The sequence below is a fragment of the Halorubrum sp. CGM4_25_10-8A genome (assembly GCF_005435025.1).
Lineage (GTDB): Archaea > Halobacteriota > Halobacteria > Halobacteriales > Haloferacaceae > Halorubrum > Halorubrum ezzemoulense.
Genome location: NZ_SGTX01000003.1, coordinates 55283 through 109852, shown reverse-complemented (window position 1 = coordinate 109852; position 54570 = coordinate 55283). Strand labels below are relative to the sequence as shown.

Below are 54570 nucleotides of genomic sequence, written 5' to 3'. Positions count from 1 at the left end.
TGGATTCTCAGCCTCGGGGAACGGTGGTGACCGGACCGCCGGGGCTGTGAGCGCGGTTTACTATTATCATTGATAATTTGCTCCGAGGCGTTTTAGCCCTCGGTCGAAACCGGTGCGACATGACGCAGACGGGACCCACGACGCTCTCTCGACGGCGGCTCGCCGCCGGTCTCGGGGGGGCTGTGGCGGGCGCGCTGGCCGGGTGCCTCGGCGACGAGGCCCCCGGTTCGGCGTCGATAGACACCGGCAACGACGAACCGGCGGACGACGAGGCCGACGGGGGAGACGCGATCCGGAACGCGGCGGACGCCAGCGCGACGGTCGGGATGATCTACGCGCTCGGCGGGCTAGACGACCGGTCGTTCAACGACGCCGCGAACCGGGGCATCCAGCGCGCGCGCCTCGATCACGACGTGGCGTTCGCGAACGAGGAGCCGACCTCGATCCCGGAGTTCGAGACCGCGCAGGACGCCCTCTCGTCGTCGACCGACCCCGCCTACGACCTGATCTGCTGTATCGGCTTCCTCCAGGCGGACGCGCTCTCGACGGTCGCGGGCGAGCACCCCGACCAGCGGTACGCAATCGTCGACTCGGTCGTCGACCGCGACAACGTGGCGAGCTACGTGTTCCGCGAACACGAGGGGTCGTTCCAGGCCGGCCACCTCGCCGGGCTGGTGACGGACCGCGACGTGTCCGTCGGCGCGGGGTCGACCGTCCCCGACGAGCGGACCGTCGGCTACGTCGGCGGCGTCGACTCGCCGCTCGTCCGCAAGTTCGAGGCCGGCTACCGCGCCGGCGTCGACCACGCGACCGCGGACGTGTCGGTGCTGTCAACGTACCTCGGCGCGTTCGACGACCCCGAGGGCGGGTACGCCGCCGCCGCGGAGATGTTCGAACAGGGGGCCGACGTGGTGTACCACGCGGCCGGCGGGAGCGGACTCGGCGTGTTTCAGGCGGCCCAGGAGTACGGCCGGTACGCGATCGGCGTCGACTCCGACCAGTCGCGCAGCAACCCGCGGTACGCCGACGTGATCCTCGCGTCGATGGTGAAGCGGGTCGGCACCGCGGTGTACGACGCCGTCGAGGAGACGATCGACGACGACCTCGCCACCGGCTCCACGACGGCGCTCGGGCTCGCCGAGGACGGCGTCGCGCTCGTCTACGGTACGACGCTCGGGCCGGTGATCCCCGACGACGTGCGCGCCGCGATCGTCGACTCCGGCGAGCGGATCGTCGCCGGCGACCTGTCGGTCCCCACGGACCCGGAGGCGGTGAACTGATGGCACCCGACTCGTTCGAGCGCCTCGTGCGCGCGGTCGGGCGGCTCCTCCCGAACGCGGTGCGCCGCCGGTACGCCGCGAAGTTCGCGCTGGCGTTCCTCGTGGTCGCGGCGGTCGTCGTCGCCGGGGGCGCGTTCACCTACCTCCAGACCGAACAGACCGTGGAGTCGGACGCGACGACGCAGCTCGCCGAGACCGGCGGCCTCCAGGCCGACGCGATCGGGTCGTGGACCGAGCGGATGAGCACCGAGACGCGGTCGATGTCGGCGGCCGACGCGCTCCGGTCCGACCGGCGCGCGCCGGCGTACGTGCTGTTGAAAGACCAACTGCTCTCCGAGGACATCGTTAGCATCCACCTCGTCGACGCGGCGCAGGACCGGGTCGTCGCCAGCACCGAACGCCCCTTAGAGGGGCGCGCGCCGAGCGACCTCGACGCGCCGTGGAGCGACGCGGACGTCCCCGAGGGGGTCGGCGAGGACGACCGGGTCTGGCGGTCGGACCGCTCGTACCGGTCGCCCGTACTCAACGATCGCCCGGTGATGGCGTTCGCCAGCTCGGTGCCGCGGGCCGATGGCCGGTACCTCGTCGTGGTCACCCGCATCCAGCCGCAGCTCGAACGCATCCAGAACAGCGACACCGGGGAGGAGACGATGATCCTCAACGCCGCCGGGCAGACCGTCCTCGACATCGACGGCACGGTCGACGAGGCGGAACACGCCGACGGCGTCGAGGCGATCCGGGAGGGCAACGCCACGACCGCGACGCGGATCGGCGACGGTCAGGTCCACGCGTACGCCTCCGTTCCCGACACCGACTGGGTGGCCGTCACGAGCGTCGACCAGTCGACCGCGTTCGCCGTCCGCAACGACGTGGGGAACTCCGTGCTGCTCCTCATCCTCCTCACGCTCGCGTCGCTGGGCGTCGTGGGCGCCGTCCTCGGAACTCGAACGGTGCTCCCGCTCTCGCGGCTCCGCAACCGCGCCGAGCGGATCGAGTCGGGGGACCTCGACGTCGACCTGTCGACCGGACGGATCGACGAGATCGGCCGCCTGTTCAGGAGCTTCGGGGAGATGCGGGACTCGCTCCGGGACCGGATCGCCGAGGCCGAGACCGCCGCCGACGAGGCCGAGGCGGCCCGCGAGGAGGCGGAGGCCGTCACCCGCGACATGGAGGCGCGTGCGGCCGACTACAGCGAGGTGATGGGCGCGGTCGCGGACGGTGACCTCACGCGCCGGATGGACCCGGACGCGGACCGCGAGGCGATGCGCGAGATCGCCGAGGAGTTCAACGACATGGTGGCCCAGCTGGAGCGGACCACCGCGCGGGTCGCCGCCTTCGCCGGCGAGGTCGACGGCGCGAGCGCGGAGCTCGCGGCCGGCGCCGACGAGGTCGAGACCGCGAGCGGGACCGTCAGCGAGCAGATTCAGGAGATCGCCGACGGCGCGATCAGTCAGGACGAGCGCCTCGACGAGGTGAGCGACGAGATGAGCGACCTCTCCGCGAGCATCGAGGAGGTCGCCTCGTCCGCCGCGTCCGTCGCGGAGACCGCCGAGGCCGCCGCGGAGCGCGGCGAGTCCGGCCGCGAGGCCGCCTCGGAGGCGCTCGACGAGATGGACGCGATCGAGGCGCGCTCCGCGGCCGCGGTCGAGCAGATGGAGGCGCTCGACGAGCGCATGGACGAGATCGACGAGGTGGTGGAGTTCATCACCGACGTGGCCGAGCAGACGAACATCCTCGCGCTGAACGCCTCGATCGAGGCCGCCCGCGCCGGCGAGGCCGGCGAGGGCTTCGCGGTCGTCGCCGACGAGGTGAAAGAGCTCGCGGAGGAGACGCAGGAGGCCGCCGCCGAGATCGAGTCGCAGATCGCGACCGTCCGCGAGGAGACCGACGCGACGGTCGATGACATCCGCGAGACAAACGAGCGGATCGACGAGGGGGCGGACACCGTCCGCGAGGCCTCGTCGTCGCTCGAAGCGGTCGTCGACGCCGTCGAGGAGACGAACCACGGCGTTCAGGAGATCAGCGAGGCGGCCGAGGACCAGGCGCGGTCGACGCAGCGCGCGGTCGAGGGCGTGGAGGACGTCGCCGAGGTGAGCGGGGAGGTCGCCGCCGGCTCCGAGCAGGTGTCCGCCGCCGCAGAGGAGCAGACCGCGACCGTCGCCACCATCGCGGAGAACGCCGACCGGCTCCGGGGACAGGCCGAGTCGCTCTCCGAGTCGGTCTCCGCCTTCGATGTCGATGTCGACCCCGAGGAAATCGAGGGCGCGGAGTCCGACGGCCTCGACGGGGCCGAGGGCGACGACGCGGTCGGAGGCGACCAGCGACGCGACGCCGGGAACGGGACCGTCGGGGACGCCGACGGATCGCCGTCCGGTGACGGGCTCGCCGCCGACGGCGACGGGCGCCCCCCGTCGTCGGACGAACGTTAGCCCTGCTTCGGGCTCGCTATTGACGAACGAGCGCGAGGGCGACCTTTCGACTGCGTACCGACGAACGAGCGTTACTCCCCGCTCTCCGGGTGTCCCTCGACGATAGCCACGCCGGACGACGCGCCGATCCGCACCGCGCCGGCGTCGAGCATGGCCGTCGCCTCCTCGTAGGAGCCCACGCCGCCGGAGGCCTTCACGGGAAGGTACTCGCTCATCAGCTCCACGTCGGGGACGGTCGCGCCGCCGTCGGCAAACCCGGTCGACGTCTTCACCATGTCGGCGTCGGCGGCGACCGCGGCCTCGCACGCGCGGCGCTTCTCGGCGTCGTCGAGGAGGGCGGTCTCGATGATCACCTTCACCGGGACGGGCACGGCCGCGACGACGTCCGCGAGCTCGTCGGCGACCGCGCCGCCGTCGCCGGCCTTCAGCCGGCCGACGTTGATCACGAGGTCGACCTCGTCCGCGCCCGCCTCCCACGCCGTGACCGCCTCGTCGCGCTTGACCGTCGGGTCGTGTTGCCCGTGCGGGAACCCCACCACGGTGGCGATCGCCGCGGGCTCTGCCTCATACTCGGCCGCTTCGGCGACGTAGCACGGCGGGATACACGCGTTCATCCCGTGCGCGGCGGCCTCGTCGAGAACGGTCCGCACGTTGTCCCAGGTCGTCTCCGGACCGAGGACGGTGTGGTCGATGCTGGCGGCGAACTCGTCGCGGTTCATGGGTCGACCGTCGCGCGCGGCAGTAAAAGGCGTGCGGGGTCGGCGCGACCGACTTGACGACCGGTCGCTCCGGCACGAACGGGAGCGCGTTCGGAACAACGAGGGAACGGAACTCGCGGGGAGGGGGCCCGGCGCGATGCCGGTCCGTCGCGACTACGGGGCTCGGAGACCGAGGGTCGCGGGCCGAGCGCGGCGGCGTCAGCTCTCGATCTCGATCTCCGTGCCGCTGACGGCGCTCTCGACGGTCACGGGGAGCCGCACCGTCAGGATGCCGTTCCGGTATTCGGCCTCGATACCGTCCTCGTTGATCGCCTTCGGGAAGCGGAACCGACGGTGGTACGTCCGCCGGGTCCCGCGGTGTTCGTCCTCGTGTTCGCCGGCGACGTTAAGCACGCCGTCGTTCCACGAGGCGGTGATCTCCGACGGGTCGAACCCCGGAAGCTCGACCGACAGGACGAACTCGCCGTCCTCCTCGTACAGTTCGTAGTCGTTGCTACCGGATTCGAACAGTCTGCTCGGGAAGTCGAGTCCCTGTGTCCACGTGTTCGCTGGCTCGAGCATGGGCATCGCTGACCACCTCGAACTCATCTAATTATAGGGTTGCGATTCTATAAAAATCTAACGTATCTTGGTGTTGAGTCTCACACAACGGTCGACGGCCCGTCCCACCGAGCGGCGCTCCGTACAACTGCGCCGACGGATCCGGTCGCCGTCTCAGGCGCCGTCTGGCGAACAAGAGTTAGAGATTTCTCCAACGTTCGCGCGTTCGCCACGAATTTATTCCGTCCGCGTGCCACCGGGAGGCATGGATCGCGACACCGCCACGCCTGCCGTCGCCGACCTGCCGGGCGAGCGCGCTCGCGAGTGGGTCGATTACCACCACGAGTCGGCCGCGCCGAGCACCTACGTCTACGAGTTCGTCTGGGACCGCACCGCCCCCGCCGAGGGCCCGTTCTGTACCGACGTCGACGGCAACGTCCTCATGGACTTCACCAGCCACGTCGCCGCCGCGCCGCTCGGGTACAACAACCCGCTGATCATGGACCGGCTCGCGGAGTTCGACCTTGTCGACCCGCTGAAGATCGCCGGGCAGGACTTCTACGCGGCGGGCGGCCCCTCACCCGGCGACGGGATCCCCGGGGCTTCCGGGCTCATGGACCGCCTGACGGACCTGACGAGCCACTACGACATGGACACCGTCTTCCTCTCGAACTCCGGCGCCGAGGCGGTCGAGAACGCCATCAAGATCGCGTACGACGCCTCGGACGGCGCGAAGTACGCCATCACCTTCGACGGGGCGTTCCACGGGCGGACGCTCGGCGCGCTCTCGCTCAACCGCTCGAAGTCCGTGTACCGCCGCGACTTCCCCGAGGTCAGCGGCGTGATGGACGTGCCGTACTGCGACGACCGGACCTGCTCGCCCGAGACCTGCTCGTGCGGCTTCTTCGCCGACGGCGTCTCCCGGCTCCGCCGGAAGCTCGACCCGGAGCGCGGGAACGTCCACCCGGACGACGTGGCCTACCTCATCCTCGAACCGATCCAGGGCGAGGGCGGCTACCGCTTCCCCTCGGACGCGTTCACCGACGAGATCGCGGCGCTCGCCGACGAGCACGACATCACGGTCATCGCCGACGAGATCCAGTCCGGGGTCGGCCGCACCGGCGAGATGTGGGGCTCGGACCACTACGCGTACGACCCCGACGTGATCACGAGCGCCAAGGGGCTCCGCGTGGGCGCGACCGTCTCCCGGAGCGACGTGTTCCCCGAGGAGAGCGGCCGCCTCTCTTCGACGTGGGGTGCCGGCGACCTGATCGCCTCCGCGCAGGGCGCGCTCACGCTCGACGCCATCGAGGAGGCGAACCTCATGGACAACGCCGTCGTCCGCGGTCGGCAGTTCAAGGAGACGCTGCGCGACGCCGACCTCGACCCCGTCGCGGACGTCCGCGGGAAGGGACTGCTGCTCGCTGTCGAGTTCGACACGAAGGAGCGCCGGGACGCGGTCGTGGAGAACGCGTTCGAGCGCGGGCTCCTCACGCTCGCGTGCGGCCACAAGGTCCTCCGGATCCTCCCGCCGCTCGACGTCACCGAACGCGAGATCGACCTCGGCTGCGACCTCCTCACCGACGCGATCGCGGACACGGCCTGAGCCGCCGGGGAGCGAAACCGAGCCTCAGCGGTCCGCGTACCACTCCGCGAACTTCTCTAAGGCTCGCCCGCGGTGCGACACCGCGTTCTTCCGGTCGGTGTCCATCTCCGCGAACGTCTCGCCGTCGTGTTCGAAGATCGGGTCGTAGCCGAAGCCGCCGTCGCCCCGCGGCGCGACGATCCGGCCCGGGACGTACCCCTCGAACAGCTTGACCGGGAGCGGCTCCGCGCCGGCTCCGGCCGCGCCGCCCTCGCCGTCGCTCCCGCCCTCGCCCGCCGCGTCCGGTCCCGCCGCCGCGGCCGCGTCGCGGTCGCCTTGGTCGACGGGGTCGGGGCTCGCGGCGAACCCCTCGCCGTCGCAGTAGCCGAGCGTACACCGGAAGGCGGCGCGGCGGTCGTCGAGTTCGCTCGCGACCTCGTGGACGCGCTCGATCCCGAGCGTCTCCTCAACGTACGAGGAGTACGGGCCCGGGAACCCGTCGAGCCCCTCGACGAACAGCCCCGCGTCGTCGACGAGGACCGGGGCGTCGGCGTGGCGGTACGCCTCCCGGGCCCCCTGGGCCGCGATCGGGCCGAGGTCGTCGGCCTGGACCTCCGTGTAGTCGAAGTCGAGTCGCTCCACCGAGCCGTCCGGGAGGTACCGCTCCGCCTCGCGGACCTTCCCCGGGTTCGTCGTCACGTACCTGAGCACGGATCCACGTGGGTGCGCCCGCGAGGAATAGCCGTCGGTCGCCCGCAGGGAATCGACCGACTCCGGCAGTACGTTTTTGTCGCCTCGGCGACAGCAGTCGCGCATGGCCCTCCCCACGTTCGAGAAGAAGCGGCTGATCGGTCTCATCGCGATCCTCTCGTTCGGGCTCACGTCGCTGTCCGCCGTCCTCCTCCCGAGCCCGGTGGCGCCGCTCGGACCGGCGATTTTCATCACCGGCTTCTTCATCCTGATCCCGCTGGTGGTGGTGCTCGGCGGGGACTTCCCGCTCGTCGCCGCGGACGATGCCGACGCAGGATCGGCGTCTCCTTCCGCCGAACGGCCCGTGGCGGCGCTGCGGGAACGCTACGCGAACGGCGAGATCGACGAGGCGGAGTTCGAGCGGCGGCTCGACCGGCTGCTCGCGACCGAAGACCTCGACGAGCGGTTCGAGCGAACGTCCGCCGGGTTATCCGACCGGTCCGGCGAGAACAGAGCACGCGAGTACGAACTGGAGTGACGCCGGCCGGCCCGACGCGGCAACTCCCGCTCAGGGGTCGACGCGGGCGATCCACGCGTCCGGGTCGTCCAGCTCGTCGCCGGTCGGGAGGTTCTCGGCGCGCTCCCACACCGCGCCCGCGGCCTCGATGCCGCGCTCGTCGGCGACGTGCCGGAAGAACGCGGCCCCGCGCTCGTACTGCCGCCGCTTGAGGCCCAGTCCCAGCAGGCGCTGGGCGAGCCGCCGCACCGGGCCGCCCCCGCCTCGACGCTCGTCCAGCTTCGCCCGGAGGTCCGCGTACTCGCCGTCGAACGCGCGGTCCATCAGGACCTCGGCGTACCCCTCGACCGCCGTCATCGCGGCCTGGAGCTCCGCGAACGCGTCGGGGTCGAGCCCGCGACTCACGCCCCCTTCGCCGCCGACCATCCCCTCGACGCCGCGCTCGACGCGCGACTCGAGGTACTCTGGGAGCCACGGGGCCGCGCCGAACTCGGCGGCGTGGGTCACCTCGTGGAACGCGATCCACCGCCGGAAGCGGGGGTAGTCCACGTCGAGCGCGCTCGCGACCGCGACGATGTTCGGGTGAACGAAGTAGAGACCGTGGTCGGCGTCCGGCTCGTCGGCGAGGAGGAGGGGGTCGTACTGGCCGAGGACGTTCCGCGAGAGGAAGCCCAAGGCGAACGCCATCGACCCCGTGTTGGCGACTCGGCTGACGTCCTGCGCGAACGCGGGGCCGCGCTTCGCGGGTGTCGCGTCGAACGTCCCGTCGGGTCCGCCGGGGTCCGCCGCGGCCGCCTCGATCGGGTCCATCACGCGCCGGAACGTGCCGACGCTCGCGTCGATCCAGTGGTGGCGGTTCTGTACCTCGACGGTGTCGGGCACGTCGAACTCGATCCCGGCGACCTCGGTGAGCCGCGAGCGGGCGTCGCGAACGTCGGCGGCGTACCCCGCGCGCTCCGCGTCGGAGATCGCGATCGATCCGGGGTCCGTGGCCTCCTTCGCGGCCGACGCGGCCCGATCCCAGTCGACGACGCCCGGTCCCTCGGCCTCGGCGACGGCCCGGACGCTTCGGAGGATGTCCATACGGACCGGACGTGCGGGCGACTCAAAGCGCTTGTGTCGACCGATCCGCGCCCCGGCGGACTCGCCGGCGGTCCCGGCGCCGAACGCCGACACCGACGTTTTCTTCCCGGCCGCCCCACAGCCACCGAGCATGGACGACACGCGCCGCGCGTTCCTCGACGACCTCCTCGCGACGCCGAGCCCCTCGGGCTTCGAGACGGCCGCCCAGCGCGTCTGGACCGACTACGTCCGCGCGTTTGCGGACCGGGTCGACACCGACTCGTACGGCAACGCCGTCGCGGTCCACGAGGGCGACCCGGACGCGCCGACGGTCGCCGTCACCGGCCACGCCGACGAGATCGGGTTCATCGTCCGGGACGTGCTCGACGACGGCTTCCTCCGGATCGGGCGGATCGGCGGCGCCGACCGCACGGTCTCGAAGGGCCAGCACGTCACGGTCCACGCCGACGAACCCGTTCAGGGCGTGATCGGCCAGACCGCGATCCACCTCCGTGACGGCGACGAGGAGTACGAGGATATCGCCGGGCAGTTCGTCGACATCGGCGCCGCCGACGCCGACGCGGCGCGCGACCGCGTCGAGGTGGGCGACCCGGTCACGTTCTCGACCGGGCTCCGCGACCTCGTCGGCGACCGGATCGCCGCCCGGGGGGTCGACAACCGGGCCGGCGCGTGGGCGGCCGCGGAGGGGCTCCGGCGCGCCGCCGAGGCGGACGTCGACGCGACGGTGTACGCGGTCTCCACCGTTCAGGAGGAGGTCGGGCTCCAAGGTGCGCGAATGGTCGGCGTTGACCTCGACGACGTCGACGCGTTCGTCGCGGTCGACGTCACCCACGCGACCGACAACCCGGACGTCGACCGCGAGCGACGCGGGCCGGTCGAACTCGGCGCCGGCCCGGTGATCGGCCGCGGGAGCGCGAACCACCCGGTCCTCGTCGACCTCGCGCGCGACGCGGCCGCCGACGCCGGCGTCGACGTCCAGATCCAGGCGGCCGGCACCCGGACCGGGACCGACGCTGACGCGTTCTACACGGTGCGCGGCGGGACCCCCGCGCTCAACGTCTCGATCCCGAACCGCTACATGCACACGCCGGTAGAGGTGATCGACACCGCCGACCTCGACGGCGTCGCCGACCTCCTTGCGGCGCTCGCCGCGGCCGCGGGCGACCGCGAGGGGGCGACGAATCCGTTCGCCGTCGACGTCTGAACCGGCCGCCGTCGGTCCGCTCGGCACGACAAACCGGGGCACGGCGGCGTCGAAACGGAACTGTTTTACAATCGTCTTTCCTACCGTCAATTGCGACGAAAGACGTGCTCTGGTGGTGTAGTCCGGCCAATCATATCACCCTCTCACGGTGATGACCTGGGTTCAAATCCCAGCCGGAGCATTTCTCTCTCGATGCGACCGAACCCGATCAGTACCGGCCGTACTCGACCGCCCGCCGTCGGTCGACGCATCGCTCCGCCTCCGTCGGTCGACGCATCGCTCCGCCTCCGTCGGTCGACGCATCGCTCCGCCTCCGCCGGACCGATCGGCCACCGTTCGAGGTAGCGGCAGGTGTTGAGACGGCGTCCGGGTTTTAGCTGGCGGCGCGCGAGCCACGGCGTATGAGCGACGCCGCACGCCCCGCCCCCACCGCCGACGAGGCGCTCCACACGACCGTCGACCTCCCCTTCGAGGACGCGGTGCCGTTCGTCCAGCTCGAACACGAACTCGCCGACTTCGAGACCGTGCGCGTCACGCGGCTCGACGAGATGATCGAGGGGATGCTCGGCCACGACGACGCCGAGCGGACCGCGCTGATCGTCGTCTGTCACCCCGAGATCGCGTCCGACGCGCTGCGGATCGACCCGACGCTCGCCGGTATGCTCCCCTGTACCACGGTCGTGTACGAACGCGCCGGCGACGACCGCGTCCACGTCCACCACGTGTCCGCCACCAAGGCGATCCGCGACCTCGGCTGCGCGTCGGCGGCCGGGGCCGACGAGGGCGCGGTCGAGGACCTCGTGGCGAAGACCGGCGAGCTGATGGCCGTCGTCTGGGAGAACATCGAGCGGCACGGCCGGGAGTAGCCTCGGACGGCTCGGCCGCGCTCACCGGTTCAGCCGCCACCGGATCACCGCGGCGGCGACGAGGACCGTCCCGAACGTGACGACCCCGGAGATCAGCGCGCCGCGGGCGCTGTTCGCGCCCGTCGCGAACGCGCTCACCGACGCGGAGCCGCCGACCAGCGCCGCCCCGCCGGCTACCCCGCCGAACCCGATACAACAGAGGCTCAACAGGCCGACCGCGGACAGCGACCCGAGGATCCCGTCGTCGCTCATCGCTTCCCTCACCGCGGGCGACGGGGAAATAGGTGGTGGGGTCGGGCGCGACTGGCGCCCCGTCGTCGGGGGGCGGCCGGCGTCGCTCGTCGGCGTCCCGCGGCCGTGGTCGCCGCCCAAGCGAGGGTTTAATTCCGACAGCGCGCGAGGGCGTCGTGTGGACCCGAGCCGGATCCCCGCCGAGTTCCCCGCCCCGAGCTTCCGCGGCGCGCAGGAGCAGGCCCTCGCCGACATCCGCGACGCGTTCGCCGCCGGTAACCGCGTCGTGTTAGTGCGCGCGCCGACGGGCAGCGGCAAGTCGCTGCTCGCCCGGGCGATCATGGGCGCGGCCGAGACCGCGGGCGAGGCGGCCCCCAGCGAGGCGACCGGCGCCTACTACACCACCCCGCAGGTGTCGCAGATCGACGACGTCGAGGCCGACGACCTCCTCGACGACCTCGCGGTGATCCGCGGGAAGTCGAACTACGACTGCGTGCTCCCCGGCGAGCACGACACGCCCGTGAACCGCGCGCCCTGCGCGCGCCAGCAGGGGTTCGACTGCTCGATCCGGCACCGCTGCCCGTACTTCTCCGACCGGGCCATCGCGTCCGGCAACCGCTTCGCGGCACAGACGTTAGCGTACTTTATGCGCACCGCCGGCTCCGAGGTGTTCCGGAAGCGCGACGCCGTCGTGATAGACGAGGCGCACGGGCTCGCCGAGTGGGCCGAGATGTACGCGACGATCGAGATATCGCCCGACCGCGTCCCGGTGTGGGACGACGTCGGCGTCCCGGACGTCGCGGCCGACGCCGGCCCCGAGGAGGACGCGGTCGACCGGACCGCGCGGTTCGTCGAGACGCTCCGCGACGTGGCGATCCGGGCGAAAGACGAGCTGGTCGGCCGCCCCGAGCTCGACCGCGAGGAGGTCGCCCGGCGCGACCGGCTCCAGGAGCTCATAAGCGAACTGGGCTGGTTCCTCGAGGACTATCGCGACATCGAGTCCCCGACCTCGTGGGTCGTCGACCAGCCGGGCGGCGAGGGGTCGGCCCTCGATATCAAACCGCTCGACCCCGCCCGGTACCTCCGGCACACCGTCTGGGACCGGGGGAACCGGTTCGCGCTGCTGTCGGCGACCATCCTCTCGAAGGAGGCGTTCTGCCGCGGCGTCGGGCTCGACCCCGCCGACGTCGCCCTCGTTGACGTCGAGCACACGTTCCCGCTCGCGAACCGCCCGCTGTACGACGTGACGCAGGGGTCGATGACGTACGAGAACCGCGACGAGACGGTGCCGAAGATCGCCCGGCTCATCGTCCGGCTGATGGCGGAACACCCCGACGAGAAGGGGCTGATCCACGCGCACTCGTACGACATCGCCGAGCGGATCACCGAGCGGCTCGGCGAGTTCGGCGTCGCCGCGCGGGTCAGGCGGCACGACAGGCAGAACCGCGACGCCGAACTGGAGGCGTGGAAGGCGAGCGCGGACCCGGAGGTGTTCGTCTCGGTGAAGATGGAGGAGGCGCTGGACCTGAAGGGCGACCTCTGTCGCTGGCAGGTGGTGTGTAAGGCGCCGTACCGGAACACGAACGACTCGCGGGTCGCCCGCCGGCTGGCGGACGGGCAGTGGGCGTGGTACCACCGGACGGCGCTGCGCACGGTCATCCAAGCGTGCGGGCGAGTCGTCCGCGCCCCGGACGACTACGGCGCGACGTACCTCGCCGACGACTCGCTGCTCGACCTCTTCGACCGCGCCGCGGCCGACACGCCCTCGTGGTTCCGCGATCAGGTCGACGCGATGACGACCCCGTCGCTCCCGGCGTTCGACCCCGACGCGGCGCTGGCGGGTATCGACGCGTCGGCGGCGAACGGTGCGCGGAGCGGACGGCGGCGGAGCCGCCGCTCGGGTGGGTCGAGGGGTTCGGATCGCTCGTCGCCTGCCGACGGCGATTCCTCGGTCGGCGACGGGGACGCGACCGCCGACAGCGGAACGACCGACGACGAGTCGGTCCGGACCCGCTCCGAGCGGGACGCGGAGCGACGGCAGAACCACCCGCTGTCGGACGTGTGGGGCGACGGCTGACGAGGCGCTATCCAGACGCGGCCGTCACAGCAGCGAGACGCCGTACGCGACCATGGAGCTCACCATGAGAAACGCGAAGAACAACGCCATGAGCTGTTGTCTGTCCATATCGGCGTTCGACCGCAGAGGCGTATAACTCCTGCGGGCGAGCGACGACGACGCGTGCGTCATATTACCACCTCCGAGCCGATCGTTCGTCAATATATATCGTATAAGGTGTATCAGGGGCCTGAATGAAGTAGTAACCTTCATAATCCCTCACGCGACTACTGGATGTATGGCCACGAACGGGCTGTCGAGTGCGCTGACGCTGTACGGTGCGCGAACCCTGACGCTGTCGCAGGCGGCCGCACAGGCAGGGCTCAGCGAGGCCGAATTCATCGAGCAACTCGAACGCCGCGGCATCGAGGTAACGGAGTCCGAGCGCGCCGCCGCGCTCGGCCGCGAGCAGCCCGCCCGCGCCGACTGAGCGGTGTCCCCCGCGGTCGGGGATGCCGACGCGTCGACGGTTTTCGCGACGCCGTCTCACGAACGATCAGTTCTACGGCCCTCCAGCCGTCCTCGTAGCGCGTTCGGTCCGGCTCGCAGCGATCCCTCAGTTGCCGCTCCGAGCCGACTCCGCGGTCCGTTCCGCCTCGTCGTCGGGCACGAGGTGGACCTCACCGCCGTGTTCGAACGCGAGGACCACGTCGGCGTCGCCGTCGACGAACGCCGGGTTCGGGACGGTCTTCGCCTCGTAGGTGACGGGGTCGAGCACCTGGATCGCGTTCTCGTCTTCGACGGTCACCACGGTGGTCTCCGTCGCGTCCGCGCGGGTCCCGAGCCGGGTCGCGTCGGGGGCCTCCGCGTCCGCGAACGCGGACGTGTACTCCGCGCCGCTCGCGAGCCGGATCCCCTGGAGACGGCCCGAGACGCCCGTGACGAGGACCGGCCCGTCGCCGTCCTCGGGGTCGACGATCTCGCCCTCCGCGTACTTCGGGAGCCGCACCGCGAACGTGACCCGGTACACCTCGTTGCCGTCGCCGTCCTCGGTGACGAGCGTCGGATACGACTCGAAGCTCCCGCCGAGCGACTCGGTGATCCGCGTCGCCACGTTCTGCGCGAGCCGGTTCGAGGAGAGCTTGATGTCCGGCCCGTCGTCCGTCTCGTTCACCTCGGTGATGAACGCCTCGCGGTCGCCGTCGGCCTCCTGGTCGGCGACGTACGACTCCGCGATGTCGAGCGCCTCGGCGCGCTCCGCCGGGGTGAGGTCGCGCTCGTCCGCGCGGACCTGAACGATCCCGGCGTAGTAGCCGCCGGCGATGCGCCCGCAGCGGTCGCAGGTCCCCCGTGATATCTTCACGGGGACCGTCACCTCCGCGGAGCGGAGGGTCCCGCGGACGACGCCCGAGAAGCGGCAGTGCATCCGGACCGTGTTCTCGTCGACCTGCTCGGGCTCGACGCCCCACTCGACCTCCTCGGCGTCGACGTGGACGCCGAGCGCCTCCGCGACCTCGTCGACGGCGACGTCGGTGTAGTCGCGCGCGCCGACGTCGCGCCACGACTCGCCGCGCCTGACGGCGCCGCAGCCGGAACAAACCAACACCTCGATCCGGTCGGGGGCGTCGACCAGGTCGAAGTCCTCGAAGTAGCAGTCGTCGCAGAGCAGCGCGTCTCGCCCGCGCGGCTCGCCCGGAAGGGGGTCGCGCCGCTCGGGGACCGGGTCGCCGCAGCGCGGACAGAACTCCCGCGACTCGCTCATTACCCGCGGCTACGCCGAGGGCCCGTTTAAACGACGCGGACCGTCCCCGTCGGCGTCGACGGTTCTGCGGGCGGCTCCGGCCGTTCCGCGCGGGTCGCGACCTCCGAAATGGTTTTTCGCACGGACCGAGAACGGGTGCGTATGAGCGGTAACCCAGACGACGAGCGGCTCGAAGAACTGCGCGAACAGAAGATGGAGGAGCTTCGCGAGCGACAGGGCGGCGAGGGCGACGCCGCGGAGGCCCAACAGCAGGCCCAAGAGCGCGCCGAGGCCCAGCAGGAGGCGGTGCTGAAACAGTACCTCACCGACGGAGCCCGCCAGCGCCTCAACGCGGTCGAGATGTCGAAGCCGCAGTTCGGCGAGAAGGTGAAGAAACAGGTCGCCGCGCTGGCGCAGAGCGGACGCATTCAGGGACAGATCGACGAGGACCAGATGCGCGACCTGCTCAAAGAGCTCCAGCCCGAACAGAAGAGCTTCGACATCCGCCGCCGGTAGATGGAGCTCGCGCTGCTGTACAGCGGGGGGAAAGACTCCTCGCTGGCCGCCCACCTGCTCGACCGGTTCTACGACGTCCGCTGTGTCACCGGGAGCTTCGGGCTCACGGACGACTGGGAGCACGCCGAGCGGGCGGCCGGCGAACTCGGGTTCCCGTTCGAGCGGGCCGACCTCGACCGCGAAGTGGCCGAGCGCGCCGCCGAGACGATGGTCGCGGACGGCTACCCCCGGAACGGGATCCAGCGCGTCCACGAGCACGCCCTCGAGACCATCGCCGCGCTCGACGTCGACGCCATCGCGGACGGCACCCGCCGCGACGACCGCGTCCCCACGGTGTCGCGGGCGCAGGCGCAGAGCCTCGAGGACCGAAACGGGATCGACTACATCTCCCCGCTCTCCGGGTTCGGCCGCCACGCCGTTGACCAGCTCGTCGAGGCGACCTTCGATGTCCAGCAGGGACCCAGCGAGGAGGTCCCCAAGGCCGACTACGAGGACGAGCTCCGGACGCTCATCGCCGACGAGTACGGCGAGGGCACGGTGGGAGAAGTGTTCCCGGACCACGACCAGACGTACGTCCACGGCCGGACCGACTGACTCCCGCAGACCCGGAAGCGCCGGAACTCCTTTCGACCCCGCGGTCGTAGCGTCGGGCATGTCATCCGACCGAGTCGTCGACCTGCTCAAGACGGCGTACGCCGACGAGATCGAGACCGTGATGAACTACCAGACGAACGCGATCGTCCTCGACGGCGTCCGGGCCGAGGAGATCAAAGAGAGCCTCAAACAGGACGTCCAGGAGGAGCTCGGCCACGCCGAACAGCTCGGGCAGCGGCTCAAACAGCTCGACGCGCGGCCGCCCGGCTCCGCCGAGTTCACCGCCGGGCAGGAGTCGCTCCAGCCGCCCGAGGACTCGACGGACGTGTTGGCCGTCATCAACGGCGTGCTCGACGCCGAGGAGGACGCGATCGCGACGTACCGCGACCTGATCGACGCCGCGGAGGCGGCGGACGACCCGGTGACCGAGGACCTCGCCGTGACGCTGCTCTCGGACGAGGAGGCCCACCGGACCGAGTTCCGCGGATTCCAGAAGGAGTACCAGCGCGAGTAGACGGCCCGCGGAGCCGCCGCCCCTCGGCCGCGACCGCGCGCCGATCCCGGCTGTCCCGCCCCGAAGGGATGCTTTCAAGCGGGCGCTCGCCGAACCGGCGTCCATGTACGACGGCCTCAAAGGCTTCCGCGACTTCTACCCCGGCGAGCAGTCCGCCCGCCGCGAGGTGACCGACGCGATCGAGGACGCGGCGGCCCGCCACGGCTTCCGCGAGATCGCGACGCCCGCGCTAGAGCGGACGGAGATGTACGTGGACAAATCCGGCGAGGAGATCGTCGAGGAGCTGTACGCCTTCGACGACAAGGGCGGCCGCGGCGTCTCGATGACGCCGGAGCTCACGCCGACGGTCGCGCGGATGGTCGTCGAGAAGGGCCAGGAGCTGTCGAAGCCGATCAAGTGGGTCTCCACCCGCCCGTTCTGGCGCTACGAGCAGGTCCAGCAGGGCCGGTTCCGCGAGTTCTACCAGACGAACATCGACGTGTTCGGCTCGTCGGCGCCCGAGGCCGACGCCGAGGTGCTCGCGACCGCCGCCGACGCCCTGACCGACCTCGGACTCACCGGCGACGACTTCGAGTTCCGCGTCTCGCACCGCGACATCCTCGGCGGTCTCGTCCGGTCGCTCGCCGCCGACCCCGACGCGGTCGACACCGCCGCCGCGATCCGCGCGGTCGACAAGCGCGCGAAGGTCGACGACGCCGAGTACGTCGGACTGCTCTCCGACGCGGGCCTCGCCCGCGACACCGCGCGCGACTTCGACGACCTCATCGCGGGGGTGGAGACCGTCGACGACCTCGACGCGGTCGCCGAGGCGGGCGACGAGTCGGTCGAGGCCGCGGTCGAGAACCTCCGGAACGTCCTCGCCGCCGCCGCCGACTTCGGTGCGGGCGAGTTCTGCGACGTGTCCCTGACGACCGCCCGCGGGCTCGACTACTACACCGGGGTCGTCTTCGAGTGCTTCGACTCCACCGGCGAGGTGTCCCGCTCCGTCTTCGGCGGCGGGCGCTACGACGACCTCATCGAGAGCTTCGGCGGCCAGCCCACCCCCGCGGTCGGGGTCGCCCCCGGCCACGCCACTCTCAAGCTGCTCTGCCAGCGCGCCGGGGTCTGGCCGGACGAGGAGCTCTCGACCGACTACTACGTGCTCGGCGTGGGCGACACGCGGGGCGAGGCGGCCGCGCTCGCGAGCGACCTCCGCGCGCTCGGCGACGACGTGGTGGTCGAACAGGACGTCTCCGACCGCTCGTTCGGCGCGCAGTTGGGCTACGCCGACTCGATCAACGCCGAGACCGTGGTCGTCGTCGGCGAGCGCGACTTAGAGAACGGCGAGTACACGGTGAAGGACATGGAAAGCGGCGACGAGACGACGGTGCCTGTCGAGGAGTTCCCGCCCGAGGAGGGGCTCCCGACGTACGAGGACTACGAGTAGGCGCGTCGGTCGCGGCCTGAACCCTTTTCAGGGTCGCACGGGGAACGGGAGACGATGATCCCGCTCGCGACGACGATGCCCCCGACCGAGGTCGCGCTCCGCGTGGCCGCGGGCGTCCTCCTCATCCTGATCAACGCGTACTTCGTGGCGGTCGAGTTCGGCCTGACGCGCCTCCGGCAGTACCCGGAGTCGGAGATGGACACCCCCGGACTGCGGCGCGCCTGGGAGATGACGGACGACCTGGAGTTCTACCTCACCACCTGTCAGGTGTGGATCTCCGGCACGAGCATCGCGCTCGGTATTGTCGCCGAGCCGGGGCTTGCGGCGATCTTCGCGCCGATATTCGAGAACACCGCGCTCGCGTCGGCCGGCGCGGGCTCGCTGTTGGGTTTTTTCCTCATCAACATGGTCCACCTGACTCACGGCGAGCAGACGCCGACGTATCTCGGCGTCGAGCGCTCGAAGCAGGTCGCGAACTACGGCGCTCGGCCGCTGTACTGGTTCGCCTGGAGCATCTCGCCGCTGATCAAGTTCGGCGACTGGGTCGCGAAGGCGACGCTGGGGCTCTTCGGCGTCGAGATGACCGGGTCGTGGACCGAGGCCGAAGGGGAGGTGCTGGAGACGCGCGCGCAGCTCCGCACCCGCCTCGGCTCGATGATGGAAGACATCGAGCTACCGAAGGAACGGCGCGAGGAGATTCTCAACGCGCTCGACGTGGATCGGGTCACCGTCGCGGACGTGATGACGCGGCCCGACGAGATCGTCTCGCTGACCACGACGGCGTCGGTCGACGAGAACCTCGACCGGATCCGGGACACCCCGCACACGCGCTTCCCGCTCGTGGGCGAGGACCGGGGCGACTTCGAGGGGATCGTGTACGCCCCCTCGATCGTGAGCCGCTTCGACGCGCTCCGCGACGGCGACCTGACGTTCGCGGACGTCGCGGCCCCCCCGCTGACGGTCTCCCCTGACGCGAGCGTCAGCGACGCCTACGACCGGTTCCAGGCGGAGTCGCAGGAGCTCGCTCTGGTCGTCGCTGACGGCGAGGTCGTCGGCCTGCTCACCGCGACCGACGCCATGGAGGCGGTGATGGGCCAGCTGGAGGACCCACTGGACGCCGGCGAACTGTAGCGCGCGACACGACTCCGGTCAGTCCTTGTACGCCTCGCGCAGGAACACCAACGCCCCGCCGAGCATCGCGAGGTTGCCGAAGAAGGCGAGCCGCTCGCCGCCCTTGTCGTCCTCGTCGGCGTTCCAGAAGTCGTGCATCGTCGCGGTGACGACGGTCAGGAACGCGACCGCCGCGCCGGTCGCGACCCGCGGGAGCCGCCAGAGCGCGATGCCGACGCCGGCGACGATCATCATGCCGGAGGCGAACGGCGCGGCCACGTCCGGCATCGGAACGCCCGCCGACTCGGCGTACTCGATCGTGTCGTCCATGTCGCGGAAGTCCTCCGAGGCCTGCGCGGCGAGGCCGGCGCCTAGGAGGACGCGCCCGAGCCGCGACGGCGCGCCGCGGCCGGTCGCCTCGTCGCTCGCGTCTGGTGTTTCGTCGTCGCTCATACCGCACACAACGCGGCCGCGCCTCATAAATCGCGGTGGCGGCGGACGCGGCGTCCCGTCGCGCCGCCCCCTCGCGCCGCGTCGGTCGCCCCTCACGCCCGGTCGATCTGCGCCAGCAGCTCCGCGGTCGCCGCCTCGTCGAAGCCCATCGGGCGGCGCCACCAGGGCCCCTTCCCGGAGTCGCTCGACAGGTCGGTGACGATCGGGTTCGCCTCCACCCCTGCGTCGGGCGCACTCAGCGGAACGACCCGGTCGAAGCGGCCGGACGCGTCCGGGTCGCCGACCGCGACGACGCGGGCGTCGAACGGGTCCCGCTTCAGGTGCGCGTTGGTCGGCGCCGCCGCGGCGGCGGCGGCGCGGTCGACGACGCCGTCGCCCTCGGCCGGCGAGAGTACGCGCTCGATCCGGATCCCCGCGAAGAGGTACGCGCCCCAGTCGGGGGCGAGGTCGTCGTCGACGGCGACGCCGTGCTCTCGGAGCCACGCGCCGCCGCGGTCGTCCGCGCCCGCGTCGCCGGGGCGCTCGTCGCCCGGTCCGGCCCAGTCGCGCGGCCGCAGCGACAGCGTCGCGTAGAACAGGAGCCGGTCGCCGGGTTCGAGGGTCGCGATCCGCCCGGCCTTCACCCCGTGCGGGTCGCCGTACGTCGCGCGCTCGCGGCCGTGGACGCCCGGGAACTCGGGGTCGGCGTGGACGGGCACCTCGCGCAGGGCCTCCGGGACGGCGAACGGGAGGTCGAGGTCGCCGTAGGTCGGGACCGGCTCGTCGACCGGGGCGCGCCCGCGCGGCAGCGTCGCCGCCGACTCGGGGATCGGGACGTACGCGAAGGAGCCGTCGGGGTAGACGGGCCCCCGGAACCCGGGTTCGTTCGTGTTGGCGGCGACGTTGACCGCGAGGGCGCGAGGGTCCGGCATCGAAAAAGCGCGGGCTCAGTCCGCCGTCGCCGCGGTCGCCTCGTGGTCGATCTCGGTCCCGAGCAGGTCGAGGAACTGTGCGATCCACTCGGGGTGATCGGGCCACGCTTGGCCGGTGACGAGGTTCCCGTCGGTCGTCACGCCGTCGACCCACGAGCAGCCGGCGGCCTCGACCTCCGGCCTGACGGCGGGGTACGCCGTGATCTCGTAGCCGTCGAGGACGCCCGCCGCAGCGAGGATCTGCGGGCCGTGACAGATCGACGCGACGGGCTTGTCCGCCTCGAAGAAGTGCCGCACCGCGTCGAGCACCTCGTCGTAGCCGCGGAGGTACTCGGGGGCGCGCCCGCCGGGAACGACTAAGGCGTCGTAGTCGGCCGGGTCGACCTCGTCGAAGCCGTGCGTGAGCTCGAAGTCGTGCCCGCGCTCCTCCAGGTACGTCTGGTCGCCGCGGAAGTCGTGGATCGCGGTCTTGACCGTCTCGCCGCCCTCCCTGCCCGGACAGACGGCGTGGACCTCGTGGCCGACCGCCTGGAGCGCCTGGTACGGCACCATTATCTCGTAGTCCTCCCCGAAGTCGCCGACGATCATCAGTATCCGTTGTCCTGTCATGTGTGCGACACCACCTCTGCGTACGCGCTGCTGGCCAATAACGATACTGGCGTGAGATATCATACCACGAACAAGCCGCTTTCGATCACCGACGCGTCGGCCGCACGGCGCCCTCAGCGCGGCGGGCTCGGCGGCTGGAGGTCCCGCTGAAACTCGTCGAACTGCTCGAGGTCGTCCGGGAGGTCGTACTCGATCTCGCGGTCGTCCTGGTTGTCGGGGAGCCGGCCGTCCTCGATCTCCTCGGCGGCCTCCTCCCACCCCGGCTTCACGCGGACACTGCGGGCGGGCGATCCGACGACCACGTGATGGGCGGGCACGTCGCCTTGGACCACGGATCGCGCGCCCACGACGCTGTTCTCGCCGACGCGGCAGCCGGCCCGGACCATCGCGTCGTAGGTGACGCGGGCGTCGTCCTCGACGATCGTGTGGAAGTTCCGGACCTCGGTCTGGTCGACGATGTCGTGGTCGTGGCTGTAGAGGTGGACGCCGTCGGAGATGGAGGCGCGGTCGCCGATCGTCAGCTTCCCGCGGTCGTCGAGGTGGACGTCGTCGTGGATCACGACGTTGTCGCCCACCTCGATGTTGTGGCCGTAGGTGACGGAGATCCCCTTGAAGAAGCGACAGTCGTCGCCGCACTCGGCGAAGAGGTGGTTGCCGAGCATCTGCCGGAACCGGAGCGCGAACTCGACGTTGTCGGCCATCGGTGTGGCGTCGAACTGGCGCCAGAGCCACTGGAGGTGCTTCGAGCGCTGGAAGCGCTCCTCGTCCTTCTCGGCGTAGTACTCCGACTCCAGCGTCGCGTTACACGGGTCGTACCCCTGGAGGCGCACGCGCTCGGCGCGCGACACCGATTCGCCGCTTTGCCACGCCTCCCACGCCTCCCGGTCGCCGTGGAGGTCGATCAGCACGTCACGGACGACCTCGCAGGTGTCCTCGTCCGAGGAGAGCCGCTCGTCCACCTCGTCGATGAACCCTCGGACCCCGGCCTCGGCGCCGTCGGGCAGGGACACGTGTCGCTTTGTCATCGGCCCTCCTTCGTCGCCATCACTCAAATGGATTCGGTTGTGCGACCACGGCGCCTCAGCCGATCAGTACAGTTCCTCGGCGGCAAATATGCCGACGAGAACGCCCGTGAAGGCGATCACGAACGCCGGGGCGATCGCGGCCCTGCCGAACGAGAGCAACAGCGCGGTGACCGCGACGACGGCGATGATCCCGAGCAGGGCGATCACGGCGTCGAGCCGCCAACGGAGGGAGTCGTCCATGGGCGGTCGACGAGCCGGGATCAAGTAATAGGCGGCGGGACGAGCCGAGACGAGCGAGCGTGATCGCCGCCCGCTCCACCGCCCCGAGACCGACAGCGATCGCCGGCCGTTCCACCGCCCCGAGACCGACCGCGCCCGATAAGTGTCCCGACCACCAACCGGTTGGCATGCAACACCGCGAACTCGGTAACTCGGGCGTCGAGGTCTCGGAGGTCGGCTTCGGCGCGTGGGTCGTCGGCACCGACTGGTGGGGCGACCGCTCGGACGAACAGGCGGTCGGGATGGTCGAGGAGGCGCTCGACGCGGGCGTCACCTACGTCGACACCGGCGACGTGTACGGCCACGGCGACAGCGAGGAGATAATCGGGACGGCGATCGCCGGCCGCCGCGACGAGGTGACGCTGTCGACGAAGATCGGCTACGACTTCTACGACAACCCGCAGGCCGGTCACGGCGAGCTCCCGAAGGAGCTGAACCGTGAGTACCTCACCGAGGCGTTCGAGGCCTCGCTGGACCGCCTCGACACGGACTACGTCGACGTGCTCCAGCTCCACAACGCGAACGTCGACGAGGTGACCCCCGAGGTGCGCGACCTCCTCCGCGAGTGGAAGGCCGACGGGCGCGTCCGCGCGCTCGGCTGGGCGCTCGGCCCCTCGATCGGCTGGCTCGCCGAGGGCGACGCCGCCGTCGAGTACGAGGAGTTCGACGCGGTCCAGACCGTCTTCAACCTGTTCGAGCAGGAGCCCGGTCGCCACTTCGTGGACACGATCCGCGAGAGCGGTTCGGACACCTCCGTCATCGCTCGCGTCCCGCACTCCTCCGGCCTGCTGAACGAACAGGTGACGCCCGACACCGTCCTCGAGGACGGCGACCACCGCTCGCACCGCCCGAAGGAGTGGTACGAGACCGGCTGGGAGAAGGTCGACGCGATCCGCTTCCTCGAAGACCCCGACGGCGTTGAGGGGACGCGCACGATGGCGCAGGCCGCGATCCGCTGGCTGCTCGCGCACGACGAGGTCGCCTCCGTCACCCCGACGTTCCGCGACGGCGCCGACATCGCCGAGTGGAGCGCCGCCGCCGACGTGCCGCCGATCTCCGACGCCGAGTACGAGCGGCTCGACGATCTGTACGCCCGCAACTTCGACATCGACCGCGACGACGGGATGGACGTCCTCCGCACCTCCGTCGACGGCGAAGACATCGAGGCCGCCGGCCTCGACAAGCGCGCCGCGTCGTACTGAGCGGCGACCCCGCGTTCGATCGACGCCGATCGACCCGGCCTCTTCGCCTCGAAACCGCCAGACAGCGCCTTGACACCGTCGCTCAGGACCACTTTCACTCCGGGGCGGCTCGGCCGCGCCGCTGGCGGGTGTGGAAACGGTGGCTCGGTCGAAACCCGTCATCACAAGGGGCTCAGTGGGGGTAACCGACTCGTCATCGCCACCACGGTGCGATCTACTCGCTCGCGGGTATAAACTGATCGCGACGGCCCCCGACGACCGGCGGCTGTGGTCGCGGCGACCGCTCGACCGGGCGCCCGGGCCTGCGACCCGTGAGGAGAGAGCGACCGAAGCGAGCGAGTAGGGCGGAGCGGAAACTAACATGATACTGAGCAACTGTTAATCTACATCCCGCTGTATTGGCGACTGGTGCTGTGCTGGCACAAGTCCCGCGCAGTGCGGGTCGCAGTAGCCCGGCCCCGAACGGTGGGTTCACCGACTCCGAAGGGCGTTCGGTAGGCGGGGCGCATAAAACGCCCCGTCGCGTCGCATGACGGCGAGGACCACATCGAAGCCCCACCCTCAACGAGCGAGCCCCCCCAACGAGCGAGCCTGTCAGCGCGAGCGAAGCAGGGTGAGGTCGGTTACTCGCCCCCGCTACAGACGAGGACCGGCCGTTCGGTGTCGAGGATGACGCTCTGCGTGACGCTGCCGAACAGGACCTTCCCGGTGGGGGTGCGCTTCCGCCCGGCGACGACGATCTGGTCGGCGTCGTACTCGTCGGCGACGTTGAGGATCGCTCGGGCCGCGTCACCGCCGTACCCCTCGGGCGTCACCTCGATCCCGGCGTCTTCGAGTCGCGACCGAGCGACCCGAACTGACTTTACCTGTTCGACGGTGCCCCCCTCCCTGTTCTCGCTGAAGGAGTGAACGAGGACCGCCGTCACGTCGTCCGTCTCCAGCGGCATCGACGCGATCGTCTCGGCTTGCGCGCTGGCCCGGTCCTCGTCCGCGTCGATACCCACGACAAAAGTGAACATGCGACAGTCGTTGCGGCACTCGCATTTGACTGTTTCGGCGGACCGGATCGCTCCGCGCGGTGCTCTCGAGCGCCGCGGCGACCGAAGGACTGCCCGCAGGCGAGTGAATCCATCCCTAATGATTATGTAGTACGTTGCTCTGGGTGGTAGGTAGATACTCATGACAAATGATAACACAGGGGATCCGACGAGGCTGTACCGGCGGCGCAACGTCCTGAAGAGCGGTGCCGCCGGAGCGGCGACGCTGGCGCTCGCCGGATGTATCGGCGGCGGGGACGGCGGAGACAGCGGAAGCGGCAGCGGCGGCGGAGGGAGCGGGGGGATGCCCGATTCCGTTACGGTGCCCGGGATATACGACGAGAGCGGCGCGACTTCCGACGTGGGCCGGCCGACGGCCATCGGCTCTCGCGACACCATCACGTACATCAACGAGAACGACCTGTTCGACGTGAGCATTGACCATCCGAACAACGACTACGCCTACGAGGTGCCGCAGGCCCAGCAGTACTACCAGCAGTACACCTCGGAGTCGTCGCCGCCGCTGATCATCGGCTGGGGGACCGCCGACACCGAGGCGCTGGCGGGCACCGTCGCGGACGACGAGGTGGTGTACGTCTCCGCGTCCTACTCCGCGAACCTCGTCACCGAGGAGTTCCCGTACAACTTCTTCGGGAACCTCGATTACACCAGCCAGGCCCGCGCCCACCTGCGGTGGATCGCGGACAACGACCCCGAGGCGACGGTCGGGTTCATCTTCTCTAACACGGCGTTCGGGCGGTCGCCCGTCGAGGGCGGCAAGCAGTACGCCGAGGAGCTCGGGCTCGACGTGGCCTCGGACATCAACCTCCCGCTGACCGCCAACTCCGCGACCACGCAGCTCAGACAGGCCCGCGACCAGGAGATCGACTACCTCATCCACCAGAACACGTCCGCGCCGATGCGGGTGCTCTTGGAGGACCGACAGGACATCTACCCCGACCTGACGGTGTGCGGCCTGACCTACACCGTCGACGAGCGCGTGGTCCAGCAGTCGCCCGACATCTTCGAGGGCGTGCGATACGTCAACGCGTTCCGAACGTTCCAGGGCGCTCTCGACAGCGGCGGCCGGGGCGCGGAGATCATCGAGGCGAACTTCGAGCGCGAGGGGCGCAGCATGGACGACCCGGAGGTCGCCCAACTCAACTACGTGCGCGGCGTGATCCACGCGCTGCTCGCGCTGAAGGGCCTGCAGAACGCGGCCGAGGCCGGGAACGACGTCACGACCGGGCCGAACGTCAGACAGGGGATGTTCGGCATCGAGGACGACGACATGTTCGGCCTCGCTGAGCCGTTCAGCTACGCGGAGGACGACCGGCGCCCGACGATGAACGGGCGGCTGTTCGAGGTCACCGACGGCAGCCTGAGCTTCGACACCAGCGTCGAACTGCCCCGTCGCGACTCCTGGATCGGACTGTGATGGCGACCGACGAGCAAACGACCGCGGACGCGACGGCCGCGGCGGGCGACGGCGATCCACCGGTCGTCGAACTCGACAACGTCGAGATCGTCTACGACCGGCACTTCCTCGCCGTGCAGGGCGTCTCGATGTCGGCCAGCGAGGGCGACATCGTCGCGCTGCTCGGCCCGAACGGCGCCGGGAAATCGACGATACTGAAGATGATCAGCGGCATCGGGCGGAGCGAGCGCGGCGAGGTCACGCGGGGTCGTGTTTTCCTGCGCGGCGAGGACGTGACCAACTACGGCGCCAACGAGATGGTCGGCCGCGGCATCACGCACATCCTCGAAGGAAGGCGGGTGTTCGAGGACCTCACCGTCGAGGAGAACCTCCGGTGCGGGCTCTACCGCGAGGGCCGCCGGTTCCGGTTCGACGAGGACGACTACCAGATCGCCTTCGAGTACTTCCCGCAGTTGGAGGACATCTTAGACCTCAAGGCGGGCTACGCCAGCGGCGGGCAACAGCAGATGCTCGTCATCGCGCGAGCGCTCATCCACCGGCCGAACCTGCTCCTGTTGGACGAGCCGTCGCTCGGCCTCGCGCCGAAACTTGTCAGGGACATCTTCGAGACGCTCGTGGAGATCAACAGGAAGGAGGACATCACGATGCTCATCGCCGACCAGAACGCCAAGCGCACCCTAGAGATCGCCGACTACGGCTACGTCATGGAGAACGGGCAGATAGAGCTTCACGACCCGGCCGACGATCTCGTCCAGCGCGAGGAGATCAAGGAGTTCTACCTCGGCACGTCCAGCGAGGACTCCCGCTACACCGACATCAGGCACTACAAGATCCGCAAGAGGTGGACCTGATGAGCGCCGATCAGGAGGCCGAGATGCGGGCGGCGGCGCTCAGAGGCGGGACTCACGTTTCTCCCGAGGACGCCGCGATCGGCTGCCGGAACGTGACCAAGACGTTCGGCTCGATCACCGCCGTCGACGACGTGGACCTCGGTGTCGCCGACGGCGAGTGGGTGTCCATCGTCGGTCCGAACGGGGCCGGGAAGACCACGCTGTTGAACATCCTCAACGGTTTCTACACGCCCGACGCCGGGAGCGAGGTGTTCCTGAACGGCGAGGAGGTCAGCGGCAGGCCGGAACACTACCGCGCGCGCCACGGCATCGGGCGGACGTTCCAGGGCTTGGAGCTGTTCGAGAGCGAGGACGTCTTAGAGAACGTGATGACAACCCGGGCCGTCGCCGAGCGCCCGAACGTACTCTCGGCGATGCTGTACTACGGGACCGGCCGGAAGACGGAGGCCGAGAACATGCGGTTCGTCGAGGAGATACTCGACTACCTCGAGCTCTGGGAACACCGCCACACGACGGTGTCGACGCTGCCGCTCGGCGTTCAGCGGCGCGTGGACCTCGCCCGCTCGCTCGCGCTCGAACCGGACGTGCTCCTGCTCGACGAGGCGATGAGCGGGCTCACCTTCGACGAGAAGTACGACATGATCCGCTTCCTGACCGACCTCCACGAGGAGGAGGGGCTGACGCTCGTGATGATCGAGCACGACCTCGAAGTCGTCACCGCCGTCTCCGAGCGGATGATCGTCATGCAGAAGGGCGGCGTCATCGCCCGCGGGCCGCCCGAGGAGGTGACGAACGACCCCGAGGTCGCCCGCGTCTACACGGGGGTCGAGTAGATGGCGGCCGACAACGCTGAGAGCGAGGGCGTCGCGTCGGGCGACTCCGACGACTCGGGGCTCTCCGTCGAGCGCGTCCTGACCGCGCCGGAGGGCGAGTCGGTTCCCATCGTCTCCGACCGGGCGCTCCCCGAGATCCTCATCGACCACGCCGCCGAGCATCCTGACGACATCGCCCTGCGCTGGAAGCGGTACGGAGTCTGGCAGGAGTTCACTTGGGAGGAGTACTACGACCGGGTGGAGCGGTTCGCGCTCGGCTTAGAGGAGTACGGGTTCGGCGACGAGGACGTGCTGTTCACCATCGGCTACAACCGCCCGCACCAGCTGTGGGCGTGGATCGCCGCGCAGTCCCTCGGCGGGATGGCGGCCCCGAACTACGAGGACATGCTGCCCGAGGACATCGAGAAGCAGCTCCGACTGCTCGAGCCCGAGGTGGTGTACGCGGAAGACCAAGAGATGGTGGACAAGCTCCTCCTCGTCTCGGGCGACGTGCCGTCGCTGTCGACCATCATCTACCGGGACGACAAGGGGATGTTCCGGTACGAGAACGGCGAGAAGACCGAGCCGGGCGACCCGGAGATCGTCGCCTACGAGGACGTCGAGGAGCGCGGCCGCGAGCGCCGCGAGTCCGGGGCCGTGAGCGACGACTACCTCGCGTCCGAGATCCAGGCCGTGCCCGCGGAGGCGACCGCGATGCTCGCGCCCACGTCGGGGACGACGGGGATGCCGAAACGCGTCCGGCTCTCGCATTTCAACCTCGTGAACCTCGCCAACGCCGCCATCGACATCGACCCGCTGCCGAAGGAGTCGGACTACTTCTCCTACCTCCCGATGGCGTGGGTGGGCGAGCAGATGATCCTGCTCGCGGCCGCGTTCGTCGCCGGCTGGACCGCGAACTTCCCCGAACAGCCCGAAACGGAAGAGGAGGACCTCCGCGAGATCGGCCCGGAGATCATCTTCTCGTCGCCGAAGCGGTACGAGGCGTGGGTCGCGGATATCAAGGCGAAGGTCGAGAACACCACCCGGTTCAAGCGCTGGGTGTACGAGAAGGCGACGAGCATCGGCGAAAAGTACGCCGAGTACGTCATCGGCGACAGGAACGACGAGGAGCCGCCGGCGTGGCTGCGCGGCGCCCACTGGCTGTCGTACTGGGTGGCGTACCGCCCGATACTCGACAAGATCGGGCTGAAGCGCGCGAAGAACGTCTACACCGGCGGGGGCCCGCTCGGGGAGGACCACTTCGAGTACTACCACGCGATGGGCGTCCCGCTCAAGCAGATCTGGGGGCAGTCCGAGGTGTGCGGCTTCGTGACGATGCACCGCGACGACGATGTCCAGGTCGAGACGGTCGGCGAGGTGTTCCCGAACGTCGAGGTGGGCATCACGCCGGGCGGTGAACTCCTTGTCCGCGGCCCGGTCGTCACCTCCGGCTACTACGGGATGCCGGAGAAGACGGAGTCGGCGTTCGAGGACGGCTGGCTCCACACCGACGACTTCGGCGCGCTCACCGACGACGATCACGTGCGGATCTTCGACCGGATGGACGACGTGTTGGAGATGAGCGACGGCACCGCCGTCGCGCCGATCAGCGTCGAGACGAAGCTGAAGTTCAACCCCTACGTGAAGGAGGCGATGGTCGTCGGCGACGACCGCGCCGAGCTCACCGCGGTGCTGAACATTCGGTACGACAACGTCGCGGAGTGGGCCGACCAGCGAGACATCCAGTACGCGGGGTACAGCGACCTGACGCGGAAGGAACCGGTCTTAGAGCTGCTTCGCGGAGTGGTCGCCGAGACCAACGAGGACCTCGACAACCCGATCCGGCGGTTCGTGCTCCTGTTCAAGGAGTTCGACGCCGACGACGGGGAGCTCACCCGCACCGGGAAGCTCCGCCGCGAGGTCGTCGTGGACCGGTACGGCGACCTCGTGACCGCCCTGTACGACGGCAGCACCGAGATAGCAATGGAGCTCACAATCACGTACCAAGACGGCAGAGAGTCCGATGAACGCGGCGTCATGCGCATCGTCGACGTGGACCAACCGGTCCTCGACGACGACCGCGAACTGGAGGTGAGCTAGATGGTCGACTGGGTCACGTTCATCGACATCTCGCTGAGCGGACTCGGACTGGGCGCGCTGTACGCGCTCGTGGCGATGGGCTTCTCGCTCATCTACAAGGTGACCGGTGTCCTGAACTTCGCGCAGGGCCAGATCGCGATGATCGGCGCGTACGGGGTCGTGGTCTTCGGCACGGCCACCGTGCTCCCGGCGGCGATCCCCGCGTGGGCCGCGGTGCTCGTGACGGTCCTGCTCGGCCTCGTGCTCGGGCTGGCGCTCGAACGCGTCGTGTTCCGCCAGTTCATCGGCGAACCGGTGCTGTCAGTCATCATCGTGACGCTGGCGCTCGGCAGCATTCTCGAGGGCGTCGTCTTCTTCCTGTACGGCCAGAACGCGCAGGCGTACCCGTCGGCGCTGACGTTCGGCGGCCAGCTCAGCCTCCCGCTGGGCACCTCGATACAGGCGGCGTACGCCATCGCCGTCGCCATCGCGCTCGTCGTTGTCGCCGTGCTGATGCTGTTCTTCCGCGAGACCGTCACCGGGTCGATCCTCCGGGCGTCGGCCAGCGACGAGCAGGCGGCGATGGTGCTCGGCGTCTCGATCGAGCGCACCATCGCGCTCGCGTGGACGCTCTCGATCGCCATCACCGCCATCGGCGGCATCCTGCTCGCGACCTCTAGCGGCGGGGCGGCGGTCTCCATCGAGAACACGGGGATCATCATCTTCGCCGCCGTCGTGTTGGGCGGCCTCGACAGCATCCCCGGGGCGTTCATCGGCTCGATCGTCGTGGGCGTCCTCCAGGAACTCGGCTCGTACTACCTCGTGGGCGGCACGGCGGTGTACGTCCCGTTCACGGACGTTCAGGCCAACTTCGGCGCGGGGTTCGGGGAGATACTCCCCCTCATCCTCCTGCTCGTCGTCATCCTGGTGAAGCCGTACGGCCTGTTTGGCACCGAGCGGATAGAGAGGCTCTGACCATGAACGGACACAGTTCGCGCGCCACGCGGCGCTCCGGCGGCGTACCGACGACTCGAACGGCTGCGGCCGAAGGGGGGTGGTCGCATGCCCTGCGGTGAGTACTTCACCGACTACGAGTCGCGGATGGGCCTCGTCCGGTGGCGGACGCAGAAGATCGCGCTCGCCCTGGGGCTGCCGATCCCCTTCATCGCGCCGTTCCTGCTCGGCGGCGGGACCGTGACGCTGCTGACGCAGGCGTACATCTTCGCCATCGCGGTGTTGGGGCTCAACGTCATCCTCGGCTACGCGGGCGAGATCGTGCTCGCGCAGGGCGCGTTCATGGCCATCGGCGCGTACAGCACGAGCAGGCTGCTCGCCGTCGGCGCGGGGCTGTTTCCGGCGCTCGCCGTCGGCGGCCTGATCTCCGCGCTGGTCGCGGTCGGCTTCGGCCTCCCGTCGTTCCGGGTCAAGGGGTTCTACATCGCCATCTCGACGCTGGCGCTCCAGTTCATCGCCGAGGAGTGGTTCTTCGTGAACCCGCAGCTCGCGTTCATCCACGGCGGAACGACCCAGTCGGTGCCCTCGAACGTGGGCCTCGTCGGCCCGGTCGGCGCCCTCGGCACGACCATCGACAAGTACCTGCTCGCGCTGGTGCTGTTGTTAGTGTTCGCGCTGCTGTCGCTGAACCTCTCGCGGACCGGGATCGGAAAGACGTTCCGCGCCATCCACGAGAACGACCTCTCCGCGTCCGTCCTCGGTGTCAACGTGTTCAAGAACAAGCTGCTCGCGTTCGCCATCGGCGGGTTCATGATCGGTGTCGCGGGCGGGCTGTTCGGGTTCCAGATCGGCTTCATCAACGCGGAGTACTTCACCCTCGGGCTCACGCTCGAACACTACGTCATGCTGCTGTTCGGCGGCCTCGGGCGCGTGTGGGGGGCGCTGCTCGGCGTCGGCGTCGTCACGCTCGTGCAGGACTACCTCAACGACGGGCTGAACTACCTCGCCGACCTCACGGGAACCAACGCAACCGCCCTGCTGCCGGTGTTCTTCGGTTCGATCATCATCGTCGTGCTCGCCGTCGAGCCGAAGGGGGTGTTGGCCGGGCTGGGCAAGATCAAGGAGTACCTGCGCACGTGGCCGTTCGCGTACTGAGCGCGACGGCCCGCGCGCCGCGATACGGTCGCGTCGCTCCCGTCTGACCTGACGCGATCCGTCTGATCTGACGCGGTCGACCTCGACGCCGCGCCCGTGACGGAGATTTATGTGCCAGTTTTTCGTGTGTTAACGCGATGTACGACGACAGCACACTGGCTGCGGTCGGGGAGCAGTTGGAGCGGGTCGCCGACCGCGACTTCTACGCCGAGAAGTTCGCGGACGCGGGCGTCGACCCGACGGCGGTTGACTCGTGGGCCGACTTCCGGTCGCTCCCGTTCACCACGGCGGGGGAGCTCGAGGCCGACTTCGAGGCCGCGCCGCCGAGCGGGTCGCTGTACGACGGCGCAGCCATGGTCACGTTCTCGCCGATGGGCGAGCAGCTGCGACCGGTGTTCGACACGGCCGACGACCTCGAGGCCCAGGCCGCCGCCAACGCGGACGTGCTCGAACGCGCCGGCGTCGAGCCCGGCGACCGCGTCGTCAACACGTTCGGTTACGAGCTGTTCGGCACCGGGTACGTGCTCCATCGGGCGCTCGAACGCCTCGGCGCGGAGGTGTTCCCGCTCGGCCCCGGCGACTCCGAGCAGGCCGCCGCCACCATCGAGGCGTACGACGTGGACGCCGTCGTGGGCAACCCGAGCTTCGCGCTGAAGATCGGCGCCGAGGGCGGCTCGGTCGACACGTTCGTCGGCGCGGGCGAGCCGTTCACGTCGATCCCCGGCCGCCGCGAGGCGGTCAAGGACGCGCTCGACGCCTCGACCGCGGTGGACTACTTCGGTACGCGGCACATCATGCCCGTCGCGGCCGAGACCGCGGCCGAGGACGGCCTCCGCGTCGTCGACGACTACGCGGTGGTGGAGGTCGTCGACCCGGACACCGGCGAGGTGCTGGACGCCGGCAAGCGTGGGGAGGTCGTCGTGACGCACCTCAGGAAAGCGGGGGTTCCCCTTGTGCGCTACCGGACCGGCGACCTCGCCGAACTCGCGGTCCGGGACGGGACGGTCGTGCTGCCCGACGGCGTCATCGGCCGCACGGACGAGCGGCTGAAGGTCAAGGGCGTGAAGGTGTACCCGGAGAGCATCGAGACGGTGCTCGCCGGCTTCGAGGGACTGACCGGTGAGTACCGCGTCGAAGTGTCCCAGCCCGAGACCACCGACCGCCTCGTCGTGATCTGCGAGGGCGAGGCCGACGCCGACGAACTGCGCGCGGCGCTCGGCGACCGCCTCATCGTGACCCCGGACGCCGTCGAACTGGTCGCCGACCTCGACGAGCCCGGCGTCGTGGACGAGCGGTACTAAGCGCCCGGCGAGCATCGGCGTCGCTCAGTCGCCGTCGAGGAGGCGGCATCGTCGCTCAGTCGCCGTCGAGGAAGCGGCGCGCGGTCCGAGAGAACATGTTCCGTTGCGCCTCGACCGGGAGATCCCGCGCAAGCAGGTGCTCTCGTTCCCGGGCGTACGGATACGGAATGTTCGGGTAGTCGGAGCCGTACATGACCGACTCCGAGAGCTCGATCAGCGTCTCGTCGGCGACCGTCGCCGGGTCGAACTCCATGTACGTCTCGGCCACGCTCGACATGGCGAAGGTGGTGTCGAGGAAGACGTTGCCGTTGTCGCGGGCGAGTTCGACGAACGCGTCCACCTCGTACGTCCCCATGTGCGCGGCGCACACCCGCACGTCCGGGTAGGAGGCGAGGAACGACTCGAAGCGCTCGACGCCGACGTGGGGGCTGTCCTCGAACATCGGCGCCGTCCCGGCGTGGAGCAGGACCGGCACGTCGCGGGCGGCGACGGCCTCGTAGGCGGGGTCGAGCCGCGGGTCGTCGGCCGCGAACCCCTGGACCGGCAACTGGAGCTTCAGGCCGCGGGCCCCGGCGTCGAGGGCGTCCGCGACGACGGTCCCCGGGTCGTCGTCGCCGGCGTGGACGGTGGCGAACGGGACCGCCATCTCGGAGTCCGCGGCAGCCTCGATCACCCACTCGTTGAGGTCGGCCGCCGTCCCCGGGCGCGAGGCGTACGGGAGCGCGACGTACCGCTCGACGCCGGCGGCGGTCAGTGCCGCTTCCATCCGGTCGCGGTCGGTCGGGTGGTCGAACGTCCAGCCCGCGGCCTCGCCCAGCGCCTCTCGGATGGCGGCCATCAGCCGCTCGGGCATCAGGTGGACGTGCGCGTCCACGACGCCGTCGACGGGGAACTCAGTCATCGGTGAGCTTGTAGACGCCCGTGCCGGTCGCGCAGACGGCGTCCCCGGACTCGACTTCGACGCTCGCCACGCCGATGTCGGCGCCGCGGCGGTCAACCGTTGCCGTCGCGTACAGCGGCTCCCGGCCGGCGGCCTCGAGGTAGTTCACGCGGAGGTCGATGGTGGGCGTGAACGCCTCGCGCCCGCCGACGAAAACGGCGGCGCCGGCGAGATCAACGAGCGCGCTCACGACGCCCCCGTGGACCGCGCCGAGGTCGGGGTTGCCCACGAGTCCGGGATCGAACGGCAGCTTGACGCTGGCGCGCTCGGGTGTCACGGCGAGCACCTCCAGGTCGTGCCGCCGGTGGAAGGGGACCTCGCCGTACAGCCGCTCCACGACCGCCGTCCGGTCTGCCTCTCCCGAACTCGGCGCCGGCCGGCGGTCGCTGTCGCCGGCTCCCGGACCGGCGTCGCTCGGGTCGGGCATGCGTGTGCCAACGCACGGCACGCCCCCGCATAAATCAACCGCCCAGGTCGACGAGACCGTTCGAGACGTTGGAGAGCAGCGAAGCGATGGGTAGTCCGGGGGAACGGCTTTGTGGTCACGGCGCGCGCTTGGGGGTATGAACGAGGACGCGATGCGACGGTTCCCCGTGCCCGACTACGAGGACCTCCCCGAGGACCTCCGCGACCGCATCGACGAGGAGACGGAAGACGCCGGATTCACGCCGAACGTGTTCTCGGCGTTCGCGTACAAGCCCAGCCACTTTCGGGCGTTCTTCGCGTACCACGACGCGCTCGTGTCCGACACGCCGCTGGCTCGGGAGGAGGTCGAGATGATCGTCGTCGCGGTGTCGGGCGCGAACGACTGCCTCTACTGCGTGGTCGGCCACGGCGCGCTCTGTCGGATCTACGCGGGCGCGCCGAAGCTCGCCGACCAGCTCGCCACGAACCACAGGCAGGCCGACGTCTCCGACCACCACATGGCGATGCTCGACTTCGCCGTCACGCTCACCGAGTCGCCCGAGGCCGTGACTGACGAGGACGTACAGCGGCTCCGAGACGCCGGCTTCTCCCCGGAGGAAGTGTGGGACATCGCCTCCGTGGCGGCTTTCTTCAACCTCTCCAACCGCATGGCGACCGTCGCGGACATGCGTCCGAACGACGAGTTCTACGCGATGGGGCGCAGCGACTGACCGCGCCCGCGCCGCCACCGCCGACGCACCGCCACCGACGACGCGCCGCCACCGACGAGGACGGCTCGCGACCGGTCCGGAACCCGTTTGAACCTCGGCGACCTCGAATCGGCCATGCGGGAAGTGACGTTCCGGATCCACCACGCGGGGGAGCCGGAGTGCGAGGTGAGCGCGCGCCACCCGGAGGTGCGGTACCGGTCCGTCTCCTCGATGACCGGCAGCGGGTCCGAGCGCAAGCGGATCGCCGAGCTCACCGGTCCGGCGGCGGAGATCGCGGCGTTCGTCGAGGACTTCCGCGAGTTCGACCTGATCGTGTCGGCCGAGCCGCTCGCGCCGATCGAGGGCGCCCACGCCTACGTCGCACTGACGATCGACGTCTCGGCCGCCGACTGGGACGGGATCGGCGAGCGGTTCTCGCGGCTGGGGATCCACTACCGGACGGGGACGACCATCTCCGGCGGCGTCGAGCGCTGGACGGCGTACCTGGAGGACGACGACGACCTCTCGGCGGTAATGCGCGAGCTCGAACGCGGCGGGAACGAGGTGGAACTGGCGCGGAACGTGGAGCTCGCGTCCATCGAGCGCTCGCCGCAGCTCCCCGCGTCCGGCCTCCTCGACGGGCTCACCGACAGGCAGCGCGAGGTCCTCGCCACCGCGATCGCCGCGGGCTACTACGACCACGGCGGCGGCGTGGGCGTCGAGGAGGTCGCCGCCGAACTCGGCCTCGGCTCGACGACCGTCTGGGAGCACCTCTCTCGCGCCGAGTCGTCGGTGATGAACGCGCTGTTCGATCGCTTCGCGGAGGGCGAGCCAATCGACGCCGCGTACGGGGGAGACCGGACCGACTTGTCGTGAGCCGGACTGATCGCCCGCGAGCGGGGCCGGACCAACGCTTTTGTAGCTTCGGGACGGAGCGCCGCGTATGGACGAGGGAACGGTGACCGTGCCGGACGAGCAGTACGAGCGGCTCGCGGCCCTCGCCGCCGCCCGCGGCGTGAGCCCCGAGACGCAGTTAGCCCGGCTCATCGACGACGCGTACGCCGGCCTCGACGCGGACGGCGACGCCCCCGAGTCGCTCCCGCTCGGCGTCTGCGACGGTTCCGACGAGGAATGAGCCGAGCGGCGGCCTGACGAGCCGTCCGCGAGCCGCCGCGCCGGACTCGGGGCCGGCGCCCCGCCCCGCCGGTCCCCTTGCGGCCACGCCGAGAGGCGCTCGCCGAGGACCGACGAGATGCTCACGACAGGTTAAGAAACGATCCGCCCGGAGGGCGTCGGGACCTCTCTACGACCGCTACCGTGTTTCGAGACGATATCGAGCGGGTCCTTCGAGACCGTCAGCAGCGCGACGGCTACCTCTTCCCGGCGTACGAGGACTACTGCTTCGGGAACGTCCCGGACACCGTCCGATCGGTGCTCGACGCCGGCGGCCGCCGCGCCCTCCCGAGCGACGTGTTCGACGGCGTCGAGACGGACGTGGACACGGTCGTCCTCCTCCTCGTCGACGGGTTCGGCCTCGACGGCTGGAAGCGCCACCGTCCACGGTGTGACCTCCTCGACCGGCTCACCGAGGCGGGAACGGTGACCCCGCTCACCTCGGTCTACCCGTCCGAGACCGCGGCGGCGATCACCACGCTCGAGACGGGGCGACTCCCGTGCGAACACGGGTGCGTCGGGTGGAACGTCTACGACCCCCGGTTGGACACGGCGTTCCTGCCGCTCGGGGGGGATGTGAAATCGGGCGCGGCGGCGGAGCGAGTCCCCGAGGGGTCGGTCGTCGGATGCGAGTCGCTCTACGCTCGGATGCGCGACGCGGGGGTCGACTGTCACCGCCTCCAGCCGTTCGACGCCGGCGGCGAGGACGTGACCCAGCACGTCTACGACGGCCTCGGTTCGTTCGGCGAGCGCCTGTCGGCGGCGGTCGCGGCGAGCGGCGACCCCGGATACGTCTACGCGTACGTGCCGCACGTCGACCACGTCTCCCACGCCGAAGGCACCGACGGCCGGGCGTACGGCGAGACGGTGGCGACCGTCTGCGAGCAGGTCACCGCCGCTCTGCGGCGGGTCGATCGGCGGACCGCGGAGCGGACGCTGCTGCTCGTGACGGCCGACCACGGCCACGTGAACACGGACCCCGACGCCAATCTCGACCTCTCGGCGAACGAGGCGGTGACGGGGAACCTCCGACGGCACGCCGACGGCACGCCGGTCAAGATGTCCGGCAGCCCCCGCAACGTTCACCTCCACCTGCGACCGGGAACGGTCCCGGACGCGCGGCGAGCGCTCTCGGACCACGACGCGCGGACGTTCACCCGGCGGGAGGCGATCGACCGCGACCTCTTCGGCGACCGCCCGGTCTCAGACCGGTTCCGACGGCGCTGCGGCGACCTGATCGTCACGCACCGCGACTCGGGAGTGTGGTTCGGCGACGTTGAGCCGGAGAAACTGTCGTACGTCGGGATACACGGCGGGCTCAACCCGGCGGAGATGCTGGTCCCGTTCGCGGCGGCCCGCGCCTCGGCGCTCGACTGACGCGGCGCGCGGTCCGGACTCGACGCCGGCCTCTGCCGGGTGTCTTCCGTCGACCTCCCGGGCTTACCCGTCGTAGGGCCACCGCCCGCCCGTCTTCAGTTCCTCGACGTACCCCTCGTCGATGGCGTCGCGGATCGACTCCCGCGATCGGTGGTCCGCCGCCACGTCACCCGTCGCGAACCGGTAGACGGCCGCGGTCACGAGCGTCGCCACCTCGCGGAGGTCGCGGGAGTCGAGCTTGTCGAGGGTGTCGGCGTGAGTGTGGCCCCAGCCGCGCCCTGACTGGTCGCTCGTCGTCGACGCCATCACGGCCGGGATTCCCTCCTGAACGAACGCCCACTGGTCGCCGTGGGGCGAGATCGTCTCGCCGGTCGTCAGGGGGGCATCGAACGCGTCCGCGACCGCCTCGAACGGCTCGCGCATCCCGTCGAACCCGTTCGTCCCCACGCGGAGGTTCCGCGAGCTACACGCGCCGTCGAGGTTCACCACGCAGGCGATATCCTCCTTCGGGGTCGTCTCCGCCGAGTGGTATGCCCCCCACAGCCCGATCTCCTCCGAGCCGAAGGTGACGAGGCGCACCCGCGTGTCGAGGTCGCCCTCGACCGTCGCGAGCAGGCGACCGACCTCCGCGACGAGCGCCGACCCCGCGCCGTTGTCGTTGGCGCCGTCGCTCACGTCGTGGGCGTCGACGTGGGCGGTGAGGTACACCGCCTCCTCGGTGTCCGGGCCGACCTCCGCGACCGCGTTCACCGAGGTCGTCGGCTCGTTGCGGCAGTCGACGTCGAGCGAGACGGTCGGGCGGTCGGCTCCCGAGCCGCGGCCGCCTCCGCCGTCGCCGTCCGCGGCCGTCTCGGCGAGCCGCGAGAGCCGGTCGCCGACCTCCTTCGAGACGCCGACGGCGGGGATCGGCCCCGGTCGGTTGTGGTACCCGATCTCGCCGGTGGGCGGGAGCGCCCCCTCGATGTGGTTCCGGAAGACGAACCCGACCGCGCCGCGTTCCGCCGCCGCGACGTACTTCTCCATCCGGTGGATCCACCGGTCGTGGCTCTCCGGCGTGCGAGAGGAGGCCATCGCGACCGCGCCGTCCAGCGCCTCGCCCGCGGCCGCGAACTCCTCGTCGGTGCCGTCGCCGACGTCGACGAGGGGGGCCGTCACCTCGCCGCTCGGGGTCCCGGGCAGCGCGATCACCTCGTGGGAGTTCCCGTGGTGCCGCTCCACCGCGCCCGACACCGACAGCGAGGAGTCGCCGCGCCACCAGCCGGGGATCTCGAACTCGTCGAGCCCGGCGTTCCGCAGGCCGGCCGCCTCGAACGCCTCGACGACGCGCTCCGCGCCGCGCCGCTCCCCGGTCGATCCCGCCATCCGGTTCCCGATGTCGGTCAGGTCCGTGAGGAGGCTCCACCCGAAGTCGCTCGTCCGCGCGTCGCCCACGACGCGGTCCGGTAGCTCGGTCATACGGTTCGGTAGTGCCCCGAGCGAAAAGGGGTTGCGGGAGTCGCGGATCGCCTCGTCCGGCTTCGCGAGGCCGTACCGGTTCACTTCCACTCCTCGGCGTCCTCGGCGGCCTGCATCTCTCCTTTAGCTCGTCTCGGCGCCCGCCGAACCGTCAGCGCGATCACGACGACGTAGAACCCGCCGACGAGCGCGAGCACGAGCGCGCCGGGGATCGGCCCAACCGACGCCGTCGCGACGACGCCGTTTCCGGCAGCGGTGAACACCGTGAGCCGCACGACCCACGCGGCGACGAGGACGGAGACGAGCGGCGCGTACACCCGTCGGAGACGCCGCGAGACCGCCTCGACGGCCGGCATCTTGATAGTCGGCTCGCGGAGGTCCTCGCTCAGCAGCGCCCGCCAGTTCGACTGCTCGACGCCCTCCGGATCGAGGGCGTTCGCGAACACGTTCTCCTCCAGCAGCCGGACGCGGGACCGCCACACGTCGAAGGTGCGGTACCGACGCGTCTCGATGCCGAGGAAGACGCTGAGCATGACGAGCCCGATGAGCAGCACGTAGTGCGGCCGCGACGCGCTCGAGAAGGTCCACGTGAGCAGGGACGCGGTCACCACGACCGCCCAGTTGGTCGTGCGGTCGATGCGGGTCCGCCACGAGCTCGTCCGTCCGAGCTCGCCGCGGTATGCGTGGCCCATCAGCGAGAGGAAATCGGACCGGTCGCCGGCGGCCTCGGCGGCGACCTCGCGCTCCTCCCGAGACTCGGGGTCGAAGTCCTCCGACGGTTCGGACATACCGACCCGTACCGAGGCGGGGCAGGTAAAAGCGAGGCGAGACTCAGGCGGGGTCCGCCGCGGTCACCTCGACGTCGACCTCATCGGGGTCGACGCCGATCCGCGCGAACTGCGTCCGGACGTGGTCGCGGGCCGCCTCGACCGCCTGGTCGCGCGTGTCGAACCCGCGGGGCATCGGCTCCTCGAAGGCGACGCGGATCTCCTCGCCGTCGACGACGAGCGGGGAGCCGCCGCTCTCGACCTCGTAGAAGGAGTCGCACACCCACACGTACGGCGCGTCCTCGTCGGGCGCGCCCTTGTACGCCGGCGGCTCTTCGCCGCGCTCGAACACCGTACCGGTGAGGTCCGTCCCGCCTCCGCTGCCGCGAACGAGTATCATGGCACGGGTACGGGGTCGAGCGGGATAAGGGCGCCGCGGGAGGGGTTCCCGTGCGTCCCGGCGGGAGGGCAAACGCTTTCGGCCCAGCGGTCGGTGGATACGCCATGACGCTGGAGGATTTCACCGAGTTCACCGGAGACGGTGACGGCGACGGCGGCGCGCCGAGCGAGGCCGACGGCGGAGGCGACTCCACGGCCGACGGCGGGGTTGCCTCGGCGGCCGACGGCGGGAGTGCGGCCGATGCGGGGGGTGATTCGGCGACCGAAGCCGGGACCGCTGACGCGCGCGGCGACGCGGAAGACGAGGCGTTCGCCGCCTACGACGCGACGCCGGCCGGCAGCGACGCGGGGCTCGGCGTCGTGTCGGTCTCTCAGGGGCTCCGCGTGGCCGAGGAGGAAGACGAGACGTCGCTGAAGGCGTTCGTCACGACCGGCAACCGCGAGTCGGTGCGGCTCGGAAAGTACCTCCTGATCCCGTACCCGGACGGCGAGCGGCTGTTCTGTCGGATCACGGGACTGGAGTACGCGCAGGAGTTCCAGTCCGACGACGCGACCGAGATCCACGCCCGCCGGCAGATGCGCCGCGAGGAGTTCGCCGAGCGCGACTACAAGTTCGTCGCCGACCTGGAGCCGATGTCCGTCGTCTACGGCGAGGGCGAGGGGATGAAACGCCGGATGACGGACCGCGTGCCGAAGCCGGGCGCGGTCGTCGAGGAGGCCGATGACGACGCCGAGATCAAGACGGGGCTGAAGATCCCCGACGACGGCGTCTTCCTCGGCCACCTCTCCGTCGGGGGCGAGAAGGTCCGCACCGCGGCGGAGCCCCCGACGGTCGACTACCGCGTCAAGGACGACTACGGCGACGGCGACCCGCTCGCGTTCCGGCACACGCTCGTCGCCGGCGGCACCGGTTCCGGGAAGACCCACGCCTCGAAGAACGTCCTCCGCCAGTTCCTCGACTCCGACCGAACCTACCCGATGGGCGACGGCCGCGAATCGCGAATGGCAGTCGTCCAGTTCGACCCGCAGGACGAGTACGCGCAGATGCACGACGACAACCCCGACCTCGACGACGCGTTCGCGCGCCGGCTGGAACGCGAGGGGATCGCCCACGGGGGCCACGACGACACCGTCGCCCTCGTGCCCCGCGTCGCGAACGCGACGTACCCCGGCGAGGGGCACCGCGCCGAGCGCGTCGAGTTCACGATCCCCTTCTCGCTGGCGAAGGACATGCCGTGGCTGGTCGCCGGCTCCGGGCTCAACGACAACCAGTACCCCGCGCTGTTGACCCTCATCAACCGGTTCTTCGACAACTACGGCGACGCGGGCACCTACAGCGAGTTCCTCTCGTACCTCGACGACCCGGCGCTCAAAGAGGAGCTCCACGAGAGCGGTCGGATCCACGAGGCGACGTTCGACGCGGTCAAACGGCGGGTCCGCGGGGTCCCGAGCGGGATCTTCGATCAGGACGCGAAGCCGATCACGGAGCTGGACCACACCCTCGTGCGCCCCGGCGGGCTCTCGGTCGTCCCAACCTACCACCTGCCGACCTCCCGGCAGAAGGAGATCGTCGTCCTCGCGGTCGCGGGGCTACTCGTCGACGACAAGCTCTCGAACGACCCGGAGAGCGACCGGATCAAGGAGACGCCGCTCCTCGTCGGGATGGACGAGGCGCACAACTTCCTCGCCGACGCCGACAACGTCCAGGCCCAGAAGGTGGTCCAGAAGTTCACGGAGGCCGCGAAGCAGGGCCGCAAGGAGCGGCTGGGCCTGTTCCTGATCACGCAGGACCCCCAGGACGTGGCCGAGTCGGTGTTCAAGCAGGTGAACACGAAGATCGTCTTGAACCTCGGCGACGAGGACGCGATCTCCAGCGTCAACATCCCGTCGAACCTCGCTGGCAAGGTGCCGTACATGGAGAAGGGGCAGATGGTCGTCTACTCGCCGGACAACTCCGAGCCCGTCGAGCTGATCGGCCTCTCGGAGTGCGTGACGCGGCACGACTGAGACGAGCGCCGCGCGGCCGGCGAGCGCTCCGCGACCGACTGCCCCGCCGCCCGGTCCCGGCCTACGGCCTCGCGGTGAATTGTCGCCGACTCGAACTCATCGCCGCCCTTTTTGTCCGGAGCAGTCGAACCGCCGCGTATGAGCAAGCGCATCCTCGTCGCGGTGGACGGGTCGGAAGAGGCGGCCGAGGCGCTGCGGTTCGCGGCCGACGAGTGGCCGGACGCCGACCTCACGGCCCTTCACGTGATCAACCCCGCCGACTCGGCGACGGGCGCCGACGGCGGGTTCCCGGGCGCGTCCGACCAGTGGTACGAGAGCGCCAAGCAGCGCGGCGAACGGGTCCTCGCCGAAGTGTCGGAGATAGTCGACCGGGATGTCGAGACGCGGCTGGAGGTCGGCCGCCCGACGAAGACGATCCTCGGCGTCGCGGGCGGCGAGAAGCCGGTCGGCGAAGACGGCGAGGACGGCGAGCCGTTCGACCACCTCGTGCTGGCGAGCCGGGGCCGGACCGGCCTCTCGCGGGTCCTCCTCGGCAGCGTCGCTGAGGGCGTGGTGCGCCGCGCCGAGGTGCCCGTCACGGTCGTCCGCTGAGCGCGCTCCGCTGACGAGGCGGTCCGGCTACCCCTCGGCGCGCTCGGCCGCGACCACCTCGCCGACCATCGACCACCCCTCCTCGTCGGGTCCGGAGCGGCCGAGCAGGATGTCCTCGTAGTCCTCGGAGCTGATCAGGCGGAACTCGGCGTCGGCGTCGCCGTCGGTTCGGACGCCCTCGCCGCGGAACTCCCGCTGGAAGAACTCCGTCGACGAGAACTCGAAGACGCCGGTCTCGCCGGAGTCGAGTTCGAGCCGAACCGGTCGGGGCTGGACGTTGTGGATCCGCTTCGCGATCGGGTTGAGATCCGGCATACCGACGTGTCGGTCCGGTCCGCTCATAAGTGGCCGCCTCCGCGGACGGCCCGAACCCGGACGGTGCGGAGGGCACGCACCCCGATGACGCGGACCGCGGTGTAACGGGTCGGAATCAAAAGCGGCGCCGGAAAGCGGAGAGCCGGAAAAAAGCGTTACTCGTCGAGGACGTCGTCGTACTCGCCGGCGTCGACGCGGTCGTCGAACGTCCGGGCGTCCTCGCCCTCGATGGTGACGCCGAGGGAGGCGCAGGTGCCGCCGACCTCCTTGGCGGCGGCCTTCGTGTCGTACGCGAGCAGGTCGCTCGACTTCTGCTCTGCGACCTTCTTCACCTGTTCGATCGACATGTCGGCGACGAAGTTCTCCTGCGGCTCGCCGGAGCCGGTGTCGAAGCCGGCCTCGTCCTTGATGAGCTCCGCCGTGGGCGGCACGCCGACCTCGATGGTGAAGGAGCCGTCGTCGTCGTACTCGACGGTGACGGGCACCTCCATGCCGTCGAAGGCAGCGGTCTCGTCGTTGATCTCCTCGACGACGTCCTGAACGTCCACCGGCGTCGGTCCGAGCTCGGGACCGAGCGGCGGGCCGGGGTTGGCCTGCCCGCCGGGGACGAGCGCTTCGATAGTTCCAGCCATGTCCGTACGAACCCGACGCCGACTTTTAACGGTTGTTCTTTCGGGCAGGGGGCGATAGCGGTTCGCATACGGCGTCCCGACGCCCCGCCGGAAGGAGTTCCCGTCCCGCCGGTCGGGCGGCGACGAGCGCGGCTACGCGTCCGTCGCGACGGGGTCGTTCCCGCCGGCCTCGCCCGCGGCCTGCCCGGGCAGGAACGTCCCGGTCTCCCGTCGGACTCCGAAAAGGAGGACGACGCCGGCCAGCAGCGGGAGGACGGCGCAGGCGGCGTAGATCGGCGTGAAGCCGACCGCCTCGATGAGGGGGAGCGACACCATGGGGCCGAGCCCGCCCCCCACGTCGCCGAGGACGTTGTTCGTTCCCGAGGCGCGCCCCATGCGCTCGTCGGGGGTGAGGTCAGCGAGCAGCGCCATCATCGGGCCGCTCGTCCCGCCCTGTCCCGCGCCGATGAAAACGCAGGCGAGACCCAAGGAGAGGACCGAGCCGGCCCGCGCGAGCAGCAGGAACCCGACGAACGAGACGACGAGGAATGTCAGGAGGATCGGCGTGCGGGAGTCGCGGGTGTCGGAGACGCGTCCGCCGACGAGCATGAAGAACGCCGCCGAGAGGACCGTTCCGGCCATGAACAGCCCGGAGGTGCCCTGCGGGGCGAGACCGAACAGCGAGATGTCGTTCGCGCCGAGGAACAAGACGAGCGTGGAGAACAGCGCGCCGATGTACGCGAACATCAGTCCGAAGTTGACCAGCCCGACCGTCAGCGCCGGGACGGCGGTGTCGATCTCCCACGGCCTGATCGAGTCGTCGGAGCGGTCGCCGGTGACGTGCGTCTCCGGGACGTACCGGTAGGCGACCGCGCTCGCGGTGAGCGCGAAGGCGGCGGCGACGGCGAAGGCGGCGACGTTGCCCACGAGCGCGGAGACGACGCCGCCGAGGACGAGGCCGGCCGGGAACCCCATCGTGATCCCGCCGCGGACGATCCCCATGTTCGTCCCCCGCGAACCGCTGTCGGAGAGGTCGGCCGCAATGGTGTACGCCGTCGCGAACACCGCCGCGGAGCCGAGCCCCCAGAGGACCCGCGCGAGCAGGAACCACGTCTCGGGCGCGACGGCGACGCCGATCGGGGCGAACCACTGCTCGGGACCGACGACCAACGGGCCGACGGCGAACGCGGGGAGCGAGGCCGCGAGTGGACGGAGCGCCTCCGCGGGGGGCATCGCGAGCGCGACGACGTAGCCGAGCGTGGCGACCCCCTCGACGAACAGCCCGGCGACGAACGGCGTCCGGGTCCCGTACCGGTCGACGAGGGCGCCGGCGGGCGCGTTCGCGATGAGTCGAACCCACCGGTTCGCGGAGAGGATCGCGCCGACCATGAACGCGGAGATACCGAGGACTGCGCCGAGGTTCGGGAGGATCGGGAAGACGACGCCGCCGCCGAAGCCGACGAAGAACGTGCTCGCGATCACCGCGAGCAGCACCGGCGGCGGTCGCTCGAACCCGAAGCGGCTCATTCGCCGGGGTCCGTGGACCTGCCGGCCGCTCCGTCGTCGTCGACCGACTCGTCAGGGTCGGCGTCGCCCCGAAGCGCGTCGATCGACTCGTCGAGCGGCGGCAGTTCCACGCCCTCCGCGAGCAGCGGGCCGACGATCCGCCGGAGCGTCGCCTCTGCGACCTCGCGGGTGTAGCCGGCCGCGTCGTCGTCGCGCCCGGCGCCGGCGAGGGTGATCTGTCTGGTCCGGGCGCCGTCGAGGGTGGCCACGAGCAGCGCCGCCGTCTCCTCCGCGTCGACGTCGCGGAAGACGCCGGCATCGATCCCGTCCCCGAGGATGTCGGCGACGGTGCCCCGGAGCAGCCGGTCGCTGCGCGCCAGCTGCTCGCGGATCCGCTCGTTGAACGGTCCCTGCGTGCGCAATTCCAACAGGGCGATGTGGAACGCCTCGCGGTCGGCCTCGTCGGGCGCGAAGACGAACCACCCGACGAACTGGACCAGCCGCTCGACGGGCGGGTCGTCGGCGCGGGCCGCGATCCGCTCCTCCGAGTCGGTGACGACGTAGTCGAGGAAGGCGACGAGCAAGTCCTCCTTCGTGTCGTAGTGGTAGTGGAGCAGCGACTTGCTCTTCGAACACTCGTCGGCGATGTCCTGCATCGTCAGGTCGGCGTACCCGTGAGCGCGGAGGGCGCTGTACACCCCGTCCATGATCTCCTCCGCCGCGCTCGGCGCGTCGCTCATTGACTGACTAGTCAGTCAACGAGCGGTAAATCCCTATCGGTCGGGGTCGGATCGGGTGTTTCGCCGTCGGCGCCGACCGGGCCTACCGCCCGCGGTGGCCCGCGATCCGGAGCGGCCGCTCGAAGGGTGAAAGCGGTCAAAAAGCCGATTCGCCTCGGGTGTCGTCGCCGACTTACAGACGGGTGACGTTCGACGCGCGCGGACCCTTGTCCGCCTCCTCGATGTCGAACTCGACTTCCTGACCCTCTTCGAGGTCCGGACCGCCGACGTCCTCCATGTGGAAGAACACGTCCTCGTCCGCGTCGTCAGTCGAAATGAAACCGTAGCCGCCAGTGTCGTTGAAGAAATCGACTTCGCCTTTCGCCATTGCGACCGAAGAAGCGGGAGTGGAACATAAAAGGCTTCCGTGACGGTGCGGTCCCTGAAACCCGGTCTCACGGGCCGGTCCGACGGCGTCGCGCCGCCGCGAGCCGGCTCTCGCGGAGCGTTCAAAAATTCGCCATTTCGGGTCGTTGCGTCCGTTTCGCGGGCGTTCGTCGCTCGCCGAGATCCGGGAGCGAGCCCCGCCGTGTTAGTAACTACTATACGACCCCGGTTCAGAACCGTTAGGTATGAGTCAGTCGTACAATCGAGGCCTCATCGAGGACTTCGGCCGTTGGCGGGAGTTCGAGGCGGGGATGTGGGCGTGGATCTTCCACAAGTTCACCGGATGGGTGCTCATCGGGTACCTGTTCACGCACATCGCCGTGTTGAGTACGGGGATTCCGGCGGCCGGCGCCAGCGAAGCCGCGATCGCCGCGGGCAACGACGTGTACACGCAGACGATCGTCTCGCTGGAGGGGCTGCTGCTCGTCCGCATCCTGGAGGTCGGCCTGCTGGCGGTCGCCGTCTTCCACATGCTCAACGGCACCCGGCTCCTCCTCACCGACCTCGGCATCGGGTTGGACGCACAGGACAAGAGCTTCTACGCATCGCTAGTCCTCACCGGAGCGATCACCGTCGCGTCCGTGCCGACGTTCATCGCGGGGGCGTTCTGAGATGGCCGAGCGCTACTCCTCGTTCCAGTCGGGCGGCCGGATGTGGCTGCTCCAGCGGATCACGGCGGTGTTCCTGCTGGTCGTGTTGGCGTTCCACTTCTTCCTGCTCCACTTCGTCCACCACGCCGACGAGGTGTCGTTCCTCGCCAGCTCCGGCCGGATGGAGCAGCTGAGCTACTACTCGCTGATGATCCTCTTCCTCGTGACAGCGACGTTCCACGGGGTCAACGGCGTCTACAACGCGCTGGTCAACCAGGGGCTCACCGGCACGAAACGCACAGTGATCAAGTGGACGCTCGTCGCCGCGAGCGTCGTGCTGATCGCGCAGGGAATCCGCACCGCGAACGCGTGGGCGGGCATCGGACTCTACTGAACCGACAATGAGCACGCAAATTCCGAAGCAGACCGAGGAATCGACCGAGGCCGAAACCGAGACGGAGCCGGCCTCGAAGGGCGAGGAGCGCCGCGCCGAGAAGCGGCGCCGCGCGGCCGAGCGCCGCCAGCAGCGACAGGAGGAGGAAGCGGAGAAGGCGGCCGCCGACGAGAGCACGGTCGAGCTGAAGGTGTTCCGCTACGACCCGCAGGTCGAGGGGAAACAGGAGCCGCGGTTCGACACCTTCCACGTCCCGTTCACGAAGGGGATGACCGTCCTTGACGCGCTGATGTACGCGCGAGACACGTACGACTCCTCGCTCACGTTCCGCCACTCCTGCCGGCAGGCGGTGTGCGGCTCCGACGCGATGTTCGTCAACGGCGGCCAGAAGCTTGCCTGTAAGACGCAGATATCGGACCTCGAGGAGCCGGTCCGCGTCGAGCCGCTCCCCCACGCCGAGGTGACGAAGGACCTCGTCGTCGACATGGAGCACTTCTACGAGCAGATGGAGGCCGTCGAGCCGTACTTCCAGACGGACGAGTACCCGGACGGCGAGCTCGAAGAGCAGCGCCAGGACCGGGAGAACCGCGAGAAGATCAAGATGTCCACGCGCTGTATCTGGTGTGGCGCGTGTATGTCCTCGTGTAACGTCGCCGCGGGGGACAACGAGTACCTCGGGCCGGCCGCGATCAACAAGGCGTACCGGTTCGCGATGGACGAGCGCGAGGGCGAGGAGATGAAACAGAAGCGCTTAGAGATCATCGAGCAGGAGCACGGTGTCTGGCGGTGTCAGACGCAGTTCTCCTGTACGGAGGTGTGCCCGAAGGACATCCCCCTCACCGAGCACATCCAGGAGCTGAAGCGCGAGGCGGTCAAAAACAACCTGAAGTTCTGGTAATCCCGACAGACAGTATCAAGGGACTTCGGAACTTACGAAATTACATACCAACAATGCACGAACACGATGTCGTCGTCGTCGGGGCCGGCGGGGCGGGACTCCGGGCGGCGATCGCGGCACAGGAAGCGGGCGCGGACGTGGCGATGGTGTCGAAGCTCCATCCCGTCCGGTCGCACACGGGCGCGGCAGAGGGCGGGATCAACGCGGCGCTGCGCGACGCCGACTCCTGGCAGGACCACGCGTACGACACGATGAAGGGGTCCGACTACCTCGGCGACGCGCCCGCGGTCGAGGCGCTCTGTCAGGAGAGCCCCGAGGAGGTCATCCGCCTCGAACACTGGGGGATGCCGTTCTCCCGCGAGGACGACGGGCGCGTCTCGCAGCGACCGTTCGGCGGCCTGTCCTTCCCGCGTACGACGTACGCGGGCGCCGAGACCGGCCACCAGATGCTCCACACGATGTACGAGCAGGTGGTCAAACGTGGGATCACGGTGTACGACGAGTGGCACGTGATGGACCTGGCCGTCACCGACGAGGACGATCCCGCGGAGCGGACCTGCCACGGTGTCGTCGCGTACGACATCCAGAGCGGCGAGATAAGCGGCTTCCGCGCCGAGAACGGCGTTATCCTCGCGACCGGCGGGATGGGGCAGGTGTTCGACCACACCACTAACGCGGTGGCGAACACCGGCGACGGCGTCGCGATGGCGTACCGAGCCGGCGTCCCGATGGAGGACATGGAGTTCATCCAGTTCCACCCGACGACGCTGCCGTCGACCGGCGTCCTCATCTCCGAGGGCGTCCGCGGCGAGGGGGGAATCCTCTACAACAGCGAGGGCGAGCGGTTCATGTTCGAACACGGCTACGCGAACAACGACGGCGAGCTCGCCTCCCGCGACGTCGTCTCCCGCGCCGAGCTGACCGAGGTCAACGAGGGGCGCGGCATCGAGGACGAGTACGTTCACCTCGACATGCGCCACCTCGGCGAGGAGCGCATCCTCGACCGCCTGGAGAACATCCTCCACCTCGCGGAGGACTTCGAGGGCGCCGACGGGCTCACGGAGCCGATGCCGGTCAAGCCCGGCCAGCACTACGCGATGGGCGGCATCGAGACGAACGAGTTCGGCGAGACCGTCATCGACGGGCTGTACGCCGCCGGCGAGTGCGCCTGCGCCTCCGTCCACGGGGCGAACCGCCTCGGCGGTAACGCGCTGCCGGAGCTCATCGTCTTCGGCAAGCGCGCCGGCCGCCACGCCGCCGGCGAGGAGATGGGTGAGGCCGAGATCGAGACCGGCCGCTCGGGCGACTGGCAGCCCGCCGACTACGAGTTCGGTGTTGAGGTCGGCGAGACGAGCGGTTCGGGCACGGCCGCGGCCGACGGCGGCGCCGTGGCGACCGACGCCGAGAGCGTCCTCGGCGGCGCCGTCGACCGAGCGCAGGAGCGCGTCGACGAACTGCTCTCGCGGAAGGGCCGCAACCACGCCGAGATCCGCTCCGCCGTTCAGGAAACGATGACGGACAACGTCAACGTGTTCCGCGAGGAAGGGCGACTTGAGGAGACGTTAGCCGACCTCCGCGAGGCCCGCGAGGCGTACAAGGACGTCGCGGTGTCGGACCCGTCCCGGACGTTCAACACCGACCTCATCCACACGATCGAGACGCGGAACATCTTGGACCTCGCGGAGGCGCTGACGATGGGCGCGCTCGCTCGCGAGGAGTTCCGGGGCGCCCACTGGCGCAAGGAGCACCAGGAGCGCAAAGACGAGGACTGGCTGAAGCACACGCTCGTCTCGTGGAACGACGGCGAGCCGGAACTGTGGTACAAGCCGGTCGTCCTCGAGGGCGAGAACAAGACGTACGAGCCGAAGAGCCGGTCGTACTGAACCGCCCGGGACGCTCGGTCGCCCGCGGCGGCGCGTCGCGGCTCCGACCTCTTGGGCCGGAGTTCGCCCGGTCCGGTCGCGGCCCCCGATCCGTCCGGCGGCGGCCCCGGATCGTTTCGCCCGATCGATCCGGATCGTTCACGGTTCCTTATCCGTCGACGGTCGAAACCGAGCGTCGATACGCGTCGATTCGCCGTTCGTCGATCGACGTTATCGGTCCGATTTAAGAGAAAAATGGTTTCAGGGCCGTTCTCAGACCGATTCACGCTGTTTCGACGAACGTTGAATAGGGGGTTTATTATCGTCGAACCCGTCATATCGGACAAGATGATCGAGACGGAGACCGCGTCCGCGGCGGCCCCCGCGCTGCCCCGGGAGCTCCAGTCGCCCCGCGCCAAGCTCGTGTACCTGTACCTGACCACGAACGGCGACGCCACGGTGTCCGAGATGGGCGAGTCGCTCGGGATGAAGAAGCTCTCCCTGTACAGCATCCTGAAGACCCTCCGCAGCGAGGGACTCGTCGACTGCGACGGCGACCGGTACGTCCCGAACTGAACGGGCCGCGCCACCGCCGCACGCTGCTTTTCACGCTCGTTCCGCACCGCCTCGTCCTCGTACGGCCCTCCCCGGCGGAGCGTTTAGGGACGCGGAGCCCACAGAGCAACCGTGGACGCGAATCAGACGGATTTCGAGAACCCGTTCGCGATGGACGCCGACTGCGAGAACTGCGCCGAGCTGTGCGGCGCTCGCGACCGCGTCGTTCACGGCTACGGCGACGTCGGCGCGGAGTTCCTCGTCGTCGGGACCGGCCCCACGGAGGCCGCCGAGCGCAACGGCGTCCCCTTCACCGGCGCGGGCGGCGGCGAACGCGTCCAGTCGATCTTCGCCGACCTCGGGTTCGTCCGGTCGGCGCCGGACGCCGCGGAACCGGACGTACAAAACCTCTTCTTCACGAACCTCACGCGGTGTCGCCACCCCGACCGCGAGCCGACGGACCGGGAGGTCGACACCTGCGAGCCCTTCCTCAACGCGGAGATCCGGATGATAAACCCCCAGATCATCGTGCCGGTCGGCGACCGACCGCTCCGCGAGCTGGCGGTCGAGTACACGACTCGCCGGCCCGACTCGTTCGACGTCGACTCGGAACACGCGACGACGATTCGCGGACGCGGGTTCGAGCTCGTGCCGATGAAAGAGCCGAGCGAGATGAGCGACGCCGAGGCGGACGCCTTCTGCGACCACATGCGCGAGAATGTCCTGAGCCGGGACTACCGGCAGACGAAGGGCCGACAGAGCCGCTGAGCGGTCGCGACCTCTCCTGAGCGTCGCTCAGTCGTCGAGGTCGATGTCCTCGATGATTCCCTCCGTCGCGTCCTTGCTGTCCGCGCCGAACGCGCAGTCGACGATGATGTGCCCGCCGAGCGTCGTCGGCGAGATCACCTGGTCGGCGCCGGCGCGCCGGAGCTTGTCGACGTTCTCCCGCTGCGTCACCGCCGCGACGATGCGCACGTCGGGATTGAGCTGGCGGGCGGTGAGGATGGCCAGCGCGTCGTGCGCGTCGTCTTCGGTGGCGGCGACGACCGCCCGGGCCCCGTCGAGGTTCACGTGTTCGAGCGGGTCGACGTCGCTGGGATCCGCGGTGTACACCGGGATGTCGCGGTCAGCGAGCCGCCTCGCGGCGGTCTCGTCCGGCGTCACCACGGCGTACTCGACGCCGTCGCGGGCGTCGAGCTCTTCGAGTATCGGTTCCGTCAGGTCCCCGTAGCCGAGCACGAGGACGTGGTCGTCGAGGAGGTCGATCTGTCTGTCGGTCATCTTTCCGAGCGCCTTGGAGAGCTGCGCCTCGATGGCGGGCGTGAGGAGGACCCCGAGCGCCACCGCGAAGGCGGCGACGTTCACCACGAGCGAGGAGAGCGCGAACAGCTGCGCGATGTCGGAGGCGGGACCGGTCGCGGGGTGGACGTCGCCGTACCCCACCGTCGAGGCGGTGACGACGGTGAAGTAGAAGGCGTCGACGATCGTCTCGATGCCCTCGAACTGGTCTCTGAGGGCGTACGACCCGAGCGTCCCGTACGCGACCGCCCCCACGAGCGCCGCGCCCGCGGCCAACTGCGTCGGGGAGGGCCTGAAGTCCCGGTCGAACCGCCCCCGGTTGACCACGAGCGTCGGCACGGAGAGGAGCGACAGCGCCACGAGCGGGAACGACAGGACGGAGGCCTGCATCAGCCCCTGAAGTGCCGTCAGCGGCAGCAACACGGCCGTGGTGTACCACCCGATCCGGTAGCCGTTCCGGAGCGCGAACCCGCTCCCGAACATCGCGAAGCCGGTTATCGTCCCGGTGAACCCGACCGTCTGGCGGACGACCGGGAGCACGTACGGGGCGAGCGGCCCGTCGACGCCGAGCCCCCCGATCTGGGCCAGCCCGGCGAGGATCGACAGCACCGCGACCGCGAACGTCAGGAGGATCGACGCCCGAACGGTCACCCAGTCCCGGGTCAGCTCCATGTTCCCGGGTCGCCGAGACCGAACTTAAACCCCGCGAGGCCGCCGCGGAATCGATCCGACGGGCGCTCCGCGCGTCGCTCGCGCCGATACTGGTTTAACCGCGCCGCGGATTGGACGCCGTATGTCGCTGCCCGTCGAGATCGTCTTCGGCGTCTACCTCGGCGTCATCACCGGGATCGTTCCCGCGCTGGTGGCCGGGACCCTCGGGTTCGTGTTCAAGTACGTCACCGACGTGACGATCCCCGGGCTCGGAGTGGTCGTGCTGTCGCTCGCGATCGCCGGCGTCAACGGCGGCCTGCTCGCGCTCAACGACGAGACGATTCGGTCGTCGGAGCGCGCGCCAGCGATCCTCACGGCGATCGTCGTGGTGTTGATGATCTCGCTGTACGCCCACGCGCAGGGGGACCGCCTCGGCGCCAGCGCCCCCAAGCGGATCTCGCTCAAGCAGCTCCGCGACCGCACGCTCTCGACGGACGTGATCGAGCTCGTCGGCGGCCGCGGGCGCGTCTCCGTCGAGGTCGCCGGCGAGGTGACCGACATCGAGGGGTACCCGCCGCTGCCGGCTGACACGCGCGCCGCGATCCTCGACGGCGACTGGACGTTTCCGGCCGACCTCCCGCTCGCGGAGCTGGAAGACCGGTTCGCGGAGCGGCTCCGCACCGAGTTCGACCTGGCCGACGTGTCGGTCCGGATCGATGAACAGGCGCGCGCGACGGTGTCGGCCGCCCCGCCGACCGGCGCGCTCTCGAAGCGGGTGCCCGCCGGGAAGCGCGCGGTGTCGGTGTCGGCGCTCGTGCCGACCGGGATCGCCCGCGGCGACGTCGTTCGCGTGATAACGCCGGATATCGGCGTCGAGGGCGCCGTCATCGCCGCGCAGTCGAGCGGGAAGCCGGAGCCGGGCGCCGGGGCGGCGTCGACTGTGGTTCCCCCCGCGGGCGACGACGCGGATTCGGAGGACTTCCGAACCGACGGCGGGGAGACGGACGTTCCCTCGCCCCCGGCGGCGACCGCGCCCACGACGACCGGGGGTGAGGGGCGGGTGACGCTCGCCGTCGACCGCTCCGAGGCGACGGATCTCCTCCGCGCCGACCGCGGGCGCGTGCTGGTGCTCTCGCGAGGCACCCGCCGCGAGTACGAGCTCACGGCCCTGCTCCGGCGGGCGGGGAAGCGGTTCCGCAAGGTCACCGTCGCCGCCGGCGGACCGTTGGACGGGCACACCATCGGCGAGGCCGAGGTCCGCGAAGCCTACGACGTGGCCGTCCTCGCGGCCCGTCACGGCTCGTGGCGCGTCGCGCCCGACGGGACGCAGCCGCTGTCGGCGGGCGACGACCTGTTCGTCGTGGGGAGCCGCGACGCGCTCGACCGGTTCGCGGAGGTGGCCGCGTGAGCCCCGCGCTCGGTGCGGTCGCCGCCGTCGGCGTCTCCCTCGCCGCCGCTGATGTCCCCCTCGCCGCCGTCGAGGTCGGATTCGCGCGGCCGCGACAGGCGGCCGTCACGCTCGTCACGTTCGCGGTGGTCGCCGCCCTCCTGACCGGGGGCGCGGCGCTCTCCTACCGCTGGTACTTCCGAACGGCGATCCCCGAGGGGGTGACCGGGCTGCTGGGCGTCGCGGTCGTCGCGCTGTACCTCAACACGACCTCGCTGGGGTCGGTTGCGATCGGCGATAATCCG

59 protein-coding genes and 1 tRNA gene (1 of these 60 running past the window's edge) are annotated in these 54570 nt (G+C 70.1%); 36 read left to right on the top strand and 24 right to left on the bottom strand.

Annotation, left to right across the window (positions count from 1 at the left end; genetic code table 11):
- The first annotated feature begins 119 nt into the window (after nucleotides 1-119).
- The gene (locus EXE52_RS04715; RefSeq protein ID WP_089308285.1) at nucleotides 120-1280 is read left to right on the top strand and encodes a BMP family protein; all 1161 of its coding nucleotides are present in this window, start codon (nucleotides 120-122) and stop codon (nucleotides 1278-1280) included.
- Entirely contained in the window at nucleotides 1280-3709 is a 2430-nt protein-coding gene (locus tag EXE52_RS04710) for a methyl-accepting chemotaxis protein (protein WP_089308284.1), read from the top strand. The genes EXE52_RS04715 and EXE52_RS04710 overlap by 1 nt, the downstream gene beginning before the upstream one ends.
- Before the next feature lie 71 nt (nucleotides 3710-3780).
- Here EXE52_RS04710 and deoC read toward each other — a convergent pair whose 3' ends face one another.
- Both deoC and EXE52_RS04700 read right to left on the bottom strand, forming a co-directional pair.
- A complete protein-coding gene (gene deoC, locus EXE52_RS04705) occupies nucleotides 3781-4428 on the bottom strand; it encodes a deoxyribose-phosphate aldolase (RefSeq protein ID WP_089308283.1) in 648 nt (215 codons plus the stop codon).
- Between the two features lie 198 nt (nucleotides 4429-4626).
- Nucleotides 4627-4989: an Hsp20/alpha crystallin family protein gene (locus EXE52_RS04700; protein ID WP_089308410.1), complete on the bottom strand. Its 363-nt coding sequence runs from the start codon at nucleotides 4987-4989 to the stop codon at nucleotides 4627-4629.
- A 244-nt stretch (nucleotides 4990-5233) separates the two neighbouring features.
- Between EXE52_RS04700 and EXE52_RS04695 the strand changes: the two genes are divergently transcribed.
- Complete coding sequence (locus tag EXE52_RS04695) at nucleotides 5234-6574, top strand: aminotransferase class III-fold pyridoxal phosphate-dependent enzyme (protein WP_089308282.1); 1341 nt, start codon at nucleotides 5234-5236, stop codon at nucleotides 6572-6574.
- A gap of 24 nt (nucleotides 6575-6598) precedes the next feature.
- On the opposite strand, the gene EXE52_RS04690 is transcribed toward EXE52_RS04695, so the two are convergent.
- Nucleotides 6599-7264: a non-canonical purine NTP pyrophosphatase gene (locus EXE52_RS04690; protein ID WP_049930492.1), complete on the bottom strand. Its 666-nt coding sequence runs from the start codon at nucleotides 7262-7264 to the stop codon at nucleotides 6599-6601.
- Nucleotides 7265-7367: 103 nt separating this feature from the next.
- Between EXE52_RS04690 and EXE52_RS04685 the strand changes: the two genes are divergently transcribed.
- Entirely contained in the window at nucleotides 7368-7781 is a 414-nt protein-coding gene (locus tag EXE52_RS04685) for an SHOCT domain-containing protein (RefSeq protein ID WP_089308281.1), read from the top strand.
- A 30-nt stretch (nucleotides 7782-7811) separates the two neighbouring features.
- On the opposite strand, the gene EXE52_RS04680 is transcribed toward EXE52_RS04685, so the two are convergent.
- Complete coding sequence (locus EXE52_RS04680; protein WP_086215679.1) at nucleotides 7812-8843, bottom strand: zinc-dependent metalloprotease; 1032 nt, start codon at nucleotides 8841-8843, stop codon at nucleotides 7812-7814.
- A 130-nt stretch (nucleotides 8844-8973) separates the two neighbouring features.
- Between EXE52_RS04680 and EXE52_RS04675 the strand changes: the two genes are divergently transcribed.
- From EXE52_RS04675 to EXE52_RS04665, 3 genes are all read left to right on the top strand, one after another.
- Nucleotides 8974-10047, top strand: a complete 1074-nt coding sequence (locus EXE52_RS04675) for a M28 family peptidase (RefSeq protein WP_089308280.1) — start codon at nucleotides 8974-8976, stop codon at nucleotides 10045-10047.
- A gap of 106 nt (nucleotides 10048-10153) precedes the next feature.
- Nucleotides 10154-10228, top strand: a tRNA-Glu gene (locus EXE52_RS04670).
- Nucleotides 10229-10448: 220 nt separating this feature from the next.
- Complete coding sequence (locus tag EXE52_RS04665; protein WP_086215672.1) at nucleotides 10449-10913, top strand: DUF302 domain-containing protein; 465 nt, start codon at nucleotides 10449-10451, stop codon at nucleotides 10911-10913.
- A gap of 21 nt (nucleotides 10914-10934) precedes the next feature.
- Here the strand turns inward: EXE52_RS04665 and EXE52_RS04660 are convergent, their stop codons facing one another.
- Nucleotides 10935-11165 carry a hypothetical protein gene (locus EXE52_RS04660; protein WP_049930499.1) on the bottom strand — a complete coding sequence of 77 codons (231 nt, stop codon included), beginning with the start codon at nucleotides 11163-11165 and terminating at the stop codon, nucleotides 10935-10937.
- A gap of 157 nt (nucleotides 11166-11322) precedes the next feature.
- Here EXE52_RS04660 and EXE52_RS04655 point away from each other — a divergent pair, with 157 nt between their 5' ends.
- Nucleotides 11323-13221 (top strand): helicase C-terminal domain-containing protein, encoded by a 1899-nt coding sequence (locus EXE52_RS04655; RefSeq protein ID WP_089308279.1) that lies wholly within the window; start codon nucleotides 11323-11325, stop codon nucleotides 13219-13221.
- 24 nt (nucleotides 13222-13245) lie between these two features.
- Here EXE52_RS04655 and EXE52_RS18245 read toward each other — a convergent pair whose 3' ends face one another.
- Entirely contained in the window at nucleotides 13246-13392 is a 147-nt protein-coding gene (locus EXE52_RS18245) for a hypothetical protein (protein WP_155120030.1), read from the bottom strand.
- 106 nt (nucleotides 13393-13498) lie between these two features.
- Here EXE52_RS18245 and EXE52_RS04650 point away from each other — a divergent pair, with 106 nt between their 5' ends.
- A complete protein-coding gene (locus tag EXE52_RS04650; RefSeq protein ID WP_017344020.1) occupies nucleotides 13499-13690 on the top strand; it encodes a UPF0175 family protein in 192 nt (63 codons plus the stop codon).
- A 126-nt stretch (nucleotides 13691-13816) separates the two neighbouring features.
- On the opposite strand, the gene EXE52_RS04645 is transcribed toward EXE52_RS04650, so the two are convergent.
- Entirely contained in the window at nucleotides 13817-14962 is a 1146-nt protein-coding gene (locus tag EXE52_RS04645; RefSeq protein ID WP_049930503.1) for a 60S ribosomal export protein NMD3, read from the bottom strand.
- Between the two features lie 141 nt (nucleotides 14963-15103).
- On the opposite strand from EXE52_RS04645, the gene EXE52_RS04640 reads away from it, so the two are divergent.
- From EXE52_RS04640 to EXE52_RS04620, 5 genes are all read left to right on the top strand, one after another.
- Nucleotides 15104-15457, top strand: coding sequence for a DNA-binding protein (locus EXE52_RS04640; RefSeq protein ID WP_049930504.1), 354 nt, complete (start codon nucleotides 15104-15106; stop codon nucleotides 15455-15457).
- Complete coding sequence (locus EXE52_RS04635) at nucleotides 15458-16051, top strand: alpha hydrolase (protein WP_089308278.1); 594 nt, start codon at nucleotides 15458-15460, stop codon at nucleotides 16049-16051. It begins immediately after the preceding gene.
- Nucleotides 16052-16109: 58 nt separating this feature from the next.
- Entirely contained in the window at nucleotides 16110-16565 is a 456-nt protein-coding gene (locus EXE52_RS04630) for a DUF892 family protein (RefSeq protein WP_049930507.1), read from the top strand.
- A 103-nt stretch (nucleotides 16566-16668) separates the two neighbouring features.
- Nucleotides 16669-17991, top strand: coding sequence for a histidine--tRNA ligase (hisS, locus tag EXE52_RS04625; RefSeq protein ID WP_049930508.1), 1323 nt, complete (start codon nucleotides 16669-16671; stop codon nucleotides 17989-17991).
- Between the two features lie 54 nt (nucleotides 17992-18045).
- Nucleotides 18046-19122, top strand: coding sequence for a CNNM domain-containing protein (locus EXE52_RS04620; RefSeq protein ID WP_049930509.1), 1077 nt, complete (start codon nucleotides 18046-18048; stop codon nucleotides 19120-19122).
- A gap of 18 nt (nucleotides 19123-19140) precedes the next feature.
- On the opposite strand, the gene EXE52_RS04615 is transcribed toward EXE52_RS04620, so the two are convergent.
- The 5 genes from EXE52_RS04615 to EXE52_RS18240 form a co-directional block, all read right to left on the bottom strand.
- The gene (locus tag EXE52_RS04615; protein ID WP_049930511.1) at nucleotides 19141-19554 is read right to left on the bottom strand and encodes a DoxX family protein; all 414 of its coding nucleotides are present in this window, start codon (nucleotides 19552-19554) and stop codon (nucleotides 19141-19143) included.
- A gap of 92 nt (nucleotides 19555-19646) precedes the next feature.
- Nucleotides 19647-20465 (bottom strand): hypothetical protein, encoded by an 819-nt coding sequence (locus EXE52_RS04610; protein WP_089308277.1) that lies wholly within the window; start codon nucleotides 20463-20465, stop codon nucleotides 19647-19649.
- Nucleotides 20466-20480: 15 nt separating this feature from the next.
- On the bottom strand, nucleotides 20481-21074 hold the full coding sequence (locus EXE52_RS04605) for a DJ-1/PfpI family protein (protein WP_086220127.1): 594 nt from the start codon (nucleotides 21072-21074) through the stop codon (nucleotides 20481-20483).
- Nucleotides 21075-21187: 113 nt separating this feature from the next.
- Nucleotides 21188-22099: an acyltransferase gene (locus EXE52_RS04600; RefSeq protein WP_049930517.1), complete on the bottom strand. Its 912-nt coding sequence runs from the start codon at nucleotides 22097-22099 to the stop codon at nucleotides 21188-21190.
- Between the two features lie 63 nt (nucleotides 22100-22162).
- The gene (locus EXE52_RS18240; RefSeq protein WP_158293584.1) at nucleotides 22163-22339 is read right to left on the bottom strand and encodes a hypothetical protein; all 177 of its coding nucleotides are present in this window, start codon (nucleotides 22337-22339) and stop codon (nucleotides 22163-22165) included.
- A gap of 167 nt (nucleotides 22340-22506) precedes the next feature.
- On the opposite strand from EXE52_RS18240, the gene EXE52_RS04595 reads away from it, so the two are divergent.
- On the top strand, nucleotides 22507-23580 hold the full coding sequence (locus EXE52_RS04595) for an aldo/keto reductase (RefSeq protein ID WP_089308276.1): 1074 nt from the start codon (nucleotides 22507-22509) through the stop codon (nucleotides 23578-23580).
- A 623-nt stretch (nucleotides 23581-24203) separates the two neighbouring features.
- Here EXE52_RS04595 and EXE52_RS04590 read toward each other — a convergent pair.
- A complete protein-coding gene (locus EXE52_RS04590) occupies nucleotides 24204-24599 on the bottom strand; it encodes a universal stress protein (protein ID WP_049930521.1) in 396 nt (131 codons plus the stop codon).
- A 160-nt stretch (nucleotides 24600-24759) separates the two neighbouring features.
- Here EXE52_RS04590 and EXE52_RS04585 point away from each other — a divergent pair, with 160 nt between their 5' ends.
- From EXE52_RS04585 to EXE52_RS04555, 7 genes are all read left to right on the top strand, one after another.
- The gene (locus EXE52_RS04585) at nucleotides 24760-26055 is read left to right on the top strand and encodes an ABC transporter substrate-binding protein (RefSeq protein WP_080508555.1); all 1296 of its coding nucleotides are present in this window, start codon (nucleotides 24760-24762) and stop codon (nucleotides 26053-26055) included.
- Nucleotides 26055-26906, top strand: a complete 852-nt coding sequence (locus EXE52_RS04580; protein ID WP_049930523.1) for an ABC transporter ATP-binding protein — start codon at nucleotides 26055-26057, stop codon at nucleotides 26904-26906. The genes EXE52_RS04585 and EXE52_RS04580 overlap by 1 nt, the downstream gene beginning before the upstream one ends.
- On the top strand, nucleotides 26906-27739 hold the full coding sequence (locus EXE52_RS04575; RefSeq protein WP_137703502.1) for an ABC transporter ATP-binding protein: 834 nt from the start codon (nucleotides 26906-26908) through the stop codon (nucleotides 27737-27739). Before EXE52_RS04580 ends, EXE52_RS04575 begins: the two co-directional genes overlap by 1 nt.
- Nucleotides 27740-29818 carry an AMP-binding protein gene (locus EXE52_RS04570; protein WP_089308223.1) on the top strand — a complete coding sequence of 693 codons (2079 nt, stop codon included), beginning with the start codon at nucleotides 27740-27742 and terminating at the stop codon, nucleotides 29816-29818.
- Nucleotides 29819-30772, top strand: coding sequence for a branched-chain amino acid ABC transporter permease (locus EXE52_RS04565; RefSeq protein WP_049930529.1), 954 nt, complete (start codon nucleotides 29819-29821; stop codon nucleotides 30770-30772).
- Between the two features lie 87 nt (nucleotides 30773-30859).
- On the top strand, nucleotides 30860-31906 hold the full coding sequence (locus EXE52_RS04560) for a branched-chain amino acid ABC transporter permease (RefSeq protein ID WP_049930531.1): 1047 nt from the start codon (nucleotides 30860-30862) through the stop codon (nucleotides 31904-31906).
- A 137-nt stretch (nucleotides 31907-32043) separates the two neighbouring features.
- Nucleotides 32044-33207: a phenylacetate--CoA ligase family protein gene (locus EXE52_RS04555; RefSeq protein WP_049930533.1), complete on the top strand. Its 1164-nt coding sequence runs from the start codon at nucleotides 32044-32046 to the stop codon at nucleotides 33205-33207.
- Nucleotides 33208-33262: 55 nt separating this feature from the next.
- On the opposite strand, the gene EXE52_RS04550 is transcribed toward EXE52_RS04555, so the two are convergent.
- The gene (locus EXE52_RS04550) at nucleotides 33263-34108 is read right to left on the bottom strand and encodes an amidohydrolase family protein (RefSeq protein ID WP_089308222.1); all 846 of its coding nucleotides are present in this window, start codon (nucleotides 34106-34108) and stop codon (nucleotides 33263-33265) included.
- A complete protein-coding gene (locus EXE52_RS04545; protein WP_086215546.1) occupies nucleotides 34101-34574 on the bottom strand; it encodes a PaaI family thioesterase in 474 nt (157 codons plus the stop codon). The genes EXE52_RS04550 and EXE52_RS04545 overlap by 8 nt, the downstream gene beginning before the upstream one ends.
- 136 nt (nucleotides 34575-34710) lie before the next feature.
- On the opposite strand from EXE52_RS04545, the gene EXE52_RS04540 reads away from it, so the two are divergent.
- The 4 genes from EXE52_RS04540 to EXE52_RS04525 all read left to right on the top strand — a co-directional run bounded on the left by EXE52_RS04540 (nucleotide 34711) and on the right by EXE52_RS04525 (nucleotide 37812).
- On the top strand, nucleotides 34711-35283 hold the full coding sequence (locus EXE52_RS04540) for a peroxidase-related enzyme (protein ID WP_049930536.1): 573 nt from the start codon (nucleotides 34711-34713) through the stop codon (nucleotides 35281-35283).
- A 114-nt stretch (nucleotides 35284-35397) separates the two neighbouring features.
- Nucleotides 35398-36138 carry a helix-turn-helix domain-containing protein gene (locus EXE52_RS04535; RefSeq protein ID WP_089308221.1) on the top strand — a complete coding sequence of 247 codons (741 nt, stop codon included), beginning with the start codon at nucleotides 35398-35400 and terminating at the stop codon, nucleotides 36136-36138.
- Between the two features lie 67 nt (nucleotides 36139-36205).
- Nucleotides 36206-36397, top strand: a complete 192-nt coding sequence (locus tag EXE52_RS04530) for a hypothetical protein (RefSeq protein WP_049930539.1) — start codon at nucleotides 36206-36208, stop codon at nucleotides 36395-36397.
- Nucleotides 36398-36579: 182 nt separating this feature from the next.
- Entirely contained in the window at nucleotides 36580-37812 is a 1233-nt protein-coding gene (locus EXE52_RS04525; protein ID WP_089308220.1) for an alkaline phosphatase family protein, read from the top strand.
- Between the two features lie 63 nt (nucleotides 37813-37875).
- Here EXE52_RS04525 and EXE52_RS04520 read toward each other — a convergent pair whose 3' ends face one another.
- From EXE52_RS04520 to EXE52_RS04510, 3 genes are all read right to left on the bottom strand, one after another.
- The gene (locus EXE52_RS04520) at nucleotides 37876-39267 is read right to left on the bottom strand and encodes a M28 family peptidase (protein WP_089308402.1); all 1392 of its coding nucleotides are present in this window, start codon (nucleotides 39265-39267) and stop codon (nucleotides 37876-37878) included.
- An 80-nt stretch (nucleotides 39268-39347) separates the two neighbouring features.
- Nucleotides 39348-40055: a DUF2270 domain-containing protein gene (locus tag EXE52_RS04515; RefSeq protein WP_049930541.1), complete on the bottom strand. Its 708-nt coding sequence runs from the start codon at nucleotides 40053-40055 to the stop codon at nucleotides 39348-39350.
- A gap of 43 nt (nucleotides 40056-40098) precedes the next feature.
- Nucleotides 40099-40434, bottom strand: a complete 336-nt coding sequence (locus tag EXE52_RS04510) for a hypothetical protein (RefSeq protein WP_086215542.1) — start codon at nucleotides 40432-40434, stop codon at nucleotides 40099-40101.
- A 104-nt stretch (nucleotides 40435-40538) separates the two neighbouring features.
- Between EXE52_RS04510 and EXE52_RS04505 the strand changes: the two genes are divergently transcribed.
- Nucleotides 40539-42440 carry an ATP-binding protein gene (locus tag EXE52_RS04505; RefSeq protein WP_089308219.1) on the top strand — a complete coding sequence of 634 codons (1902 nt, stop codon included), beginning with the start codon at nucleotides 40539-40541 and terminating at the stop codon, nucleotides 42438-42440.
- Nucleotides 42441-42578: 138 nt separating this feature from the next.
- A complete protein-coding gene (locus EXE52_RS04500) occupies nucleotides 42579-43031 on the top strand; it encodes a universal stress protein (protein WP_049930546.1) in 453 nt (150 codons plus the stop codon).
- A gap of 27 nt (nucleotides 43032-43058) precedes the next feature.
- On the opposite strand, the gene EXE52_RS04495 is transcribed toward EXE52_RS04500, so the two are convergent.
- The 5 genes from EXE52_RS04495 to EXE52_RS04475 form a co-directional block, all read right to left on the bottom strand.
- Complete coding sequence (locus tag EXE52_RS04495) at nucleotides 43059-43346, bottom strand: hypothetical protein (RefSeq protein ID WP_049930547.1); 288 nt, start codon at nucleotides 43344-43346, stop codon at nucleotides 43059-43061.
- 155 nt (nucleotides 43347-43501) lie between these two features.
- Nucleotides 43502-43978: a 50S ribosomal protein L11 gene (locus EXE52_RS04490; RefSeq protein WP_049930549.1), complete on the bottom strand. Its 477-nt coding sequence runs from the start codon at nucleotides 43976-43978 to the stop codon at nucleotides 43502-43504.
- A gap of 132 nt (nucleotides 43979-44110) precedes the next feature.
- Entirely contained in the window at nucleotides 44111-45484 is a 1374-nt protein-coding gene (locus tag EXE52_RS04485) for an MFS transporter (RefSeq protein WP_049930551.1), read from the bottom strand.
- Nucleotides 45481-46203 (bottom strand): TetR/AcrR family transcriptional regulator, encoded by a 723-nt coding sequence (locus tag EXE52_RS04480; RefSeq protein WP_089308218.1) that lies wholly within the window; start codon nucleotides 46201-46203, stop codon nucleotides 45481-45483. The genes EXE52_RS04485 and EXE52_RS04480 overlap by 4 nt, the downstream gene beginning before the upstream one ends.
- 172 nt (nucleotides 46204-46375) lie before the next feature.
- Entirely contained in the window at nucleotides 46376-46570 is a 195-nt protein-coding gene (locus tag EXE52_RS04475; RefSeq protein ID WP_004596869.1) for a cold-shock protein, read from the bottom strand.
- 244 nt (nucleotides 46571-46814) lie between these two features.
- On the opposite strand from EXE52_RS04475, the gene sdhC reads away from it, so the two are divergent.
- From sdhC to EXE52_RS04445, 6 genes are all read left to right on the top strand, one after another.
- Nucleotides 46815-47240 (top strand): succinate dehydrogenase, cytochrome b556 subunit, encoded by a 426-nt coding sequence (gene sdhC / locus EXE52_RS04470; RefSeq protein WP_049930554.1) that lies wholly within the window; start codon nucleotides 46815-46817, stop codon nucleotides 47238-47240.
- A gap of 1 nt (nucleotide 47241) precedes the next feature.
- Nucleotides 47242-47613, top strand: coding sequence for a succinate dehydrogenase hydrophobic membrane anchor subunit (locus EXE52_RS04465; protein WP_049930555.1), 372 nt, complete (start codon nucleotides 47242-47244; stop codon nucleotides 47611-47613).
- Nucleotides 47614-47620: 7 nt separating this feature from the next.
- Complete coding sequence (locus tag EXE52_RS04460; RefSeq protein ID WP_089308217.1) at nucleotides 47621-48511, top strand: succinate dehydrogenase/fumarate reductase iron-sulfur subunit; 891 nt, start codon at nucleotides 47621-47623, stop codon at nucleotides 48509-48511.
- Nucleotides 48512-48564: 53 nt separating this feature from the next.
- A complete protein-coding gene (locus EXE52_RS04455) occupies nucleotides 48565-50394 on the top strand; it encodes an FAD-binding protein (protein ID WP_049930559.1) in 1830 nt (609 codons plus the stop codon).
- A gap of 327 nt (nucleotides 50395-50721) precedes the next feature.
- A complete protein-coding gene (locus tag EXE52_RS04450; RefSeq protein WP_086215536.1) occupies nucleotides 50722-50949 on the top strand; it encodes a helix-turn-helix domain-containing protein in 228 nt (75 codons plus the stop codon).
- 111 nt (nucleotides 50950-51060) lie between these two features.
- Nucleotides 51061-51696 (top strand): uracil-DNA glycosylase family protein, encoded by a 636-nt coding sequence (locus tag EXE52_RS04445; protein ID WP_089308216.1) that lies wholly within the window; start codon nucleotides 51061-51063, stop codon nucleotides 51694-51696.
- A 27-nt stretch (nucleotides 51697-51723) separates the two neighbouring features.
- Here the strand turns inward: EXE52_RS04445 and EXE52_RS04440 are convergent, their stop codons facing one another.
- Nucleotides 51724-52899 (bottom strand): NAD-binding protein, encoded by a 1176-nt coding sequence (locus EXE52_RS04440; protein WP_086219535.1) that lies wholly within the window; start codon nucleotides 52897-52899, stop codon nucleotides 51724-51726.
- 121 nt (nucleotides 52900-53020) lie between these two features.
- Between EXE52_RS04440 and EXE52_RS04435 the strand changes: the two genes are divergently transcribed.
- Together EXE52_RS04435 and EXE52_RS04430 are read left to right on the top strand one after the other, a co-directional pair.
- Complete coding sequence (locus EXE52_RS04435; protein WP_089308215.1) at nucleotides 53021-54286, top strand: potassium channel family protein; 1266 nt, start codon at nucleotides 53021-53023, stop codon at nucleotides 54284-54286.
- Nucleotides 54283-54570, top strand: the 5' end (the start) of a protein-coding gene (locus tag EXE52_RS04430; protein ID WP_086215534.1) for a potassium transporter TrkA. Its footprint extends 1056 nt past the window's final position; only the first 288 of its 1344 coding nucleotides appear in the window; its start codon is at nucleotides 54283-54285; the stop codon falls past the right edge of the window. The genes EXE52_RS04435 and EXE52_RS04430 overlap by 4 nt, the downstream gene beginning before the upstream one ends.

Coding starts and splice junctions, on each gene's coding strand:
- hisS (WP_049930508.1), top strand. CDS start 16,669: ATGTACGACGGCCTCAAAGGCTTCCGCGACTTCTACCCCGGCGAGCAG.
- EXE52_RS04605 (WP_086220127.1), bottom strand. CDS start 21,074: ATGACAGGACAACGGATACTGATGATCGTCGGCGACTTCGGGGAGGAC.
- EXE52_RS04465 (WP_049930555.1), top strand. CDS start 47,242: ATGGCCGAGCGCTACTCCTCGTTCCAGTCGGGCGGCCGGATGTGGCTG.
- EXE52_RS04700 (WP_089308410.1), bottom strand. CDS start 4,989: ATGCTCGAGCCAGCGAACACGTGGACACAGGGACTCGACTTCCCGAGC.
- EXE52_RS04685 (WP_089308281.1), top strand. CDS start 7,368: ATGGCCCTCCCCACGTTCGAGAAGAAGCGGCTGATCGGTCTCATCGCG.
- EXE52_RS04535 (WP_089308221.1), top strand. CDS start 35,398: ATGCGGGAAGTGACGTTCCGGATCCACCACGCGGGGGAGCCGGAGTGC.
- EXE52_RS04485 (WP_049930551.1), bottom strand. CDS start 45,484: ATGAGCCGCTTCGGGTTCGAGCGACCGCCGCCGGTGCTGCTCGCGGTG.
- EXE52_RS18240 (WP_158293584.1), bottom strand. CDS start 22,339: ATGGACGACTCCCTCCGTTGGCGGCTCGACGCCGTGATCGCCCTGCTC.
- EXE52_RS04560 (WP_049930531.1), top strand. CDS start 30,860: ATGCCCTGCGGTGAGTACTTCACCGACTACGAGTCGCGGATGGGCCTC.
- EXE52_RS18245 (WP_155120030.1), bottom strand. CDS start 13,392: ATGACGCACGCGTCGTCGTCGCTCGCCCGCAGGAGTTATACGCCTCTG.
- EXE52_RS04635 (WP_089308278.1), top strand. CDS start 15,458: ATGGAGCTCGCGCTGCTGTACAGCGGGGGGAAAGACTCCTCGCTGGCC.
- EXE52_RS04570 (WP_089308223.1), top strand. CDS start 27,740: ATGGCGGCCGACAACGCTGAGAGCGAGGGCGTCGCGTCGGGCGACTCC.
- EXE52_RS04435 (WP_089308215.1), top strand. CDS start 53,021: ATGTCGCTGCCCGTCGAGATCGTCTTCGGCGTCTACCTCGGCGTCATC.
- EXE52_RS04600 (WP_049930517.1), bottom strand. CDS start 22,099: ATGACAAAGCGACACGTGTCCCTGCCCGACGGCGCCGAGGCCGGGGTC.
- EXE52_RS04675 (WP_089308280.1), top strand. CDS start 8,974: ATGGACGACACGCGCCGCGCGTTCCTCGACGACCTCCTCGCGACGCCG.
- EXE52_RS04475 (WP_004596869.1), bottom strand. CDS start 46,570: ATGGCGAAAGGCGAAGTCGATTTCTTCAACGACACTGGCGGCTACGGT.
- sdhC (WP_049930554.1), top strand. CDS start 46,815: ATGAGTCAGTCGTACAATCGAGGCCTCATCGAGGACTTCGGCCGTTGG.
- EXE52_RS04530 (WP_049930539.1), top strand. CDS start 36,206: ATGGACGAGGGAACGGTGACCGTGCCGGACGAGCAGTACGAGCGGCTC.
- EXE52_RS04440 (WP_086219535.1), bottom strand. CDS start 52,899: ATGGAGCTGACCCGGGACTGGGTGACCGTTCGGGCGTCGATCCTCCTG.
- EXE52_RS04620 (WP_049930509.1), top strand. CDS start 18,046: ATGATCCCGCTCGCGACGACGATGCCCCCGACCGAGGTCGCGCTCCGC.
- EXE52_RS04615 (WP_049930511.1), bottom strand. CDS start 19,554: ATGAGCGACGACGAAACACCAGACGCGAGCGACGAGGCGACCGGCCGC.
- EXE52_RS04450 (WP_086215536.1), top strand. CDS start 50,722: ATGATCGAGACGGAGACCGCGTCCGCGGCGGCCCCCGCGCTGCCCCGG.
- EXE52_RS04500 (WP_049930546.1), top strand. CDS start 42,579: ATGAGCAAGCGCATCCTCGTCGCGGTGGACGGGTCGGAAGAGGCGGCC.
- EXE52_RS04495 (WP_049930547.1), bottom strand. CDS start 43,346: ATGCCGGATCTCAACCCGATCGCGAAGCGGATCCACAACGTCCAGCCC.
- EXE52_RS04710 (WP_089308284.1), top strand. CDS start 1,280: ATGGCACCCGACTCGTTCGAGCGCCTCGTGCGCGCGGTCGGGCGGCTC.
- EXE52_RS04540 (WP_049930536.1), top strand. CDS start 34,711: ATGAACGAGGACGCGATGCGACGGTTCCCCGTGCCCGACTACGAGGAC.
- EXE52_RS04480 (WP_089308218.1), bottom strand. CDS start 46,203: ATGAGCGACGCGCCGAGCGCGGCGGAGGAGATCATGGACGGGGTGTAC.
- EXE52_RS04665 (WP_086215672.1), top strand. CDS start 10,449: ATGAGCGACGCCGCACGCCCCGCCCCCACCGCCGACGAGGCGCTCCAC.
- EXE52_RS04455 (WP_049930559.1), top strand. CDS start 48,565: ATGCACGAACACGATGTCGTCGTCGTCGGGGCCGGCGGGGCGGGACTC.
- EXE52_RS04550 (WP_089308222.1), bottom strand. CDS start 34,108: ATGACTGAGTTCCCCGTCGACGGCGTCGTGGACGCGCACGTCCACCTG.
- EXE52_RS04585 (WP_080508555.1), top strand. CDS start 24,760: ATGACAAATGATAACACAGGGGATCCGACGAGGCTGTACCGGCGGCGC.
- EXE52_RS04545 (WP_086215546.1), bottom strand. CDS start 34,574: ATGCCCGACCCGAGCGACGCCGGTCCGGGAGCCGGCGACAGCGACCGC.
- EXE52_RS04695 (WP_089308282.1), top strand. CDS start 5,234: ATGGATCGCGACACCGCCACGCCTGCCGTCGCCGACCTGCCGGGCGAG.
- EXE52_RS04510 (WP_086215542.1), bottom strand. CDS start 40,434: ATGATACTCGTTCGCGGCAGCGGAGGCGGGACGGACCTCACCGGTACG.
- EXE52_RS04715 (WP_089308285.1), top strand. CDS start 120: ATGACGCAGACGGGACCCACGACGCTCTCTCGACGGCGGCTCGCCGCC.
- EXE52_RS04565 (WP_049930529.1), top strand. CDS start 29,819: ATGGTCGACTGGGTCACGTTCATCGACATCTCGCTGAGCGGACTCGGA.
- EXE52_RS04660 (WP_049930499.1), bottom strand. CDS start 11,165: ATGAGCGACGACGGGATCCTCGGGTCGCTGTCCGCGGTCGGCCTGTTG.
- EXE52_RS04490 (WP_049930549.1), bottom strand. CDS start 43,978: ATGGCTGGAACTATCGAAGCGCTCGTCCCCGGCGGGCAGGCCAACCCC.
- EXE52_RS04505 (WP_089308219.1), top strand. CDS start 40,539: ATGACGCTGGAGGATTTCACCGAGTTCACCGGAGACGGTGACGGCGAC.
- deoC (WP_089308283.1), bottom strand. CDS start 4,428: ATGAACCGCGACGAGTTCGCCGCCAGCATCGACCACACCGTCCTCGGT.
- EXE52_RS04515 (WP_049930541.1), bottom strand. CDS start 40,055: ATGTCCGAACCGTCGGAGGACTTCGACCCCGAGTCTCGGGAGGAGCGC.
- EXE52_RS04610 (WP_089308277.1), bottom strand. CDS start 20,465: ATGCCGGACCCTCGCGCCCTCGCGGTCAACGTCGCCGCCAACACGAAC.
- EXE52_RS04680 (WP_086215679.1), bottom strand. CDS start 8,843: ATGGACATCCTCCGAAGCGTCCGGGCCGTCGCCGAGGCCGAGGGACCG.
- EXE52_RS04520 (WP_089308402.1), bottom strand. CDS start 39,267: ATGACCGAGCTACCGGACCGCGTCGTGGGCGACGCGCGGACGAGCGAC.
- EXE52_RS04595 (WP_089308276.1), top strand. CDS start 22,507: ATGCAACACCGCGAACTCGGTAACTCGGGCGTCGAGGTCTCGGAGGTC.
- EXE52_RS04580 (WP_049930523.1), top strand. CDS start 26,055: ATGGCGACCGACGAGCAAACGACCGCGGACGCGACGGCCGCGGCGGGC.
- EXE52_RS04460 (WP_089308217.1), top strand. CDS start 47,621: ATGAGCACGCAAATTCCGAAGCAGACCGAGGAATCGACCGAGGCCGAA.
- EXE52_RS04630 (WP_049930507.1), top strand. CDS start 16,110: ATGTCATCCGACCGAGTCGTCGACCTGCTCAAGACGGCGTACGCCGAC.
- EXE52_RS04575 (WP_137703502.1), top strand. CDS start 26,906: ATGAGCGCCGATCAGGAGGCCGAGATGCGGGCGGCGGCGCTCAGAGGC.
- EXE52_RS04640 (WP_049930504.1), top strand. CDS start 15,104: ATGAGCGGTAACCCAGACGACGAGCGGCTCGAAGAACTGCGCGAACAG.
- EXE52_RS04590 (WP_049930521.1), bottom strand. CDS start 24,599: ATGTTCACTTTTGTCGTGGGTATCGACGCGGACGAGGACCGGGCCAGC.
- EXE52_RS04645 (WP_049930503.1), bottom strand. CDS start 14,962: ATGAGCGAGTCGCGGGAGTTCTGTCCGCGCTGCGGCGACCCGGTCCCC.
- EXE52_RS04555 (WP_049930533.1), top strand. CDS start 32,044: ATGTACGACGACAGCACACTGGCTGCGGTCGGGGAGCAGTTGGAGCGG.
- EXE52_RS04650 (WP_017344020.1), top strand. CDS start 13,499: ATGGCCACGAACGGGCTGTCGAGTGCGCTGACGCTGTACGGTGCGCGA.